The organism is Streptomyces sp. P17, assembly GCF_032436805.1.
Lineage (GTDB): Bacteria > Actinomycetota > Actinomycetes > Streptomycetales > Streptomycetaceae > Streptomyces.
The window spans coordinates 56,165-96,627 of the sequence record NZ_JAVRBF010000033.1 but is presented as its reverse complement, the minus strand read 5'-3'; the positions used below and the strand labels follow the sequence as shown (position 1 = coordinate 96,627).

The window sequence follows — 40,463 nt, the reverse complement described above, 5'->3', positions numbered from 1 at the left end:
GGGGGTGGTTCTCCTGTCGTGCCCTCTCAGGCTAACCCGACGAAGCGGGGCGTCTCACCCAAGGCTGACAGAGAGGGGGTCGGCGGAACACCGCGCCCGGCGAGGGACTCCACGAGTCCTTCGCCCGAAGGGCGACACAGTGCCCTGGGGCCGTCGCCCTCGTCGAGGGGGGCCGCACCACTACGTACGCGGAACTCGACGCGACGGCCGACGCCTGGGCCGCGGGACTCGTCGCCGCGGGAGTCACCCCCGGCGCGCTGGTGCCGGTGCTGCTGCCCAGGAGCACGGAGCTGGTCACCGCGCTCCTCGCGGTCCTGAAGGCGGGGGCGGCCTACGCCCTGCTGGCCCCCGAGTGGCCCGCGGACCGGCTGCGGGAGGTGCTGCGCGACCTGCGGCCGCCCCTGCTCATCGCCCGCGACGGCCAGGAGGCGCCGGCCGAACTCGCGCCGACCGTGTGGACGCCGCCCCCCGTCGTGGCCGAGGCGTCGGCGGCCCCCGCCGGCTTCACGCCCGTGGCCGTCGGCGCCGACGATCCGGCGTGCGTCTTCTTCACCTCCGGGACCACGGGCCGGCCCAAGGGCGTGCTCAGCCCGCACCGGGCGACCGCGCGCCTCTTCCAGCCGGGCACCTTCGCGGAGTTCACCGCCGACACGGTGATGCCGCTCGCCGCCGCCACCCCCTGGGACGCCTTCTCGCTCGAACTGTGGTCGGTGCTCCTGAACGGCGGCACCTCGGTGGTCGTGACCGACCCCTACCTTTCCCCCGCGGCCCTGCGCGGAGCCGTCTCCCGGCACGGCGCGGACACAGCCTGGATGACCGCGAGCCTGTTCAACATGATCGTGGACGAGGCCCCGGACGCCTTCGCGGGGCTGCGCCAGGTCGCGATCGGCGGGGAACGGCTCTCGGCCGGCCACGTCCGCCGCTTCCTGCGCAGGCATCCCGGCATCGTGCTCCTCAACGGCTACGGGCCGGTCGAGTCCACGGTCTTCGCCACCACGCACCGCATCACGGAGGCCGACTGCGACCTTCCCGGCGGCATTCCCCTCGGGCGCCCGGTGCCCGGTACGCAGGTCCACGTCCTGGACGGGAGCCGGCCGTGCGCGGTCGGCGAGACCGGGGAGATCTGCCTCGCCGGCGACGGGCTGGCGCTCGGCTATCTGAACGACGACGCGCTGACCGCGCTGAAGTTCACCCGCGTACGGATCGACGGACGCGAGGTACGCGTCTACCGCACCGGTGACCTCGGCCGCTGGGACCCGGACGGCCTGCTGCACTACGAGGGCCGCTCCGACCGGCAGCTGAAGATCCGGGGCCACCGCGTCGAGCCGGCGGAGGTCGAGCGCCAGGTGGAACGGCTCCTGCCCGCCGTACGGCACTGCAGGATGCTGGCCCGTGGCGACGCCGCCCGCGGCGAGCGCGAACTGGTCGCGTGCTGCGTGCCGGTGAGGCAGGGGGACCCGCTGGAAGGAGCCCTCGCCGTGCTCGAAGAGGCCCTGGTCGCCTACCAGCGACCCGCCGCGGTGGTCAGTGTCGACGCCTTCCCCGTCACGGCGCAGGGCAAGCTGGACGAACGCGCCCTGCTGGCGCTGGCCGAGGCGGCCGGACCGGCCGCCCCCGGCCGCCCGCAGCAGGAGGCGGCGCACCCGGCAGAGCCCGGCGTCAGGCCCGCCGACCTTGGCGATCCCGTGCTGCGGGCCGTGGCGGAGTGCTTCGCCTCCGTCCTGGAACGTGACGCGGTCCCCCTCGACGTGCCCTTCGTCCACCTCGGCGGGACCTCCCTCGGCGCGGGCCGGCTCTGCGCCCGGCTCGCGGCAGCGCTGTCCCGCCCGGTCCCGGTCTCCTGGCTGTACCAGGAGCCGACGGTCACGGGCCTCGCCCACCGGCTGGCCGCCGTGCCGGAGCCCGCCTCGCCTCCGGCCGGTCACGCCGAGTCCGAGGGCTCCGCCGACGTACCTCTGTCGCCCATGCAACTCGTCTACCTCACCCCGCAGTTGCTGGATCCGGCGGACCGTACGGGGCACTGCCTGATGACCTGGGCGGTCGAGGGCGCGCTGGACCGGGCGGCGCTGGAGGCGGCCGTGGCCGAGGTGCACCGCGGCCACGAGGCCCTGCGGGCCGCGTACGTACTCGACCCGCGGCCCGCCGCGGAACCCGTGGACATCCCTCCGCCGCCCGTGGAGGTGCTGCCCGCCCAGGAGTCCGTCGCCGCGGCGGCGTGCGCGGCCCGCGCGGAACTCGCCGCGGAGCTGGCCCTGGACGCCGGGGAGGTGTGGCGCACCGTCCTGGTGCCCGTCACCGGCCCGACGCCGGAGGCGGGCGCGGCGGTCTTCGGCTGCGTGGTGCACCACGTCGCCTTCGACGGCTGGTCGGAGGGGATCCTCGCCGAAGACCTGAGCGCCGCGTACCGCACGGCGGTGACCTCGGGCACGCCCGAGTTGAGCCCCCGTCCGACCCTGGCGGCGGTGCACCAAGAGCGCCGGGCGCTCCTGCGGGAGGCCGCGGCGGAGACCCACCATGCCTTCCTGCGCTCCGAGTTGGCGGACGTACCGGCGATGCGGTGGCCGGCCGGCCCCGAGTCGTCGGCGGCGAGGACGCCGGGGCTGGTCGAGACCGTGCTGGACGAGAAGGCGGTGGCCGGGGCCGACGCCGTGGCCGCCGCTGCGGGGGTCACCCGTTTCGTGGTCCTGCTCGCGTTGTGGGCGGCGAGCCTCGCGGAGTCGACCGGGCAGCGGGACTTCGCCGTGGGCGTTCCCGTGGCCCAGCGCGACGGTGTGGAGCTGGAGCGCGCCATCGGATGCCACATCAACATGCTGACCCTGCGGCTGCGCGGGGCGGCCCTGGACGGCGACGCGTCCGCGGTCGCCCGGGTCGCCGAGACCACCGCCCGCGCCTTCGCCGCGCAGGAGGTGCCGTTCCCCGACGTCCTGTCGTTGGTGGAGCCGCCGCGCGGCGGCCGGCCCCCGCTGTACCAGACCCTCTTCGCCTGCCAGGACAACGTCCCGCCGAGGCTGGACCTCGTGGGCGCGCGGACCACCCTGCTGCGGCAGCCCTATCTGGACCTGCCCCTCGAACTGCACACGGAGCTGTGGCCCGCGGCCGGCGGCGGACTGCTCGTCCACACCGCCTTCCGGCCCGACGCGGTCGCGGAGAGCACTGCGCGCGAGGTCTCCAAGCGCTTCGCGGAGCGTGTGCGCACCCTTTTCCCAGGAGTCACTCCATGACAACGACCGCCGTATCGCCCGCCCTGCTCACCGACCCCGCACTGCACGCGAGCGGTGATCCGCACCCCGTGTGGCAGTGGATGCGCGGGCACGCCCCGGTGTACCGCCACGAGGCGGCGGAGCTGCCCGCGTTTTGGTCCCTGACCCGTTACGAGGACATCCGGTCGGTGTACCGGGACGCCGCCACCTTCAGCTCGGCACGCGGCGTGCTGCTGCGCCCCGGAGACGACCCGGGCGGCGGCATGACGCTGGCCCTGACCGACGCCCCGCGGCACAAGCAGCTGCGCGGCCTGATGGCGGACTGGTTCAACACCCGCGCGGTGCGGGGCCTGGAGGGCTACGTCCGGGCGGCAACACGCAGGGTCCTCGGGCGGGCCGTGGAACTGGGCTCCTGCGACTTCGCGGACGACGTGGCGGGCCGGCTGTCGCTGTCGGTGATCTGCCACATCCTGGGCATCCCCGAGCGGGACCACGAGGACCTGTACCGGTGGACGAACCAGGCGTTCGAGGCCCATACGTCACTGGTCTCGCACCCCCAGCTCGTCGAGTACTTCATGGAGCTGCTCTACCAGCGGATGGAGGAGCCCGCCGACGACCTGGTGAGCGCCCTCGTCAACGGCACGGTGGACGGCGAGCTGCTGACCGAGGAGGAGGCGGTTTTCAACTGCGAGAACCTCATCGGGGCCACCGAGAACGGCCGACTGGCCCTGATCGGGGGCATGCAGGCCTTCCTGGAGCACCCCGAACAGTGGCAGCGGCTGGCCGGTGACCGGAGCCTGATGCCCGGTGCCGTCGAGGAGATCCTGCGCTGGACCTCCAGCGCGACGCACAGCATGCGGATCGCCACCCGCCCTGTGGAGATCCGGGGCACGCGGGTCGAGGCCGGTGACCGCGTCGTGCTGTGGCTGCCCTCGGCCAACCGCGACGAGGACGTGTTCACCGATCCGTACGTCTTCGACATCACCCGCAGCCCGAACCGGCACATCGCCCTGGCCGCCGGAGAGCACTTCTGCATCGGCTCCACGCTGGCCAGGGCCGAGATGCGCGTCCTGTTCACGGAACTGCTCGACACCGTAGGCCGGATCGAGCAGAGCGGCCCCGTGCGGCGGCTGCGCTCGATCGAGGTGGGCGGCCCCGAGACGCTGCCGCTCCGCCTCACCGCGAAGTGACCGCCAGGGCCGTGGCGCCCGCCCCCTGTCTGCCCCCTCACACCACCGCACCCATCTCATGCCCCGTTCAGGAGTGAAGACATGACGGACACGAAGGACCAGCCCGGTCTCGTACACATCTCGCACCCCGCCGGGGTCGCCCCCAGTTCCGGGTACACCCATGTGGTCACCGGGCCGGGCCGCGTGGCCGCGATCGCCGGCCAGATGCCTTTCGACGCCGACGGCGAGCTGGTCGGCGCCGGGGACCCCGCGGCCCAGGCCCGGCAGGTCTTCGCCAACATGGAGCGCTGCCTCGCCGCCGCCGGGGCCACCTTCGACGACGTCATCAAGCTCACCTACTTCGTCACGGACATCGCCTTCGTCCCCCCAATCCTGGCCGCGCGCGACGAGTTCATCGACACCGAGCGCCCGCCGGCGAGCACGGTGGTCCAGATCGTCGCGCTCTACCGCCCCGATCTGCTGCTCGAAGTGGACGCCCTCGCCCTGCTGCCCGTCGAGTAGACCGGACCACGTACCCCATGAACCCCACCTTTTCCCTCCGGCACGCCGGGCTGCAGGCCACGCCGCCGCCCTTCGACGCCGAGCTCGCCGGGCCGATCGACCGGATCCTCCGCGACCTTCCCATGCCCCTGACATCCGAGCTGGTCCAGGACCGGCGCCGCCGCTCCACCTCGGGGCGACTGAGCGACGAGCACATACGCCGGGACGGGACGTTCGAGATCGAGGAGCGCATGGTGCCCGGCCCGGCCGGCGCCCCGGCGATCACCCTGCTGATCTGCCGGCCGGCGGCGGTCCGGGGGCCCGTATCGGTCATTTACCACACGCACGGCGGCGGCATGGTGGCCGGCAGCCACCGCAGCACCGAACTGGTCGGCGAACTGGACCGGGCCCAGGAGCTCGGGGCGGCCGTGGTCTCCGTCGAGTACCGGCTGGCCCCTGAACACCCCGACCCCGCACCCGTGGAGGACTGCTATGCGGGCCTGTGCTGGCTGGCGGAGCACGCCGCAGGCCTCGGCCTCGACCCGGACCGCATCTTCCTCAGCGGCAACAGCGCAGGAGGGGCCCTTGCCGCGGGTCTTGCCCTGCTGGCGCGCGACCGCTCGGGTCCGCGCCCGGTCGGCCAGGTTCTGCAGTTCCCCATGCTCGACGACCGGTGCTCCACGTTCTCGGCCGGGCAGATGGCGCGCGTCGGCCTGTGGGACGGGGAGTCCAACCTGGTGGGGTGGACGGCCCTGCTGGGGGAGCGGTGCGGCGGTCCGGACGTCTCCTGCTACGCAGCTCCGGGCCGGGCCGAGGACCTGTCCGCACTCCCGCCCGCCTTCATCGAGGTCGGCTCTGTGGAAGCGCTGCGCGACGAGGGGATCACGTACGCGTCCCGCATCTGGCAGACCGGTGGCGAGGCCGAACTCCACGTGTGGTCAGGGGCGTTCCACAGCTTCGACGAGTGGGTTCCGGACGCGGTCGTCTCGAAGGCCGCGCATCAGGCACGCGTGGCGTGGATGCGCCGCGTACTCGCCGGCTGAGAGTTCCGCCGGTGCCGTCCTGCCCGGCGCCGAGTGGCGCGCGGGCGGGGTGGTGCCGGGCGGTACGCCGGTCAGCGCTGGGCGGTGTCCGCCTGCCCGGCGCTCTCCAGGGACTCGGCCAGGACCCGCCAGATCTCGGCGGCGAGGTCCATGCTCGAAGCGTGACGGGCTTCCTCGCCCAGTTGCTTGAGCCGGGCGCGCCCCTGCTGCTGGTGGCCTTCGGCGATCAGGAGCAGGCTGTCGAGCATCTGCAGCCGGATCCGGTCGCGGTAGGTGAGGCGCAGATTCTCGAAGTCCAGCCGGTCGTGGGCGGCGCGGGCGTCCGGGTAGCGGCCCTCCTCGAACGCAAGGTGCGCCTGGAGCACCAGGAGTTCCTGTTGCTGGACGGGGGTGCCGACGAGCGAGAGCGCCGCCTCGGCCTGCGTGAGGCACGTACGGGCCTTCTCCGTGAGGGCGGGCCTCGACTGCAGGTACAGCGAGCCCGCGGCGAGCCTCAGCCGGGCCCACAGGATGGGGTCGTCACGGCTGTCCAGCACATGCATGGCCTGTTCCAGGTAGGCGTGGACCGCCTCGTCGTCCCCTTGACGGGAGCTGACGGTGGCAGCCGACCACAGGGCCTCGGCGCGCAGTGCGTCCGACTTGCCCGCCACGAGTTCGACAAGTTCCCCGGCGTGTGCGCGGGCTTCGGGCAGACGGCCCGACTCGGCCTCGGCCGACACCAGTGCCAGGAGGGCGGTCCCGGTATCGGTGACGGACAGGCCCGCGTCCTTGGCGACCTGATACGCGCGCTCTGCAAGGTCGAGGGCACGGGCGACCTGCCCCACCGAGCGCAGGCACCGGGCGAGCTGGGTGCCCGACCGGCACTGCAGCGAGGGGAGCGCGAGCTCGTCGGCCACTTCGGCCAGCTCTTCCAGGCACGCCTGCTCCTCGGCGCGCTCGCCGTGGCGGGACCGGTAGCCGGCGATCACCCACAGGGCCTGCCAGCGCAGGAACGGATCCACCGCCCCGGCGGTCGCGAGCACCCTGATGAGTTCCTCGACGGACTCGTCGCTGTCGGAGGAGGCGGCGATGCTCAACGCCTGCGTGAGCGGGTTGCCGCCGGTGGCGCCGGCAGCCCCTGAGGCGGGCGGGGCCTCGAGGGCCGCGCGCTCCACGCCCAGCTGTTTGGCAAGGTAGGCGATCACTCGCTCGGTGGGCTGGCGTGCACCCGACTCCAGCCGGGACAAGTACCCGGTGGAGATCTCCTCACCGGCCAACGCGGCCTGAGAGAGCCCCCGCTGGAGCCTCAGTGCCTTGAGGCGCGCGCCGAAAGACGACTCGTCCGTCATGTGAGTCCTGCAATCACTTCTCATCATGCCACTTGATCGCGCGTCAGCGCTTTGGCGGGCAATCTTAGCGCTCGCGAAACCGTCTGGCAAATCGTTTGCCTATTACGTGACAATGCGGGGGTCGGCGTCCGTCCGCCGCCCGTTCCGGCACGCGGAAGAATGGACGGCAATCCCTGGCAAATCAATGTGTCATCGAGTGTCGGCGACCGGGATCGGGACTCGGGCGATCCGGGTCCGCTTTGCGAACCGCCCGGTTCCTCGTCACGCTGGGGCTTTCCGCTGCGCGTGTTCCAGCGGCGGCGCACGGCGGCCGCCGGCAGCCCTACGCGAGGTGGAACAGGCCCTTGGACAGCGCCAGGACCCGGGCCTGGTCGCGGGCCAGGGCCGCCGCGTCGGCATGGGCCATGTGCACGGTGAGCGGGCTGGACGGCAGATCGACGGTAGGCCTGAGCCGGTCGCCTGGGCCGGGCTTCACCGTGACCGCCCGTACGGAATCGAGCGCGTCGATCTCCGCCAGGACCGACGCGTCCACGGACTCCACGAGGCCGGCGGAGTCGGTGGCCACATGGTAGACGAAAGCCTCCCGGAGCCGGCTGTAGGTGCGGCCCGCGAACTCCTGAGCGAACTCCGCCGGGCGCAGCCAGGCCAGCGCACTCGCCCGGGCCTGGTCGGCGCCGCAGCACCCAGCGTCGAACTCCGGATGCATCGCACCATTCATGCGGGCGCCGATCTCAACGAGCGCGGGACCGTCGGGCGTCATCATCACCTCGGCGTGAGCGGCGCCGGACTCGATGCCGAGGGCGTCCAGCACGTCGTGGGTGTACGTGGTGAGCTCGGCGACCACCGGGTCGTCCGGCGGGACGAGTACGTCGCGGTGGGAGACGTTGCGGGCGCCGCGGCGCCGCTTGTCGTAGCGCCAGACGCCGGCGTTGTAGCGCTGCCCCCGGCAGGAGACGGTGTCCACGATGTACTCGGTACCGGCGAGGTAGGACTGCGCCAGCACCTCGGTGTTGGTCTCTCCGTACATGGTGACGGACCCGAGGATCGCCCGCGCGGCGTCGCGCACCTGGTCCGGACCGGTGCAGATGGACACGCCCTGAGCGCCGGAGGCGGCCAGCGGCTTGACCACGACCGGCCGGCCGTCCTGCTCCTTCGCCCATGCCGCGACGGCGGCGGGGTCGTCGGACCTGAACTGGCGGGCGCAGCGCACTCCGGCCTTCCGTACGGCTTCGATCATGAGGTACTTGTCGCGGCGCGCGGCCGACAGCGCGGAGCCGTTGGTCGGCAGGCCGAGCATCTCGGACATGAGGTCGGCGAGCGGTACGCCGGGTTCCTGCCCGGCCACCACGAGCGCCGGGCGCAGTTCGGCCAGCCGCCGGGCGGTCTCGACCGGGGCGGCGGCGACGAGAGCCGCCGCGTAGCTGCTCAGGTCGGGCGCCTTCAGGGACTTGAGGGGTTCGGGCGTGCTGGAGAGGTGCACGACGTTGGCACCGAGTCCGGCGAAGGCCGCGCGCAGGTGTCTGCCCGTCCCGTACGCGTCGACGAGGACGACCAAGGGGTGTTCCGCTCGCATACTGCCTCCGCTGAGCATTCAGTTGCCACACCTGGCAAGGATAATTGCCATCATTATTGACCGGGCAGGCAGCGCCTGTCACTCTCTCTGGGCGGAGCCGCCCGGTCAAGGCGAAGTGTCCTGCCGCCGGAGAGCGCCTGAAGAGCGTGTCGGGTCCGTGGGGTGTGCGACCCTCCAGTTCACCGGCCGGCGCGGCCGCTGCAGCCCGGGACGTGGAGTTGCGAGACACGGGGCCCTCGCGTCTTGTCCACGGGGAACCTTGGATTCAGTCATCAACGGGAAGGGCCCGCGAGAACCTCACATGCACGATGATCAAGTGGACGTGACCGCCGAGACTGTTGCCGCCTTGGTCCAGGAGCAGTTCCCTCAGTGGCGCGACAAGGTGATTCGACCCCTGCCGTCGACCGGGACGGTCAACGGCATTTTCCGCATCGGGGACGGCCTCTCGGCTCGTTTTCCCCTGCGTCTGGCCGGTGTTGCCGAGGCGTGGGCCGTACTGGAACAGGAAGCGCGGGCGAGCGCGGAGCTTGCGCAGGTGTCCCGGTTCCCTGTTCCGGAACCCGTCGCCCTTGGGAAGCCTGGCGCGGGGTATCCCATGCCGTGGTCGGTCCAGACATGGGTGCCGGGAACGGTCGCCTTCGAGGCCGATCCGGGTGGGTCGGATGCTTTCGCCGAGGACCTCGCGGCCTTCATCGCGGACCTGCGGAAAGCCGACACCCGGGGGCGGCTTTTCCGTGGCGAAGGCCGTGGCGGCGTGCTCGCTCACCACGACGACTGGATGGCCGAGTGCTTCGAGGAGAGCGAGGGGCTGCTCGACGTGCCCCGGCTGCGCCACCTGTGGAGCCACTTCAGACAGTTGCCGCGCAGGGGTGCCGACGTGATGAACCACGGCGACCTGATTCCCGGCAATGTGCTGGTCGCGGGAGGCCGGCTCGCCGGCGTACTCGACACCGGCGGCTTCGGCCCGGCCGACCCCGCGCTGGATCTGGTCAGCGCCTGGCACCTGCTGGAGCCGGGCCCGCGGGACGTCCTGCGGCGCGCCCTGGGCTGTGACGAACTGGAGTGGGAGCGCGGCAAGGCCTGGGCGTTCCAGCAGGCGATGGGTGTCGTCTGGTACTACGTCGAGACCAATCCGACGATGAGCGGAATGGGGCGCCGGACACTCGACCGCATTCTGGAGTCGATGCAGTAGTTCTGCCTCGCCCCGTCATGGGTCCGGATCCGTCACGGAATGGATCCGGACCCTGATGCTGCTTGGTGACCGGACCGGGGGTCCGCGCCGACGGGGCCACCGCCGCCCTCGGCTTGCCAAGCCTTGCCAGTACTTGGCAAGTTGCGATAGCGTCGTTGGCAAGCCGAGGGTCTGTCCTTTGTATCCACACCTCTTGTTGTTCCTGGCCTTCCGCGGGCGGCTCTGCGTGCGGTGAAGAGCGCGGCGGAGCCCTTGGCCGGGACCAAGGGCTCCAGCGAGCCCGCTCGGCTTCCGTCCCTCCGTCGACTCGGCTCGCACGACATCCTGCCGACGTCCGGACCCCTGGTTCGCAGCCGTGCCGCCCGCCGCCCACCGGCCTGGGAGCCCCTGGGCCCATGAGGCCACCGGGCCCACAGGACCCCGACCCGCACGCCCACCAGCGAGGAGTAGGTACATGAAGGAAAGCGTCCTTGTCATCGGCTCGGGCCACCGGCACTTCCGTGAGTACGCGTTGCGCGGGCTTGCCGAGGCTTTCCGGCTCGTGCTGATCGGGCCGGCGCCGCTGGACTGGCAACTGCCGTACGTGGCCGACCACCGGACGGCCGACGTGGAGGACGCGGCCGCAGTGCACGCCGCCGCCGCGGACCTGGCCGCCGAGCACCCCGTCACAGGCGTCGTCACCTGGGACGAGTCCCTCGTGACGCACACCGCCGAGGTGGCCGCCCGGCTGGGCGTGCCGGCCATGCCGGTGGCGGCGGCCCAGGCCTGCCGGGACAAGGCGCGTCAGCGCGAGCGCTTCCGGGCGGCCGGCGTTCCCTCCGCCCGGTTCGCGCTCGCCGCGTCCGAGGCCGAGGCGGTGCGCGCCGCCGAGTCCCTCGTCTTTCCCGTGGTGCTCAAGCCGCGCGGCCGGGCCGCCAGCATCGGCGTGCGGATCGTGCACTCCGAGACCGAGCTGCGCGAGACGTTCGCGCAGGTGCAGGAGGTCGAGAACCCCTCGATCGAGGACGGACTCGTCCTCGTCGAGGAATTCCTCTCCGGCCCGGAGATCGCCGTGGACAGCTGGGTGCTGGACGGCAGGGTCGAGCCCTTCTCGATCGCGGCCAAGCGCACCGACTACCCGCCCTACTTCGAGGAGGTCGCACACGTCGCCGGCCGTGTCCTCGACCCCGCCACCGAGGCGCGGGTGCGCGAGGTGGTGATCGCCGCGAACCGGGCCCTGGGCACCGACCGCACCATCACGCACACCGAGCTGATCCTCACCAGCGACGGCCCGAAGGTGGTCGAGGTCAACGGCCGGCTCGGCGGCGACCTCATCCCGCGCCTGGCCGAACTCGCCGTCCCGGGGCTCTCCGTCGGCCGGGTGCTCGGCACGGTCGCCACGGGCCGCGTCCCCGAGCCCATCGCCGCACCCGAGGGCGTGGTCGGCATCCGCTTCCTGTATCCGGCGACGGACCTGGCCTTCACCCGTCTGGAACTGCCGTCCGCGCTCGCCGACGAGCCGTGGGTGCACGAGGTGCGCACGGTCACCGAGACCGGCACCGAACTGTGCCTGCCGCCCCGGGGGTTCCTCGGCCGCGCCGGCTACGCCATCGCCACCGGCGACGACATCGCGGTCATCGACGCACGCCTTCTCAAGCTGGCCGAGGCCGCCGCCGTACACGGTGAGCCGCTGCCCTCCTGAGCGTCCCCGCCCTCCCGGGCGCCGCGGTCCCGTCCACCCCGGCCCTGCCCTTTCGCCCCACTTCCTGCACGATCGCTGTCACCCACTGGAGCAAGTGATGAAGAAAGCTCTGCTTTTCGGCGAGTACAAGATCGCCCGTTTTCTGCCGGTCCTACGCGAGCGCGGCTACACCGACATCGTCGTGTACTCGGCCATCGAGTTCGACGCGGCCTCGGAGTTCGACAACGAGGGTGTCGAGGTCAGACTGATGGACCTGAACTGGACGGCGGACGACGTCCTGGCCGTCCTGGAGGCCGAGCGGCCCGACGTCGCGATCGCCAACGCCTACCCCCACGGCCAGGAGCAACTGCCCATCGTCTACGGCCGCGCCGCCGCCCGCTGGAACGGCCGGTTCGTCGCCCACTCCGCACCGTTCGCCGAAATCGCGTGCGACAAGGTGACGCTGCACCGGACCGCCACGGAGCGAGGCTGGCCGGTGCCGGCCGGCGCAGTGTGCGAGAACGCCGAGCAGGTCGCCGCGGCCGCCGCCGAGGTGGGCTTCCCGCTGGTGATCAAGGAGGCGCGGTCGCAGGCCGGCGACGGACGCTTCCATGCCGCCTCCCAGGAGGACCTGGACGGGGTGCTCGCCGCGGGCCTGGCGTACCCCACCATCGTGCAGGCCTTCGCGCAGGGCGAGGAGACCGGGATCGAGCTGATCAGCGCCGACGGCACGCTCATGCGCTGGCCGGTGGTCTCGATGGGGCCACTGGACGACGGCCTCGAACCGACGCTGCGGGCGCGCGTCACGCCGTACGAGCTGCCCGCGGGCGCGGCGGCCCGGCTCGACGCGTTCGTCACCGACCTGCAGGAGAACTTCGCCCCGTTCGGTCCGTGGCAGATCGACTTCGCCGTGGTCGACGGCGGCGACGACATCGTCGTCCTGGAGATCAACCCGCGCTTCGGCGGCCTGACCGACCTGGCACTGACCGGCACCGGCACCAGCCCGCACGCGGTGTTCACCGCGGCCGCACTCGGCGATGCGCTGCCGCAGGTGGAGTCCCGCGCGGTGACGATCGAGCTGCCGTGCACCGAGATACCGGGTGTCGAGGTGCCCGCCCACCCCGAGGGCGCGGAGGTGATGGTGTCGACCGCGCGCCGGCCCACCAACCGGTGCTTCACCGGCACCGACCGCATGCAGCTCCTCACCAGGATCGGCGACCTGGACGCGGGCAAGCGCTGGATCAAGGAGGTGGACGCCGCAGGCCTGCTGCGCTGCTCGCTGGACTCCGCCTTCCGTCAGCTGGAGCAGGGCTTCGAGGTCTTCGGCCGGCAGGAGGACGCACGATGAGGGTGCTGATCGCCGGCATCGGTGAGCACAAGGACTTCGGGCTGAAGTCCCTGCAGGCGGCAGGGCACTTCGTCGGGGTCATGGACCTGCCGCACCGCATTCCCGTCGACCTGTGCGACTGGTGGCGGGCCAGTGACGGGTCGGTCGACTCCATGCTGGAGGCGGCCGACTCGGCCGACTTCACCTGGGACGCGGTGCTGTGCTGGGCGGAACTGTGCACCGACGCGGCCCGTGAGGTCGCGCGCAAACTCGGCGTGCCGGGCACCCGGATGCCCGAGGGCCGCTTCCGTGACAAGGGTCTGATGCACGGCCGACTGCGTGAGACGGGTCTGCCCACCCCGCAGCTCGGCGTCGCGCGCACGCTGCAGGAGTGCGAGCACCTGATCGAGGGCCGGTTCCCGGTCGTGGTCAAGCCGACCGACTACGGCGGCAGCGGCGGCGTACAGATCGTCACCGGGCCGGACGGGCTCGGCGGCGCGTTCGACGCGGCGGTGGCGCTGTCGGCGAGCGGCCGGGTGGCCGTGGACCGCTATGTGCGCGGCACGGAGTACAGCGTCGAGTCGGTGACCTGGGCGCACGGGGAGCACCAGGTCCTCGCGGTGACCGAGAAGCATCTGACCCGGCCGCCGTACTGCGTGGAGGTCGGCCATGTGGTGCCCGCGACGCTGCCGGACTCCGACCGGGAGGCACTGGAGGCGGCGACGGTCACTGTCCTCGACGCCCTCGGCATGGAGGCCGGCGTGTCCCATGCGGAGTTCCGGCTGACCGACAAGGGTCCGGTCCTGATGGAGATCGCCGGGCGTCCCGCGGGCGACCAGATCCCTCGCCTTGTGGAGCTGACCACCGGCTGGAACCTCTACCGCGCGGAACTGGCGGCGGTGGCGGGCGAGCGCATCGTGCCGGGGACGCCTGCGGCGCAGTGCGCAGCCGTCCGCTGTTTTGTCGGCGACGGACAGACGCCGTTCACCTATCCGGTGACGCCGGCGAATGCCTCCGCGCCTCCGCTGCTCGGCACCCTGCGGGAGCTGCGGTACACCACCGGCGAGGGCACCGTGCACCGGGCGCCGCGCGGCCTGGTGGACCGCCTGGGCCACGGGATCGTCGCGGGCGACCGTGCGGAGGTCACGGCGGCGCTGGCAGTGCTGAGCCGAGGTGCAGAGGTCTACCGAGGTGAGTAGCGCGACGGCCGGGCGGCCGGCAGACAGCGAGCAGGAGGACCGGACCCGGGTCGGGAGCGACGCGGTGCGCGCCGGTGGCGGCACCGGGAACCAACGGCCCGGTCTGTGGCGCAACCGCGATTTCCTCAAGCTGTGGTCGGGCGAGACGGTCGCCGCGATGGGCGCGCAGGTGACGCAGCTGGCGCTGCCCATGCTGGTGCTCGCCGCCTTGGGGGCGAGCGCCGCGGAGGTCGGAGTGGTCTCCGCCATGCAGTTCCTGCCCGCGCTGTGCGTCACCCCGTTCGCCGGCCTGCTGATCGACCTCTTCGACCGCAGGACGGTGCTGCTGGTCGCCAACCTGGTGCGGGCGGCGGCACTCGCCCTGGTGCCGGTGCTGTATCTCACCGACACGCTGTCCGTGCCGGCCCTGTGCGTGATTGCTTTCGTGGTGGGCGCGGGGACCTCGGTGTTCGACGTGGCCTACCTCGCCTATCTGCCGACGCTCGTGCCGCAGCGCGATCTGGTGGACGCCAACAGCAAGTTGCAGGGGTCGTACTCCGTGGCCCAGATCGGCGGCTCCGGCGCGGGCGGCCTGCTGATCAAGGCGCTCGGCGCGTGGCTGGCGATACTGGCGAATGTCGCCGCCTACCTGGCGGCGTTCGTCAGCATCCTGCTCATCCGGCACCGTGAGCCGCCGCGCGAAAGGCCCACGGCCGGGCGTCCGCGCCTGGCCGACATGCTCACCGGGTTCAAGCTGCTGTGGCGTGACCGCACCCTGCGGGTGCTGAGCATGCAGGCGGGCTGGTTCAACCTGTGCGAGCAGGCGATTCTGACCCTGTTCCTCGTCTACGCGGTGAAGGCGCTGCGCATGGACGCGGGCGGCGTCGGCTTCGTCCTCGCCTTCGGCAGCATCGCCTCGCTGGCCGGGGCGTTCGTGGCCCGGCGGGCCGGGAACCGCTTCGGCTTTCCCGGGATTCTGGTCCTGGCCAGCTGCGCCGCGTCACTGGCGCCCCTGCTGTTGCTGCCGACCGGTCCCGGGTCGGCATGGAACTTCCCCCTGGCGACGCTGACCTTCGCCGTCTACGGGTTCGGGCTGACCATCTACAACGTCCACGTGGTCTCCTTCCGCCAGACGGTGATCCCCTCCGAGGTCCTGGGGCGGGCGATGGCGGCCTACCGCATGCTCACGTACGGCACCCTGCCGGTCGGCGCGTTCCTCGGTGGTCTGCTGGGCGAACAGCTGGGCCTGTGGAAGTCGATCCTGCTGTTCGCGCTCACGGCGGTCGTGGGCTGGCTGCTGTTCGTGCTGGCCTGCCGCACACTGCCCGCCCGGGAACCGGAAGCAACGCCGACACGATGACGGGGAGGTCGTGCAGGAAGGCGCCGCCCACCTCGCCGTATCACCGACAACAGCTCCGTCGGCGCCGTCCTCATCGCCGGGCACAGACGCCGGCCACGGAGTCGATGAGGCCGGCCCTCCTCCCTTCAGGCTCTCCGGCCGCACAAGCCGATCGAACGACAGACCACCGGCAATCCACGACCGCACGGCGCATTCCGACGACTCCGCGCCACACCGCAGAAGGGGCTCCCATCGCTACCGACCAGCCGAGCGCCGCACCGCCGCGCTCGTTCCTCATCAGCGTCGTCCTGCCTTGTTACAACGAGGACCAGATCCTGCGACGCACACACGACCGTCTCGCCAGGGCCCTGCACGGCCTCCCGCACGAGATCGTCTACGTCGACGACGGCAGCGCTGACGGCACCTGGCCGCTCATCAAGGAACTCGCCGATTCCCCGGGCAGCGTGGTGCGCGGAGTGCGCTTCAGCCGCAACTTCGGGCACCAGGCGGCCGCGCTCGCCGGCCTCGCCGAGGCGACCGGGGACGCCGTCGTCCTGATGGACGCCGACCTCCAAGACCCTCCCGAACTCATACCGAGCATGGCGGAGTTGTGGTTCAAGGGCTGGTCGATCGTCTCCGCACGCCGCGCCACCCGGCACGGCGAGACGGCGCTCAAGAAGTCCACCGCATATCTCTACTACCGTCTTCTGGCCCGGCTCAGCGACCAGCCCGTCGCCCTCGACACGGGCGATTTCCGGCTCCTCGACCGCAAGGTCGTCGACTTCGTGACCTCGCTCAGGGAGAAGGAACTGTTCCTGCGCGGCGCGATCAGCTGGACTGGTTTCCCCGAGACGAGCATCACGTACGAGCGCGACGCCCGGGGCGCCGGCACCACCAAGTACACCCTGCGCAAGATGCTGGCGCTTTCCCGCACCGGCATCCTCTCCGGAGCGGCCGCTCTGCCGCTGCGGGTCCCCACCTATCTCGGCACCGCCTCGCTGCTCGGCGCGGGCGCCGCGCTGGCCTGCGGCAAGGCCCGGCAGGCCGCCCCGCTCGCCGCGTTCGGGGCGCAGTCGCTGGCCTGCGGGGTGCTGGGCGAGTACCTGCTCGGCGTCTTCTGCCAGGTCCAGGGCCGCCCGCCCTATCTCGTCATGGAACGAACCGAATCGGCCCACAGCGCCACCACGCAGGCATCCGCATCCCTTGTAAAGGAATTGGCATGAGCGCAATACACGCGAACCCCGGCAACACCAGCGCACCGAAAACGGGAGACATGCGCGATGCCGTCGTGGTCGGCGGTGGCTTCACCGGTCTCACCGCCGCCCTGGAACTCGCCGAGCGCGGACACCGCGTGACAGTCGTGGAGCGGGAGCCCGAACTCGGCGGCCTGGCAGGAAGCTTCGACGTGGGCGAGGGCCGGCGCATTGAGCGCTTCTACCACCACTGGTTCGGCTCCGACCGAGAGATGTTCGACCTGTGCGAGAAGCTCGGCGTCGAGGACGCACTGGAGCCCCACCTCACCCGCACCGGCATGTTCTACGCCAACTCCGTCTACCGCCTCTCGCGCCCCCTGGACCTACTGCGCTTCGCCCCGCTCCCGTTCCTGGACCGCCTGCGGCTCGGCGTCCTCGCCCTGCGCGGCCGGCGAGTCAAGGACTGGCGGACTCTGGAGCACCGTACGGCCGAGGAATGGCTGGTCTCGCTCGGCGGACGCCGGGTCTACGACGTCGTGTGGCGGCCCCTGCTGGAGGGGAAGTTCGGCCAGTACGCGGACCAGGTCGGGGCCACTTGGATGTGGACGAAGCTCGCCCTGCGTGGCGGCAGCCGCAACAAGTCGGGCAGTGAGGTGCTCTACTACCTGCGCGGCGGCAGCGAGACCCTGGTCGACGCCATGCACAAGCGGCTGACCGAACTCGGCGTGGAGGTGCTCACCGGCACCGCGGTCGACGCGGTGACCACCGACGACGCCGGCGTCACCGGCGTACGCACCGACGACGGAACGTTCCTGCCCGCCCGCCAGGTCCTGCTCACCATCGCCCCGGAACTCGCCGCGGACCTGCTCTCCGCCGCCGGGCCCGACGCTCCGGCCCACGCCGCGGTGCCCGCCCTCACGCGGCGACTGCGCGAGATCCGCTACCTGGCGAACGTCTGCCTGGTCCTGGAGAACAACCGCAGGCTCTCCGACACCTACTGGCTCAACGTCAACGACCCTTCGTTCCCCTACGTCGGCGTCATCGAGCACACCAACATGGACTCGCCCAGCCGGTACGGCAACCGGCACGTCGTCTACCTCTCCAAGTACCTGCCGTCCGACGCCGAGCTGTACCGCATGAGCGACGAGGAGGTCTTCGCCTTCAGCCTCCCGCACCTGCGCCGGATGTTCCCCGGCTTCGACCGGAGCTGGGTCGACGACTACCACGTCTGGCGCGCCGAGTACGCCCAGCCCGTGATCACCCCCAACTACAGCCGCGACATGCCTCCGACGCAGACCGGCGTGCACGGCCTGTACCTGGCGAGCATGGCGCAGGTGTTCCCGGAGGACCGCGGCACGAATCACGCTGCGCGTGAGGGCCGCAGAACCGCGGAGCTGATGGCCGACCGGCTGCGCACCGCCGACAGGACGGCCGCGCCGCGCGCGGTGGAGGCCTCCGGTGCCTGAGCTGCTCACCATCGACCAGGCCGAGAAGCTCGGCATCGACCAGGTCCACGACCTGTACAAGAAGTACGTCAGCCGCAGCGAGGTCTCGCTCCTGCGCTCCTTCGGCTTCGGCCGCGACCTCGTCGACAGCGCCGAGGGCGCGTGGATCCAGCTGCGGGACGGTCGGCGCCTCCTCGACTTCACCGGCGGGGTCGGCGTCCTCAACCACGGCCACAACCACCCCCGTGTCCTCGCCGCCCGCGACCGGTTCCAAGAGCAGCGGCGCATGGAGGTGCACAAGATCTACCTGTCGCCCTACGTCGCAGCGCTCAGCCACAACCTCGCCGCGCTGCTCCCGGGCGACCTGAACATCTCGTACTTTCCGAACTCGGGTGCCGAGGCCGTCGAGGGCGCCGTCAAACTGGCGTACAAGTACCACGGCGGCCGACGCGGCACCGTGCTGCACACCGACATCGCCTTCCACGGCAAGCTGCTCGGCGCCGGTAGCCTCACCGCGTCCTCCGAAGTCCACTTCGCGTACCCGAAACTGCCGGGCACGGATTCCTTCGCCTACGGAGACCTGGAGTCCTTCCGGCTCGCTCTGGAACGCCACACGGACGAGCGCGGGCGCAGCGATGTGTACGCAGTGGCGCTGGAGCCGTACAGCGCGTCCACCCTGCGCGAGTGCTCCGCGGAGTTCCTGTACGAGGTACGCCGGCTGTGCACCGAGCACGACATCGTGCTGATCTTCGACGAGGTGTACACGGGCTGGGGCAAGACGGGCCGGATGTTCCACTTCATGCACCACCCCGGCCTGGTCCCCGACGTGGTGACGACGTCGAAGTCGTTCGGCGGCGGCAAATCCTCGATCTCCGGCTACATCGCCCGGGAGCCGGTCTTCCGCAAGGCGTACGACAACCCGCGCGACGTCACCCTGCACAGCACCACATACCACGGCTTCGGCGAGGAGACGGCGACGGCACTGGAGGCGGTTGCCGTCGCCGTCGAGGAGGACTTCCCGGGGCGGGCCCAGGCCCTCGAAGCCATCCTTGGGCCCGGGCTGGCCGAGATCGCCGCCCGCCACCCCTCACTCGTGGCAGGCATCGCCGGCCGGGGCGCCTTGCACGGTGTCAGGCTGCGGCCGAGAGCCCAGCTGCCCGCGGCCGTACGCGACCTGATCCCCGTCCACCTGGCAAAGGATCCGCAGGCGTTCGCCAAGCTGATCACCAGCGCCGTGATCGCGGCGCTCTACCGGGACCACGACATCCTGTCCTTCTTCGGCTCCACCCAGGACATCGCGCTGATCGTCTCGCCGCCGCTGGTGGCCGGCGAGAAGGAGGCACGTCTCTTCCTGGACGCGCTCGACGCCGTGCTCGACCGGGGCGCGCCCCGGCTGCTCGCGTCCTTCGCGAAGGAGATGGCGACGGCGGCGAGGGCGGCACGGTGAGGCGGGGCGGCGGGCCGATGCAGGCCGCACTGCGCGCCAGTGGCCTGCGCTCGCACTGGCAGCGCCACTACCCGGTCCTGCGCACGAGCTCCGCGATGGCGGCTGCCGAGGCGCACTTGTTGCACACCCTGCGGGCGTTGCCGCTGACCCAGCGCGCCGGATACGCAGCCCTGCTGCGGACGCTGCCCCTGGCCTGCCGGCTGACGTCCGGCGGACGTTCCCTGCATCGTGGGTCCGGCGACGCGAGCGGCGCCGGGGGACAGCGGGGCCTGGGGGCGGCGGCCACGCTTCCGGGCTTCCGCGAGGTCATCCGGTCGAGCACCGCGCTCGCCCTGCTCGGCGCGCTGGACGGCCGTACCGGGAAGGAGGGGGCACGGTGAGGCGGGGATCCGGACTGCAGCGGAGGATCGACACAGAGATCCTCGTGATCGGCTCGGGCGCGGGTGGCTCGGTGGCCGCGCTGGAACTGGCGGCGGCAGGACACCAGGTGACGGTCCTGGAAGAGGGACCTCGCGCCGGCACCGCGACGATCGCCGCGGCGAGCCCGGCCGAGAACCTGCGCAACCTCTACCGCAACGGCGGACTCACCCCCATCCTGGGCACCCCCACCATCGTCTACGGCGAGGGTCGTGCCGTAGGCGGCACGACCCTCGTCAACGGTGGTCTGCTGTGGGAGCCGCCGCCCTCGCTGCTCGCGCGCTGGGCGGCGGTGGCCGGCGTCGACGGCTACCGCGCGGAGGATCTCGCGCCCCATCTGAAGACGGTCTCGGCCCGGCTCGGGGCCGCCGTGCAGCAGCACGGCGGTCCCGAGGCCAACCGAGACTCGCGGCTCCTGGCCGAGGGCGCCGACCGCCTCGGCTGGAGCTGGCAGCACGCCCGCCGCGTCGTGCAGGGCTGCCAGAACCGCAACCGCTGCACCACCGGTTGCCCCAGCGGAGCCAAACAGAGCATGGCGGTCAGCTACCTCCCGCGGGCCGAGGCGCTGGGCGCGCACATCAGCCCCGACACGCGCGTGCTTCGCCTCCTGCACGACGGCCGCACCGTGCACGGGGCCCTTGCCACCGGGCCCGACGGCGCCCGCTTCGAGTACCGGGCCCGCTCGGTGTTCCTGGCGGCAGGACCGCTCGGCACCCCCGGCCTGCTCCAGCGCAGCCGCATCCAACAGCGCCGCGCCGGACGGGAGTTGGCGCTCCACGTCAATCTCCGGACCGTCGCACGCTTTCCCGGGCAGGTGAACGCGGACCACGGCACCCTCTTCACCGCGCAGCTGAAGGAGTTCGGCGACCGCGGAATCCTGGTGATGCCGTCCAACGTCTCGCGCGGGTCCCTCGCCGCCGCGCTGGCCGGCCGCGACCCCGCCGAAGTCACCCGGTACCTGGAGGAGTACGACAGGCTGGGCGTCTACACCACTCAGGTGCGGCTGCAGGGCACGGCCACCGTTCGGTCCCTGCCCGGCGGTGGGATGCTCCTGCGGCACGGCATGACGATCGCGGACCACGGCGCCCTGGTGGAGGCCTTCCGCATCGGCGCCCGCGTGCTCCTCGCCGCCGGCGCCGACCAGCTCACGCCCCCGGTGTCCTCGGCACCGCCCCTGACCACCATGGCCGAGGTCGAGGAGTTCTGCCGCCGGGTCCGGCCGGGCGACTGGGAACTGGTGTCGGTGCACGGCATGGCCTCCGCGCGGATGGCGCAGGCGGAGCGCGGCGGGGTGTGCGACGAGCTGGGCCGCCCGTACGGCTTCGAGGGCCTGCGCGTGTGCGACGCCAGTGTTCTGCCGGGTGTCACGGGAATCAGCCCGCAGGGCACGATCATGGCATTCGCCCACGAGATCACTGCCCGGTTCATCGAGGAGAGACAGCGGACGGCATGACAGGCCGCGAGGCCGCCGACCTGACGTCACGAGAAGCGCGGAGTGCCGCGCCGACCGTGACATCACCGAACCCCCGTTGCCGACCAGCCCTGCCGGGTGGTCGGCAACGGGGGTTCGGCTACGAGGAACTGCAGGGAAGCGGTGTGCCGGCGGACAGGGCCGTGACGCGACGGCGCCACCGGTGGTGCGCGGCACGTCGCGCGGGAGCCGGCCGGAGCTCAACCTGCGGCCCGGCTCCCGTGTCCTGCCCGTGCCCGTATCCGACGCCAGGGGCCCTGACGGCTACCCGGCCGGTGCCGGCCGCCCGGTCCTCGCCGCCCAGGACACCAGCGGCCGACTGCCCAGGCCGACGGACAGCAGGAGAGCGCCGAGCAGCAGCCAGCCGGGCAGCCCCATGCCGAGCGGCAGCATGCTCATCACCGCCGGGGCCACGGCTTCCACCACTCCGCTGCCCAGCCCGAACACCCCGGCGTACTGGCCCTGCAGATGGGCCGGCGCCAGGCCGAAGCAGTACTCGGTCGAGGCGGCCGCGTACCAGAGCTCGCCGAGGGCGAAGACGGCCATGCCGCCCATCAGCAGTCCCGTCGCCACCCAAGGGGAGGGCCCGCTGGCCAGGGCCATGAGCGTGAGCCCGGCGGCGAAGGCCGCGCCGGCCCAGGCCATGCGCTGACCGGCGGTCCGTACGTCGTGCACCCCGCGGCTCGCCTTGACCTGCATCAGCACCACGAAGGCCATGTTGAGCACCAGGACTGCCGAGACCACCCAGCGGGGGGCGTTCGTGTGTGCGACGATCCACAGCGGGAGCAGGAACCCGGAGACGGCGTAGTTCAGTGACAGCACCGCATGAGCGAGCGTGGCGCTGAGGTAGGTGCGGTCGCGCAGGGCGGCCCAGCCGCGGTCGCCTTTCTCGGCGGCCACGCCCGCGATCCTCGGCAGGCGCAGGAGGATGAGGCCGCAGCTCACGTAGGCCAGGGCCCGACAGACCACCAGGGCCAGGTACGCAGGCCGGCTGTCGATCTGGATCGCGAAGCCGGCGGCGACCGAGCCGAACGCGAGGGCCAGGTTGGTCACCGACCGCAGATAGCCGATGAACACCGTGGGGTTCCCGTCGGACACTCCGCGGATGAGCGGCGCCTTGCTGGCCACGTCCGCCGGAATGATCATCCCCGAGACGAGTGAGACCGCGAAGAAGGACCAGAAGGATCCGACCAGGGTGAAGCAGGAGATCACCACCCCGCCGCAGAGCATGACGGTGATGTGGACGCGTTTGGACCCCCAGTGGTCGGCCAGCCGTCCGATCAGGACCCCGGCCACCAAGCCGGTCATGGCCCCGCCGAACAGGCCGATGGCGACCTGTCCGGTCGGCAGCCCCACGACGCGCGTGAAGTACAGGGCGCTCGCGGTGGTGAACATCCCGCCGCCGAAGCTGTTGGCGAAGGTGGCGAACGTCAGGATCCGCTGCGCAGACGACGCGGGCAGGAGCCTGTGCAGGCCGCCACGGGCGGGCGCGGGCGCAGGCGTCGTCACCGCCACAGCGCGTCCCCGAAGCGGACACCAGGACGCAGGGCGGGCTGGAGGGCGCGCAGTTCGCGGGGGGTGAGGCCGTCCGGGACGGACTTCACCTGAGCGCCGAACCAGTCCCAGACCTTGGCGAACCGCTGCTGCAGCTCCTCGGCGGTGTCCGCCGCCGCCATGAACTGGCCGATCCGGTGGTCCGTACCGGAGACGGCCGGGGTGCGGTCGCCGACGGGCCGCTCGATACGGACGAATTCCACCCCCGGCCGCGCCATGACCTGGTCCGCTGAGGGGCAGTCGAGCAGCAGCCCCGGACCGGCGGTCAAGTACGCGCCGCCGACGATTCCCGGGCGGATCTTGACATCGAATTCAGGGCGCCGCCCGAGCGCGACCTGGATGGCACAGTCGGCCAGATCGACGTTGAACTTCGTGTGCACGACCTCCTGTACGAGTGCGCCGCCCCGCCGCGCGGCGCACTCGCCGAAGGTGAGCGCACCGGTCTCGGAGTCGTGGAAGAGCTCCATGTGGAACATCCCGTCCCGAAGGCCCAGGGCGTCGAGCGAAGCCGTGATCACGGGAAGGGCCCGGTCGTAGGCCCAGCTCTCGTCGGCGGGGTCGAAGTGGCGGAAGTTGAGCGGGCGTCCGCTGTCGACCGCGGTCAGGCACGGGTCTCCGTACCGGCCAATGGCGCAGAACAGCAGCTCGCCTTCGTACAGCACGCCATCGGCGATCCATTCCTCGCCCTGGACGAACTCCTCCAGGACGAAGGTGCGCTGCGCGGTGCCCTGACGCCGGTACTCCTCGCTGCGGCTGCGTAGCTCCGCCACAGAGGAGACGACGGTCGTCCGCTCGGTGGCCGCTCCCGCGACCGGCTTCAGCACGGCCCTGGCGGAGGCGAGTTCGGTGATCCCGCCGACGTCGTGGACGTCGTCGACGACCACGGCTCCAGCCGTGGTCAGGCCGGCCGCCCTGATCTCTCGCTTCTGCACCGACTTGTCCCGGAAGCGTACGGCGACATCGGGCGCTACGGCCGACAGTCCGAGATGTGCGGCCAGCAGACCGACCATCACCAGAGAGTCCTCGGCGGTGGTGTACACGGCGTCGAAGGAATCGGAGGTCAGCCCGGCGCGGGCGAGCGCCATGAGGACGGACTCGGCGTTGGTGTGGTCGTCGACGCGGATCACCGTGACCTCGTCCGGTATCGCGATGTGGCCCTGCTCCCAGACGGCCGTTCCGCATACGACGGTGACCTCCAGGCCGCGGCGGACGCATGCCCGCATGCCGTAGCGGTCAAGGCCCACGATCAGGATCCTGGGGCTTGCGTTCTCCATGCGCTTCCTTCCTCGCGTTCTGAAGCGGTGCCCGAAGTTGCCATTATTGGCAATCTCGCGGCAGCTCATTAACCCAATGCGAGGCGTACGCTGTCAATCAAGGCAAGCAATATTGTCAACTACGGGCAAGTCGCGTGCGCTACGCCGGTCGACTGCCGAGAAGGGCGGGATCGTGTTCATGAAGCTCTGCTGTGACGGACCGGTCCAGGCCGCGCCAGGAACGGCTCCGCCCGCAGATCACCTACCTTGACGGCACGATCGGCCGACTCGTCTGTCACTCCGTCGCCGGCCATCAGGAGGGGCTGTCACGCTGCGGGAACTCCGTGGCCGGATCCCCGTCCTCCGGGCCCGTCGCAGCGGACTCAACGGACACTTCCATTGCCAGAGCAGACACCTCTGTTGCCCAAGGGGTGTGTGCATCATGAAGTTGCAGATCAAAGCTCCGGGCGTGATCTGACCCCACCGAAACACCCCGTGCCGGCAGCCCACGCTTCGCGGCACTTCGCCCCACAGGCCAGAAGACCGATGAGACGAGGCAACAGGACCTGAATCAACCAGCAGCGTCCACTCTTGGCGGTCCGGTCCTCCACAGGTGCACCCCGCTCACATGTGCCCCGTCACGGTGTGCCTCGCGCGTCGGGCCAGGCGTCCGCGCGTCCCTGCGTCAGTGACTCCGCGAGGAGCCGCCAGGCTTCGGCGGCCAGATCGACGTTGGCCGCGCGCTGTGCCTCCTCGCCCATCTCTCTCAGTCGGTCGGCACCCTCGGACAGTCGCCCCTCCGTGATCATCAGTTGGGCCTCCAGGATGCGCAGCCTGATGCTGTCGCGGTGTGTGATGCGCAGGGGCTCCCTCCGTATCGACTCGATGATCTTCCGGGCGTCCTCGGGGCGACCCTCGTGGTGGGCAAGGTGCGCCTTCAGCGTCGCCAGTTCCTGCCGCGCCACTTCCGTACCGATCAAGGCGATGGCCGGCTCCGCCTCGGTGAGCAGCTCAGCCGCCCGTTCGATCAGCGGCGGCTGCGACTGCAGCGAGAGCGAGGCCGCCGCCAGCCGCAGCCGGACCCACAGCAGCAGATCGTCCGTGCTCGCCAGCCGGTCCAGGGCCTGTCCGAATAGCTCTTGCGCGCCTGCGTAGTCGCCCTGCCTGACCCGGACGGTCGCCGATGCCCACCGCGCCTCCGCGGCGAGCGGGCCGGCGCCCTCGCCCGTCAGTTCCAGAATCTCGTCGGCGTGCGCACGGGCGTCCGGCAGCCGTCCGGCCTCACCCTCGGTGGAGATCAGGGCCAGCAGCGCGGCCCCGATGTCCTGCACCGACAAGTCGGCACCCCGACTTGCGCGGTATGCCTCCTCGGCAGCGGCCAGGGCACCGTTGATCTCACCCAGCGAGCGCAAGCAGCGGGCGAGCTGAGTACGGGCGCGGCAGCGCAGCTCCGGAATGTCCAGGTCGTCGGCGATCCGAACCGCCTGCTCCAGGAAGCTGCGCGCCTCGTCGAGCCGTCCTTGCTGCAGGCGGCGCTGCGCGACCAGCCAGAACCCCTGCCAGCGCAGGGCTGGTTCCTCGGTACTCGATGCCTGGAGTAGACCGCCGACTTCCTCGCTGAGCCCCATACCGTCCGAGGAGGACGCGATGGCGAGCATGTGCAGCAAGGACTTGCTCGCAGGCTCGTCGAACTTGCTGCGGTCCACGTCGAGTCGCTGAGTCAAGTAGTCGATGGCGCGCTCGGTCGGCCTCCGTGCGCCTGATTCCAGCCGGGAGAGGTACCCGGTGGACATGCCGTCTCCGGCGAGCGCGGCCTGGGAGAGGCCACGCTCTGTCCTCATTTGTCTGAGCCGGCGGCCGAAGTGGGGCTGTTCCACAAGTCGATTCCAAGCGCTGTTGAGCGGGCAAGGGCGATGTTGAACTGGCTGAGGCGCACCGACAGCGGAGCGCGCCGGTCCTTGCCTTGCCCCTGTGGGGGTGTGCGGAAGCGGCATCAGGTTTGTCGCCAGGTCACTCTCGGAGTCAGCCAGTCAGAGGCAGCCTACTCAAGGCAACCCTCTTGGCAAAGTTGTCCCTATGAAGCGCTAGGTGGCGCGCATGCTCCTCGTGATCAGTGAGATCTGGCACCAGAAAGATCTTGGCAACTATTGCCAGGTTCTGACTGGCTGGATTACCGTCCTTGGCAAGTGGGGGGGCCGACAACCCCACGGCAAGCCTTCTCTCATCTCCAGGGGACAACCATGCGCAAGTTCAAGGACAGGGTCCGCCTCGTCGTTCTCTCCGCCGTGATTCTCGGCGGGACACTGGGCTTCTCGACCATTGATATCAACGAGCCTTCCAAGAGTTCCGGACAGGTGCTCGCCATCGACCGGCCGCAGGCCGAACAGGCGCCCATCATCGACTGGCCGTGACCGCAGCGGCCACCGCATCTTCTTGGTCCCCAGCCGGGCTCGCCCGCGCTGGGGACCTGTCACGTCGCCCCCATGAGCTGACCCCGTTCCGTGACGTCGGTTTCCGCTACGACGACCGTCCCGTGCTGAGTGGCGTCTCGTTCACCGTGCCCGACCGTTCCCACACGGCGCTCGTCGGGCGCTCCGGGGCAGGCAAGTCCACCGTCTTCTCCCTCGTCTGCCGCTTCCACAGCCCTGGCAGGGCGAAGTCCTCTTGGGCGAAACGCCCACATCCAGGCGACGACCGAGGGAGACGGCCCCCGCACCCCCGACATCATCGCCACCAGCGCGACCAACGCGGTCGTGGCCTGGCGGGAGGGCATCGTGCCGGGCCAGGTCGACCACGGCTACATCCGGTACGCCTACACCACCGACGGCGGCGCGAGCTGGAGCCACCCGAAGGTCCTCGCCCAGGACACCAGCGAGTACTCCTGGCACTTCGTGGTGCTCTACCAGAACGGCAGCGAGCTCTTCGCCTACCTCGGCCGGACCAAGTCGTCCGCCGACAACAACTCGGGCCTGCCGATCGACGCCATCGTGGTCAAGCGCAGCACCGACGAGGGCCACACCTGGCAGAACTACCCCGTCACCATGCCGCTCGACCTTCCGGACACCACCGCCGACGAGGGACTCGCGAACCTCATCTTCGCCGGACGTCCGGTCAAGCTCGCGAACGGCAAGCACGTCATCCCGTTCTGGGCCTCGGGCCGCCAGAACGGTGTGCTGATCTCCTCGGACCTGAAGACCTGAAGACCTGGACGGCCGGCGGCATCGTGCCGGACCCGTCGAACCTCGACGCCGCCGAACCCCAGATCGCCGTCTCCCAGGACGGCCCGAACAAGCTGGTCATGGTCGCCCGCAGCATCGGCACCCAGACCCGGGCGGCGACTGCCACCAGTTCCGACGGCGGCCTGACCTGGACCCCCTTCACGCTCGACAGCAACCTGCCGAGCCTGAACGCCAAGGTTCAGTTCATCAAGGACAGCAACGGCCAGTACCTGTCCCTCTACAACACCGCCACCAACCGCGACGTCCTGAACTACAAGACGAAGCGCCCCGGCGCCGCCTGGAGCGCGGGCACGTTCTTCGCCAACGGCGCGACGGCTGACAAGGACCCCGATCAGCAGGGCACCACGGGCGCGGGCTGGGACACGTACCCGATGGCCGACGAGTACGCCCCCGGCAAGTTCTACGTCGCCGGGGAGTTCGACACCTCACGGATCAAGGTGAACAAGCTGGACATCTCAGACGCGCCCTGACCCTTCCCGCGCCCTGATCCACCCCGCCGTACCCCCCGGTAGCCAGTCGACCGGGGGGTACGGCAGCATGGGCGCCGCAACCCTCGTACGACCGAAAGGCCCTCATGAAGCCGGAGCCCGAGATCCTGGCCGCGTTCGAGGCGGCGAAGGGGTTCATGCCGGCCGACGAGGGCCTCGCGCTCTACGCGGCGGCAATTAAGGCAGGCGGGCTCGGCCTGCCCCTCCTCGAGGTCGGCACCTACTGCGGCCGCTCCACGATCCTCCTGGCCGACGCGGCCCGCGCGGCCGGAGTGACGGCCCTCACGGTCGACCACCACCGCGGCAGCGAGGAGCAGCAGCCGGGCTGGGAGTACCACGACCCTCAGACGGTCGACCCCGAGCTCGGCCTGATGGACACCCTCCCGACCTTCCGCCGCACCCTCCACCGGGCGGGCCTGGAGGACCACGTGATCGCCCTGGTGGGCCGCTCCCCCCAGATCGCGAAGGTCTGGTCCTCCCCCCTCGGCCTGGTCTTCATCGACGGCGGCCACACCGACGAGCACGCCACCGCCGACTACGAGGGCTGGGCCCCCCACGTGGCCGAAGGCGGCCTGCTGCTGATCCACGACGTGTTCCCGAACCCACTGGACGAATTCACCGGCCAGGCCCCGTACCGCGTATACCTGCGCGCCCTGGCCTCCGGCGCCTTCACCGAGATCTCCGTCACCGACTCGCTGCGTGTGCTGCGGCGAACCGGGGCGGGGATCTGAGGGCGCGGTTAGAGTCGCAGACGTGTCGTACGCAGGCCCTGAATTCGAACCGCCCCGCCGCCCGAGACGCAGCCCCCTGACCGTGGCCCTAGCCGCGCTCGTGCCGGGCGCGCTGCTCGGGTGGGTGGTGTACGAGGGACTCGGCAGCGCCGGTGACGGAGCCGGCGGCGCGGAGGCGACGGCGGTGGGGACGCCGTCGGCCACCGTGTCCTCGTCCCCCACCGACGACGAGAAGCCGAGCCCTGGCCCGTCGCAGCCCACGAGTTCCGCCCCTCCCGCCGCCTCCGGCCCTCTCAAGGGCAAGGTCGTCGTCATCGACCCCGGCCACAACCCGGCCAACTTCCAGCACACCGCCGAGATCAACCGCAAGGTGAACATCGGCACGGGGTACAAGGAGTGCGACACCACCGGTACGTCCACCAACTCCGGCTACACCGAGGCGAAGTTCACGCTGGACGTGGCCCACCGGCTGCGCACGCTCCTGCACCAGCAGGGCGCGGCGGTGAAACTGACCCAGGACGGCGACCGTTCCTACGGCCCCTGCATCGACGAGCGGGCGCGGATCGGCAACAAGGCGAAGGCCGACGCGGTCGTCTCGATCCACGCGGACGGCGCCGGCGCCGGCAACCGCGGCTTCCACGTCATCCTCCCCGGCTCGGTGAACTCCGGCGCCGCGGACACCCGTCCGATCGTCGCCCCCTCCCGCCAACTCGGCGAACGCATCGCGGGCAACTTCGTCCGCGCCACCGGCAGCGCCCCCTCCAACTACGTCGGCGACGGCACCGGCCTGGTCACCCGCGAGGATCTGGGCGGTCTCAATCTGTCAACGGTTCCCAAGGTGTTCATCGAGTGCGGCAACATGCGCGATACCAAGGACGCGGCACAGCTGACCAGCGGTGCCTGGCGGCAGAAGGCGGCGCAAGGGATCTCTGAGGGAATCGTGAGTTTCCTGCGCGGGTAGTGATCAGCGCACTGATCCCGGCGGACAGCCCGATCGTACGGACGATAGGGTCGTCCCTACGATGAGGGGCCACCCCCGCGCTTCACACCGGGGCCTGACGGCGACATGGTGACAGCGACGCCTCTACCGATGACGAGACGACCTACGAAGGACCTGAAGTGAATATCCGCTCCCTCACTAGAGGCGACGGCGTGGTGATCGGAGCAGCGGTGTTGCTCTTCGTCGCGTCGTTCCTCGGCATCTACTCCACCGACGGTGCCGAGGGCATCGACATGCCGTCCGCCTGGAGCAGCGCACCGCTCCTGCTCGGCGTGGTCCTGGCGGGCCTCATCGGTGCCGCACTCGTCGTGGTCTCCCGGGCACTGCCGCAGCCGCGCAAGATCGCCGGTCTTGAACTCGGCCAGTTCGGTGTCGCCTTCACCGTCTTCGCGGCGTGGAGCGCACTCGGCAACATCTTCGACCCGGCGGGCGGCCTGAACAACGTCGGCCAGGGCTCCGACGGCCCCGACGCGGGCACCGGCCTGATCCTCGCGCTGATCGCCACCTTGGTCATGGCCGGCGCCGCCGTCGCCACCCCCCTCGTCCCCGCCCTCCAGGCCGCCCTCGTCCCGGCCCCCCGCCCCGCGGCCCCGCAGCCGCCCTACGGCGGTCAGCCGCAGGGCGGTTACGGCTACCCCGGCGCCCCGGGTGCCCAGCAGCCGGCGCCGCAGCCGGGTCAGCCCTACGGCGCTCAGCCGCAGGCCGGGCAGCCGTTCGGCGGGCAGCCGCAGCCGGGTCAGCCCCAGCAGCCCCAGCCGGCCGGGGACTTCTCCCCGTTCTGGTTCGCCGTGCCCGTGCCGCGTCCGCTGTTCGCGGAGGACGGCTCCCCCACGCCGATCGCCGAACTGGCGCCCGGCACCTGGTACCTGGCCGTGGAGCAGCGCGGTCCGAGCCTGATCGCGCAGACGCAGGACGGTCGCCGTGGTGTCCTCCAGGACACCAGCGGCATCCAGCGCGGCTGACACCCCATCGTCACGGCCTCTCGCCCTTCCGGGCGGGGGGCCGTTGTCGTACAGTCGCAGCCTCCACTTAGCTGACGCATCGTCAGGAGGCAGGCATGCGGCTCGGTCTCGCGCTCGGCTACTGGGGTCGCGGCCCCTCCCCCGACCACGTCCCGCTCGCCCGGGAGGCCGAGCGGCTCGGGTACGACTCCGTGTGGACCGCCGAGAGCTGGGGCTCGGACGCCTTCACCCCGCTCACCTGGATCGCCGCCCACACCTCAAGGATCAAGCTCGGCACGGCCGTTGCCCAGATGGCCGCCCGCTCCCCCACCACCACCGCCATGCACGCCCTCACCCTCGACCATCTCTCCGGCGGCCGCATGATGCTCGGGCTCGGGCTGTCCGGGCCGCAGGTCGTGGAGGGCTGGTACGGCCGTCCGTTCCCGAAGTCGCCGCTCACCGCGACCAGGGAGTACGTCGAGGTCGTACGGCAGGTCCTCAGGCGGGAAGCCCCCGTCACGCTCGACGGCCGCTTCCACTCCCTCCCCTACCGCGGCGACGACGCCACGGGCCTCGGCAAACCCCTCAAGCCCATCACCCACCCCCGCCGCCCCGACCTCCCCGTCCTCCTCGGCGCCGAGGGCCCGAAGAACGTCGCCCAGACCGCCCGTATCGCGGATGGCTGGCTCCCGCTGTACTGGTCAGCGACCCGCCCCGAGGCATACGCCATCGAAAACCTCCCGGACGGCTTCCTCGTCGCCCCCATGGCCCAGGTCCGCGTCTGCGACGACGTACGCGAAGGTCTGCTCCCCGTGAAGACCATGCTCGGCTTCTACATCGGCGGCATGGGTCACGCGGCCCACAACTTTCACGCCGACCTCATGGCTCGCATGGGTTACGAGGAGGAAGCCCGGCGCATCCAGCGCCTGTTCCTCGAAGGGCACCGCCAGGAGGCCGTACTCGCCGTCCCGGACGCCTTCGCCGACGAGATCTCCCTGGTCGGCCCCCGCGAACGCATCGCCGAACGCCTGGAGTTGTGGCGCAAGGGCCCGGTGACGGACCTGCTGGCACTGGCCCCGGACGAGGAGACGCTGCGCGTGCTCGCCGAGCTCAACCAGTGAACTCGCGTTTGGTTCACGGTTGAGCGGCTACCCGAGGGGCATGTCCCCTCGATATCGTAACGGTGCCAATCAGGCCGGCACGGTCATCGCGATCGTCGCCGACGTCATGGCCCTCATCCTGGGCCTGTGGATCCTGATGTACCTGCTGGACGCGAACCGTGCGAACGACTTCGTGCAGTTCATCCATGACGCAGCGCGCTGGCTCGCCGGCTGGTCGTACGACCTGTTCACGTTCGACGAGCAGTGGGCCAGGGTCGTCGCCGGCTATGGCCTGGCGGCGGTGGTGTACCTGTTCGTCGGACACGCGATCGCGAACCGGGTACATCGCCACTGAGGTCACGCCCCGTGCCCAAGGGGCGCGGGGAACTGCGCGACCAGCCACAGTCCGCCCGCACTCGCCACACGACAGCACTGCCCGTGCTCTCAGGCGCAGCAGTCCGGATCCAACCCCATCGGCAGACGATCCCCGCCGAACACCTGGCAGGTCGCCTCGTCGCCGCCCAGTGCCGCGACCGCGAGCAGGAGCGAGCCCGCGGTCCAGGTCGTGAGTTCCCTCGGCCAGATCGCGTCGTCGTCGAAGACGTAGCCCGTCCAGTACAGGCCGGTCTCCTCGTCGCGCAGGTGCTGGATGGACTGGAGGATGTCCAGCGCCCGGTCGGACTCGCCCATCGCCCACAGCGCGAGGGCGAGTTCGGCCGATTCGCCGCCCGTCACCCACGGGTTGGGGACGACGCACCGCACCCCGAGCCCGGGCACGACGAAGCGGTCCCAGGACTCCTCGATGCGGGCCTTGGCCTCCGCGCCGGTGAGCGCGCCGCCCAGCACCGGGTAGTACCAGTCCATCGAGTAGCGGTCCTTGTCCAGGAACCGCTCGGGGTGACGGCGGATGGCGTGGCGAAGGGCTCCCGCCGCCAACTCCCAGTCCGGTTGGGGCTCTTCCCGCTGCTCGGCGATGGCGAGCGCGCACCGCAGGGCATGGTGGATCGAGGAGGATCCCGTCAGCAGCGCGTCCGTGGTCGCCGTACCGTCGTCGTCGCGCCGCCAGCCGATCTCGCCGCCCGGCTGCTGGAGCTTCAGCACGAACTCGGTCGCCGCGAAGACGGTCGGCCACATGCGGTCCAGGAACGTGTCGTCGCCGGTGGAGAGGTAGTGGTGCCACACGCCTACGGCGATGTAGGCGACGAAGTTCGTCTCCCGGCCCCGGTCGGTGACATCGTCGAACGCTCCGTCCTGGTACGCCGCGTACCAGGAGCCGTCCTCGTTCTGGTGCCGCGCGAGCCACTCGTATCCCCGCTCGGCGGCCTCGTGCTCGCCCGCGGCGTCCAGACCCATGGCCGCTTCGACGTGGTCCCAGGGGTCGAGGTGATGCCCTCGGAACCACGGGATCGCGCCGTCCTCCCGCTGCACGGCGAGCAGTCCGGCCACGGTCGCGGTGGCCTGCTCGGCGGTGAGGACCCCGGGCAGGACGAGGTGTTCTGTCCGGGGAGTGGTCACGAGGTGGCCACCTGAGGCAGGTGCGGCTTGGTCGCGTACGCCACGAAGCTCTTGCCGATCAGCGGGTTCAGCGCCTGTTCGGCGACCCGGGTGGCGAGTGGCCTCTTCATGATGTCCCAGACCAGCAGCTTGTGGTACGCCCGCACCGGCAGCGCCTTGTCGTTGTCGACGCCGAACGCGCACTTCAGCCACCAGTACGGCGAGTGCAGCGCGTGCGCGTGATGGGTGCCGTACGGCTTCAGGCCCGCCTCGCGGATCTTCTCCAGCAGCTCGTCCGCCTTGTAGATGCGGATGTGGCCGCCCTCGACCTCGTGGTAGGCGTCGGACAGCGCCCAGCAGACCTTCTCGGGGCCGTAGCGCGGGACGGTGATGGCGATCCGGCCGCCGGGCTTCAACACCCGGACCATCTCGGCGAGTACGCCCTTGTCGTCCGGGATGTGCTCCATGACCTCGGAGATGATGACGACGTCGAAGGACTCGTCGGGGAAGGGGAGGGCGAGCGCGTCGCCCTCCATCGCCGTCGCGGTGGCGCCCTCGGGGGCCTCGCCCGCCTCCTTCATCGCCGCGAACCACTTCGCGACCTCGCGGATCTCCTCGCCGTTCTGGTCCAGCGCGACGACCTGGGCGCCGCGCCGGTAGCACTCGAACGCGTGCCGCCCGGCGCCGCAGCCGAGGTCCAGCACGCGGTCGCCCGGGGCGAGCGGGAACCGGGAGAAGTCGACGGTCAGCACGTGGCCCTGCTTTCGGAATAGACGCCGGTGGTACTCGCGGTGGTCGGGGGTGTGGCGCCTGCCGAGGGTGCGGGTGCGTCGCTGTCCGGGGCCGTGGAGCGGGCGATCGCCTCGCGGTAGTGCGCCACCGTGCCCTCCGCCGCTCGCGCCCATGTGAACCGCTCCAGCACGCGCTCGCGCCCGGACCGGCCGAGTCGCGCCCGGAGTTCGGGGTCACCGAGGAGCCGGCTCAGACCGGCGGCCAGCGCGCCCGCGTCGCCGGGCGGTACCGCCAGACACGTCTCGCCGTCCGCGCCGGCCACCTCCGGGATCGCCCCGCCGGTCGTCGCGAGCAGGGGCGTGCCCGTGGCCATGGCTTCGGCGGCGGGCAGGGAGAAGCCCTCGTACAGCGAGGGCACGCAGGCGACCTGCGCCGAGCGGACCAGGTCGACCAGTTCGGCGTCCGAGATGCCCTTGACGAACTCGACGGCGCCTTCGAGGCCGTACCGCTCGATCGCCTGCGCGACCGGACCCTCGGCGGGCTTCTTGCCGACGACGACGAGGTGGGCGTCGGGGTGTTCGGTGCGGACCTTCGCGAGCGCCTCGACGAGGAAGACGAGTCCCTTGAGGGGGACGTCGGCGCTGGAGGTCGTGACGATCCGGCCGGGTACGACCGCCACCGACGGGTCCGGCTTGAACAGGTCGGTGTCGGCGCCGATGTGGACGACGTGGATACGGTCCTCGCGCACCCCGAGGTGGTCGACGATCTCGGCGCGGGAGGTGCCGGAGACGGTGAGGACGGACGGCAGCCGGCGGGCGACGCGCTTCTGCATCCGGGTGAAGGCGTACCAGCGGCGCACCGAGTACCGGCGGCGCCGGCCCTCGGCCGCGTCCAGCTCCAACTGCCGGTCCACGGTGATGGGGTGGTGGATGGTGGTGACGAGGGGGGCGCCCACGTCTCCCAACAAGCCGTACCCCAGCGTCTGGTTGTCGTGGACGACGTCGAACTCGCCGCGCCGGGCGCGCAGATGGCGGCGGGCGCGCAGGGAGAAGGTCAGCGGCTCGGGGAAGCCGCCGGTCCACATGGTGGCCACTTCCAGGGCGTCGATCCAGTCGCGGTACTCGCCGCGCCGCGGGGTGCGGAAGGGGTCGGGCTGGCGGTACAGGTCGAGGCTGGCCAGCTCGGTGAGCGGGACGCCCTCGTCGAGGACCGGGTAGGGCTGGGAGCCGATGACCTCGACGCGGTGGCCGAGGCGGGCCAGTTCGCGGGAGAGGTGGCGGACGTAGACGCCCTGGCCGCCGCAGAACGGGTTCCCTTTATAGGTGAGAAGCGCGATGTCGAGAGGTCGCTCGCCGTCCGCGGCGGGCTCCTTGGGGGAACCCGTCCGACTGGCCTCAGCGGTCACTCTGGGCCCCCTTCTCCCTGCACTGTCCCGCGAGATTACGCCGGGACGCTAATCTAGAACAAGTTACAGACTTGATCGTTCAAGAGGCTCCGAATCTACCGGCAGGTAGAGGCGGCGTGAGCAGTGGATCAGGTGATTCACGCCACGGTCGCGCCACGGCGAGGGGAACAAGGTGGACAAGGTGGCAGCCAGTACCGCGAGACCCGTCACCCCGCCTCTCACCGAGCGACAGGAGGCGCGCCGCCGCCGCATCCTGCACGCGAGCGCGCAGTTGGCCAGCCGGGGCGGTTTCGACGCGGTGCAGATGCGGGAGGTCGCGGAGTCGTCGCAGGTGGCGCTCGGCACGCTCTACCGCTACTTCCCCTCCAAGATCCATCTGCTGGTCGCCACGATGCAGGATCAGCTGGAGCACATGCACGGCACGCTGCGGAAGAAGCCGCCCGCGGGCGACACGGCGGCGGAGCGGGTCGCGGAGACCCTGATGCGCGCCTTCCGGGCCCTGCAGCGCGAGCCGCACCTGGCCGACGCCATGGTCCGCGCGCTGACCTTCGCGGACCGCAGTGTGTCGCCCGAGGTGGACCAGGTCTCCCGGCAGACGACCGTGATCATCCTGGACGCGATGGGCCAGGAGAACCCGACGCCCGAGCAGCTGTCCGCGGTCCGCGTCATCGAGCACACCTGGCACTCGGCGCTGATCACCTGGCTGTCCGGCCGCGCCTCCATCGCCCAGGTGAAGATCGACATCGAGACGGTATGCCGTCTGATCGACCTCACGGCCCCCACGGACACATGAATGACCTACGAGACGGGTTCCCTGCGCCGGTATGACCCGGATCAGGTTCTGGGGGTCGCCATCCGGCCCGACTGCTGCCTTCTGGCCTCTCAGCCCGGACCGTCGACGTCGGCGCCGGCGTAAGCGTCCAGCTGTTGCTTTCCGCCGAGTCGGCTACAACGGTTCGGACTCCCTCACTCGTCCCGTAGGCCTACCTCCAGAATAGAACGCCCACCACGTGATGAAAAGGGAAAAATATCCCCTAATCCTCCGGCGGAAAGACCGGCTCCCCGCTCCCCAGCAGCGTGATCGCGATCGCCTCCACCGGGCAGGTCTCCGCCGCCGCCAGGATCTCCTCGTTGGCGTCCGTCTCCGGCTCGGCCGGGTGGGACTGGCGGGCGGTGTCGAGGCGGAATCCGTCGGGTGCCCGGTGGACGCACTGGGCCGAGCCGATGCACACCGACCGGTCGACCTCGACGTGCCAGCGGTCTCCCATCCTCCCTACCCCTCCCAGCCCGCGGGGAGATGGATCATCTTGTGTTCGAGATACTCGCCGTACCCCTCGGGCCCGAACTCCCGGCCGAGCCCGGAGTTCTTGTAGCCGCCGAACGGGCCGAACATGTCGAGGCTGAAGGTGTTGACCGAGTAGGTGCCGGTACGGACCTGGCGGGCGACCTTGATGCCGCGCTCGACGTCGGCCGTCCAGACGCTGCCGCTGAGCCCGTACTCGGAGTCGTTGGCGATCTTCACGGCCTCGGTCTCGTCGCCGTAGGGGAGGAGGCAGATCACGGGCCCGAAGATCTCCTCCCTCGCGATCCGCATGGAGTTGTCGACATCGCCGAAGAGGGTCGGCTCGACGTACCAGCCCTTGTCCAGGCCCGGCGGACGCCCGCCGCCGGTGAGGATCTTGGCGCCTTCCTCCTGTCCGATGCGGATGTAGTCGAGGTTGCGCCGCTGCTGACGCTGGGCGACCAGCGGGCCGACCTGGGTCGCCGGGTCCAGCGGGTCGCCGACGACGAGGGCGTTCGCGGCGGCGGCGAGGGCCTCGGCGAACTCGTCGTAGCGGGAGCGCGGCAGCAGGATGCGGGTCTGGGCCACACAGGCCTGGCCGTTGTTCATCCAGGCCGCCGGGACGATCCCCGCCACGGCGGTGTCGACGTCCGCGTCCGGCAGCACGACCGCGGCGGACTTGCCGCCCAGCTCCAGGGTCACGCGGGTCAGATTCCGCGCGGCGACCTCCATCACGCGCTTGCCCGCGGCGACCGACCCGGTGAAGGAGACCTTGTCGATGCCGGGGTGCCCGACGAGGTACTCACTGACCTCACGGTCGGCCGGGAGGATGGAGAGCACCCCCTCCGGCAGCCCGGCCTCCTTCGTGATCTCCGCGAGGAGGTAGGCGTCCAGCGGCGACTCGGGCGACGGCTTGAGGACGACCGTGCAGCCGGTCAGCAGCGCGGGCGCGAGCTTGGCGGCGGCCACGAACTGCGGGACGTTCCAGGGGACCACGGCCGCCACCACCCCGACGGGCTCGCGCCGCACGAGGATCTTGCCGAGGACTCCGTCGCGGTGCTCCTCGTAGGTGAAGTTCCGCGCGACGGTGATGGCGGAGTCCCACACCATCATCGCGCCGAGCGCCTGCGCGAGGAGGCTCCAGGAGTACGGCGAGCCGTTCTCGGAGGAGATGATCCGGGCGATCTCCTCGTGCCGTACGGCGATGGCGTCCTTGATCCGCCCGACGACCTCGATCCGCTCGTCGAGCGACATCCGCGGCCAGGGCCCTTCGTCGAAGGCCTTCCGCGCCACCGCGACGGCCCGGTCCACATCACCGGCGGACGCGTGCGGCACCCGCCCTATGACCTCCTCGGTATGCGGCGAGACGACTTCGATGAAGTCCTTCCCCAGGGGATCGGTCAACTCCCCGCCGATGAACAGCTGTCCGTGTTCCACGAGCTCGGTCATGGCCGACGCCTCCTGCGGAGCTGAGCACTGTTTCTGACGCTGCCTCAGAACTGATACCAGTTCTAGTTATAGTGGGCAATGACCGCGACGCGGAGGGGCAGATGACGAAGACGTACGATCACGGCGGGGGCGTCCGGTCCATCGAGGTCCCCATCCCGGACAATCCCCTCGGCCACACCCTCGTCTACGTCGTCGACACCGACCGGGGCCCGGTGCTGGTCGACACCGGATGGGACGATCCGGGCTCCTGGGACACCCTCACCGCGGGGCTGGCGGCCTGCGGTACCGCGGTCGCGGAGGTCCACGGGGTGGTGGTCACCCACCATCACCCCGACCACCACGGCCTGTCCGGCAAGGTGCGTGAGGCCTCCGGTGCCTGGATCGCGATGCATGAGGCGGACACGGCGATCGTGCGCCGTACGCGATCGGCCGAACCCGAGCGCTGGTTCACGTACATGGCGGCGAAGCTCACGGCGGCCGGCGCCCCGGAGGAGCATGTGGCGCCCCTGCGCGGCGCCCGCCGCCGTACCCTGCCCGGCCTCTCGCCCGCCCTGCCGGACCGGGAGATCGTCCCGGGCGAACTCCTCGACCTCCCCGGCCGCCGCCTGCGCGCGATCTGGACCCCGGGCCACACACCGGGCCATGTCTGCCTGCATCTGGAGGAGGCGCACCCCGCCCAACTCCCCGGCCACGGGCGCCTGTTCTCCGGCGACCACGTACTCCCGGAGATCACCCCGCACATCGGCCTGTACGAGGACCCCGACGACACCACCGTCACCGACCCCCTCGGCGACTACCTCGACTCCCTCGAACGCGTAGCCCGTCTGTCCCCCGCCGAGATCCTCCCGGCCCACCAGCACGCGTTCACGGATGCGGCGGGACGCGTACGAGCCCTCCTCGTCCACCACGAGACCCGCCTCACCGACCTCCTCTCCCTCCTCCGCGAGCCCCTCACCGCCTGGCAGCTCGCCGAGCGCATGGAGTGGAACCGGCCCTGGGACCAAATCCCCTACGGATCAAGGAACATCGCGGTGTCGGAGGCCGAGTCGCATCTGCGCCGGCTGGTGAAGCTGGGGAGGGCGGAGGCGGTGACGGGAAGCGATCCGGTGACGTACACGGCCGTATGAGGGTGTAGTACGGGATCGTGACTCCTCCCCCTCGTAAACGAGGGGGTTGCGGACGCCCGCCCCGAGCCGATCATCTTCCCCGTGATCCCCATGCGCGAACGTACCCCGTCCCCCCGGCCGCTTCCCTACGGGCCGGTAGAGTGGCGGCGTCGTCATCACACCCGTACGGGGGGAAGCCGGTGCAAATCCGGCGCTGACCCGCAACCGTGAGCAGCCCAGCGCTGCGAGCCGGACTGCCCCGCGCGGTACGTGAACGGCTCACGTGCGTCGGCAGCCCGCCGCCGTACGGCACCGTCGAGGTCTACGGAGCCGAGCCGCCCGGGGTCGTCCCGTGCTGCCCGGCTCCCATCAGGGAGAGGCACCCGCCGATCATGAACGTCCGCCGCAGCGCCGCGGTCCTGGCCGCCACCGCAGTGATCGGCACGGCCACGCCCGTCATGGCCGCGTCCCCGTCCCCGTCGCCGTCCGTGGCGATCCCCTCCGGTCTTTACGGCACCACGGACCCGACGTACGACGGTGTCTGGCGGCAGTCCCTGGCGCTGATCGCCCAGTTCCGGGTGGACGTGAAGCCCGCCGCGAAGGCCATCAACTGGCTGGTCGGGCAGCAGTGCGCGAATGGGGCGTTCGCGGCCTTCCGCGCCGAGCCCGCCACGGCCTGTGACGCCAAGGTCATGGCCGACACCAACAGCACGGCCGCGGCGGTTCAGGCCCTGTCCGCCGTCGGTGAGCAGGAGGTCCCGATCAAGAAGGCGGTGACCTGGCTGAAGTCCGTGCAGAACAAGGACGGCGGCTGGGGTTACCTGCCCGGCGGGCCGAGCGACGCGAACTCCACGGCGGTGGTGATCGGCGCACTCAACACCTGGGGCGACTCCGAGGACGTCAAGAAGGACGGCAAGTCGCCGTACGACGCCCTGCTGGACCTTGCCCTGCCCTGTACCGACTCGGGTGCCTTCGCCTACCAGCCGGACAAGAAGGGCAAGCTGACCGCCAACGCCGACGCGACCGCGGCGGCGGTGGTCGGGGCCCTGGACATGAGCATGGTGACGGCGAGGGCCGCAGGTGAGTCCGCGGACCCCGTCTGCACCGACGCCTCCGACCTCACTCCGGAGCAGGCCGCGACCAACGGCGCGTCCTACCTGGCCGAGTCGGTGAAGAAGGACGGCTACCTGAAGTCCGCCCTCGCCG

The 40,463-nt window shown here is 71.0% G+C and carries 35 protein-coding genes, 2 pseudogenes and 2 riboswitches (1 of these 39 cut by a window edge); of the genes and pseudogenes, 27 read left to right on the top strand and 10 right to left on the bottom strand.

Annotation, left to right across the window (positions count from 1 at the left end):
* Window positions 1-131: 131 nt before the first annotated feature.
* The 5 genes and pseudogenes from RMT89_RS22190 to RMT89_RS22170 all read left to right on the top strand — a co-directional run.
* A pseudogene (locus RMT89_RS22190) lies at window positions 132-1,367 on the top strand (amino acid adenylation domain-containing protein); the annotation flags it as partial.
* Between the two features lie 15 nt (window positions 1,368-1,382).
* On the top strand, window positions 1,383-3,221 hold the full coding sequence (locus RMT89_RS22185) for a condensation domain-containing protein (RefSeq protein ID WP_315885503.1): 1,839 nt from the start codon (window positions 1,383-1,385) through the stop codon (window positions 3,219-3,221).
* Entirely contained in the window at window positions 3,218-4,390 is a 1,173-nt protein-coding gene (locus tag RMT89_RS22180) for a cytochrome P450 (protein ID WP_315885497.1), read from the top strand. The genes RMT89_RS22185 and RMT89_RS22180 overlap by 4 nt, the downstream gene beginning before the upstream one ends.
* Before the next feature lie 81 nt (window positions 4,391-4,471).
* Window positions 4,472-4,891: a RidA family protein gene (locus RMT89_RS22175; RefSeq protein ID WP_315885496.1), complete on the top strand. Its 420-nt coding sequence runs from the start codon at window positions 4,472-4,474 to the stop codon at window positions 4,889-4,891.
* A gap of 50 nt (window positions 4,892-4,941) precedes the next feature.
* Window positions 4,942-5,913 (top strand): alpha/beta hydrolase, encoded by a 972-nt coding sequence (locus tag RMT89_RS22170; protein WP_315885502.1) that lies wholly within the window; start codon window positions 4,942-4,944, stop codon window positions 5,911-5,913.
* Between the two features lie 71 nt (window positions 5,914-5,984).
* On the opposite strand, the gene RMT89_RS22165 is transcribed toward RMT89_RS22170, so the two are convergent.
* A complete protein-coding gene (locus RMT89_RS22165) occupies window positions 5,985-7,241 on the bottom strand; it encodes a helix-turn-helix domain-containing protein (protein ID WP_315885495.1) in 1,257 nt (418 codons plus the stop codon).
* A gap of 322 nt (window positions 7,242-7,563) precedes the next feature.
* A complete protein-coding gene (locus RMT89_RS22160; RefSeq protein ID WP_315885494.1) occupies window positions 7,564-8,814 on the bottom strand; it encodes an ATP-grasp domain-containing protein in 1,251 nt (416 codons plus the stop codon).
* A gap of 301 nt (window positions 8,815-9,115) precedes the next feature.
* Here RMT89_RS22160 and RMT89_RS22155 point away from each other — a divergent pair, with 301 nt between their 5' ends.
* The 10 genes from RMT89_RS22155 (at window position 9,116) to RMT89_RS22110 (ending at window position 21,465) form a co-directional block, all read left to right on the top strand.
* Complete coding sequence (locus RMT89_RS22155) at window positions 9,116-10,006, top strand: aminoglycoside phosphotransferase family protein (RefSeq protein WP_315885493.1); 891 nt, start codon at window positions 9,116-9,118, stop codon at window positions 10,004-10,006.
* A gap of 454 nt (window positions 10,007-10,460) precedes the next feature.
* On the top strand, window positions 10,461-11,687 hold the full coding sequence (locus RMT89_RS22150; RefSeq protein ID WP_315885492.1) for an ATP-grasp domain-containing protein: 1,227 nt from the start codon (window positions 10,461-10,463) through the stop codon (window positions 11,685-11,687).
* A gap of 97 nt (window positions 11,688-11,784) precedes the next feature.
* The gene (locus RMT89_RS22145; protein WP_315885491.1) at window positions 11,785-13,014 is read left to right on the top strand and encodes an ATP-grasp domain-containing protein; all 1,230 of its coding nucleotides are present in this window, start codon (window positions 11,785-11,787) and stop codon (window positions 13,012-13,014) included.
* Window positions 13,011-14,192, top strand: coding sequence for an ATP-grasp domain-containing protein (locus tag RMT89_RS22140; RefSeq protein WP_315885490.1), 1,182 nt, complete (start codon window positions 13,011-13,013; stop codon window positions 14,190-14,192). Before RMT89_RS22145 ends, RMT89_RS22140 begins: the two co-directional genes overlap by 4 nt.
* Window positions 14,185-15,531, top strand: coding sequence for an MFS transporter (locus RMT89_RS22135; RefSeq protein WP_315885489.1), 1,347 nt, complete (start codon window positions 14,185-14,187; stop codon window positions 15,529-15,531). The genes RMT89_RS22140 and RMT89_RS22135 overlap by 8 nt, the downstream gene beginning before the upstream one ends.
* A 104-nt stretch (window positions 15,532-15,635) precedes the next feature.
* Window positions 15,636-16,733, top strand: a complete 1,098-nt coding sequence (locus tag RMT89_RS22130) for a glycosyltransferase family 2 protein (RefSeq protein WP_315885488.1) — start codon at window positions 15,636-15,638, stop codon at window positions 16,731-16,733.
* Window positions 16,730-18,169 (top strand): NAD(P)/FAD-dependent oxidoreductase, encoded by a 1,440-nt coding sequence (locus RMT89_RS22125; RefSeq protein ID WP_315885487.1) that lies wholly within the window; start codon window positions 16,730-16,732, stop codon window positions 18,167-18,169. The genes RMT89_RS22130 and RMT89_RS22125 overlap by 4 nt, the downstream gene beginning before the upstream one ends.
* Window positions 18,162-19,595, top strand: a complete 1,434-nt coding sequence (locus RMT89_RS22120; protein ID WP_315885486.1) for an aminotransferase class III-fold pyridoxal phosphate-dependent enzyme — start codon at window positions 18,162-18,164, stop codon at window positions 19,593-19,595. Before RMT89_RS22125 ends, RMT89_RS22120 begins: the two co-directional genes overlap by 8 nt.
* 17 nt (window positions 19,596-19,612) lie before the next feature.
* Window positions 19,613-19,975, top strand: a complete 363-nt coding sequence (locus RMT89_RS22115) for a hypothetical protein (protein WP_315885485.1) — start codon at window positions 19,613-19,615, stop codon at window positions 19,973-19,975.
* Window positions 19,972-21,465, top strand: coding sequence for a GMC family oxidoreductase (locus RMT89_RS22110; protein WP_315885484.1), 1,494 nt, complete (start codon window positions 19,972-19,974; stop codon window positions 21,463-21,465). Before RMT89_RS22115 ends, RMT89_RS22110 begins: the two co-directional genes overlap by 4 nt.
* Before the next feature lie 282 nt (window positions 21,466-21,747).
* Here RMT89_RS22110 and RMT89_RS22105 read toward each other — a convergent pair whose 3' ends face one another.
* The 3 genes from RMT89_RS22105 to RMT89_RS22095 form a co-directional block, all read right to left on the bottom strand.
* Complete coding sequence (locus RMT89_RS22105; protein ID WP_315885483.1) at window positions 21,748-22,992, bottom strand: MFS transporter; 1,245 nt, start codon at window positions 22,990-22,992, stop codon at window positions 21,748-21,750.
* Window positions 22,989-24,311: a hypothetical protein gene (locus RMT89_RS22100; RefSeq protein ID WP_315885482.1), complete on the bottom strand. Its 1,323-nt coding sequence runs from the start codon at window positions 24,309-24,311 to the stop codon at window positions 22,989-22,991. Before RMT89_RS22100 ends, RMT89_RS22105 begins: the two co-directional genes overlap by 4 nt.
* A gap of 617 nt (window positions 24,312-24,928) precedes the next feature.
* A complete protein-coding gene (locus tag RMT89_RS22095; RefSeq protein WP_315885481.1) occupies window positions 24,929-26,167 on the bottom strand; it encodes a helix-turn-helix domain-containing protein in 1,239 nt (412 codons plus the stop codon).
* A gap of 363 nt (window positions 26,168-26,530) precedes the next feature.
* Between RMT89_RS22095 and RMT89_RS22090 the strand changes: the two genes are divergently transcribed.
* The 9 genes and pseudogenes from RMT89_RS22090 to RMT89_RS22050 all read left to right on the top strand — a co-directional run bounded on the left by RMT89_RS22090 (window position 26,531) and on the right by RMT89_RS22050 (window position 32,144).
* Window positions 26,531-26,701: a hypothetical protein gene (locus RMT89_RS22090; protein WP_315885480.1), complete on the top strand. Its 171-nt coding sequence runs from the start codon at window positions 26,531-26,533 to the stop codon at window positions 26,699-26,701.
* Window positions 26,698-26,937: pseudogene (locus RMT89_RS46020) on the top strand (ATP-binding cassette domain-containing protein); the annotation flags it as partial. The gene RMT89_RS22090 and the pseudogene RMT89_RS46020, both read left to right, overlap by 4 nt.
* Window positions 26,938-27,043: 106 nt before the next feature.
* Window positions 27,044-27,490: a sialidase family protein gene (locus RMT89_RS22080; RefSeq protein WP_315885504.1), complete on the top strand. Its 447-nt coding sequence runs from the start codon at window positions 27,044-27,046 to the stop codon at window positions 27,488-27,490.
* A gap of 23 nt (window positions 27,491-27,513) precedes the next feature.
* Window positions 27,514-27,999: a sialidase family protein gene (locus RMT89_RS22075; protein ID WP_315885501.1), complete on the top strand. Its 486-nt coding sequence runs from the start codon at window positions 27,514-27,516 to the stop codon at window positions 27,997-27,999.
* 104 nt (window positions 28,000-28,103) lie between these two features.
* On the top strand, window positions 28,104-28,748 hold the full coding sequence (locus RMT89_RS22070; protein ID WP_315885479.1) for a class I SAM-dependent methyltransferase: 645 nt from the start codon (window positions 28,104-28,106) through the stop codon (window positions 28,746-28,748).
* Between the two features lie 22 nt (window positions 28,749-28,770).
* Entirely contained in the window at window positions 28,771-29,709 is a 939-nt protein-coding gene (locus RMT89_RS22065) for an N-acetylmuramoyl-L-alanine amidase (RefSeq protein WP_315885478.1), read from the top strand.
* Window positions 29,710-29,867: 158 nt separating this feature from the next.
* Window positions 29,868-30,710 carry a DUF5336 domain-containing protein gene (locus tag RMT89_RS22060; RefSeq protein WP_315885477.1) on the top strand — a complete coding sequence of 281 codons (843 nt, stop codon included), beginning with the start codon at window positions 29,868-29,870 and terminating at the stop codon, window positions 30,708-30,710.
* Between the two features lie 95 nt (window positions 30,711-30,805).
* Window positions 30,806-31,810 (top strand): LLM class F420-dependent oxidoreductase, encoded by a 1,005-nt coding sequence (locus RMT89_RS22055; protein ID WP_315885476.1) that lies wholly within the window; start codon window positions 30,806-30,808, stop codon window positions 31,808-31,810.
* Between the two features lie 40 nt (window positions 31,811-31,850).
* Window positions 31,851-32,144 (top strand): hypothetical protein, encoded by a 294-nt coding sequence (locus tag RMT89_RS22050; RefSeq protein WP_315885475.1) that lies wholly within the window; start codon window positions 31,851-31,853, stop codon window positions 32,142-32,144.
* An 89-nt stretch (window positions 32,145-32,233) separates the two neighbouring features.
* On the opposite strand, the gene RMT89_RS22045 is transcribed toward RMT89_RS22050, so the two are convergent.
* From RMT89_RS22045 to RMT89_RS22035, 3 genes are read right to left on the bottom strand one after another with little or no spacing between them, the layout of a single operon-like run.
* Window positions 32,234-33,304 carry a prenyltransferase gene (locus tag RMT89_RS22045; RefSeq protein WP_315885474.1) on the bottom strand — a complete coding sequence of 357 codons (1,071 nt, stop codon included), beginning with the start codon at window positions 33,302-33,304 and terminating at the stop codon, window positions 32,234-32,236.
* Window positions 33,301-34,035 (bottom strand): class I SAM-dependent methyltransferase, encoded by a 735-nt coding sequence (locus RMT89_RS22040; protein ID WP_315885473.1) that lies wholly within the window; start codon window positions 34,033-34,035, stop codon window positions 33,301-33,303. The genes RMT89_RS22045 and RMT89_RS22040 overlap by 4 nt, the downstream gene beginning before the upstream one ends.
* Window positions 34,029-35,420: a glycosyltransferase family 4 protein gene (locus RMT89_RS22035; RefSeq protein WP_315885472.1), complete on the bottom strand. Its 1,392-nt coding sequence runs from the start codon at window positions 35,418-35,420 to the stop codon at window positions 34,029-34,031. Before RMT89_RS22035 ends, RMT89_RS22040 begins: the two co-directional genes overlap by 7 nt.
* A 172-nt stretch (window positions 35,421-35,592) precedes the next feature.
* Here RMT89_RS22035 and RMT89_RS22030 point away from each other — a divergent pair, with 172 nt between their 5' ends.
* On the top strand, window positions 35,593-36,213 hold the full coding sequence (locus RMT89_RS22030) for a TetR family transcriptional regulator (RefSeq protein WP_315885471.1): 621 nt from the start codon (window positions 35,593-35,595) through the stop codon (window positions 36,211-36,213).
* Window position 36,214: 1 nt separating this feature from the next.
* Window positions 36,215-36,398, bottom strand: a riboswitch (TPP riboswitch).
* Between the two features lie 56 nt (window positions 36,399-36,454).
* On the opposite strand, the gene RMT89_RS22025 is transcribed toward RMT89_RS22030, so the two are convergent.
* Both RMT89_RS22025 and RMT89_RS22020 read right to left on the bottom strand, forming a co-directional pair.
* Entirely contained in the window at window positions 36,455-36,688 is a 234-nt protein-coding gene (locus RMT89_RS22025) for a ferredoxin (protein ID WP_315885470.1), read from the bottom strand.
* Between the two features lie 5 nt (window positions 36,689-36,693).
* Window positions 36,694-38,151, bottom strand: a complete 1,458-nt coding sequence (locus tag RMT89_RS22020; protein ID WP_315885469.1) for an aldehyde dehydrogenase — start codon at window positions 38,149-38,151, stop codon at window positions 36,694-36,696.
* A 101-nt stretch (window positions 38,152-38,252) separates the two neighbouring features.
* Between RMT89_RS22020 and RMT89_RS22015 the strand changes: the two genes are divergently transcribed.
* Together RMT89_RS22015 and RMT89_RS22010 are read left to right on the top strand one after the other, a co-directional pair.
* Window positions 38,253-39,278, top strand: coding sequence for an MBL fold metallo-hydrolase (locus tag RMT89_RS22015; RefSeq protein WP_315885468.1), 1,026 nt, complete (start codon window positions 38,253-38,255; stop codon window positions 39,276-39,278).
* Between the two features lie 169 nt (window positions 39,279-39,447).
* Window positions 39,448-39,517: riboswitch (cobalamin riboswitch) on the top strand.
* A 132-nt stretch (window positions 39,518-39,649) separates the two neighbouring features.
* Window positions 39,650-40,463, top strand: partial view of a prenyltransferase/squalene oxidase repeat-containing protein gene (locus RMT89_RS22010; protein WP_315885500.1) — the 5' portion only. It continues 389 nt past the right edge of the window; only the first 814 of its 1,203 coding nucleotides appear in the window; the start codon lies at window positions 39,650-39,652; its stop codon lies beyond the right edge, outside the window.

Excerpts from the sequence above, each read along its gene's own strand:
- RMT89_RS22185 (WP_315885503.1), top strand. The coding sequence starts at position 1,383 with ATGCTGGCCCGTGGCGACGCCGCCCGCGGCGAGCGCGAACTGGTCGCG.
- RMT89_RS22180 (WP_315885497.1), top strand. The coding sequence starts at position 3,218 with ATGACAACGACCGCCGTATCGCCCGCCCTGCTCACCGACCCCGCACTG.
- RMT89_RS22175 (WP_315885496.1), top strand. The coding sequence starts at position 4,472 with ATGACGGACACGAAGGACCAGCCCGGTCTCGTACACATCTCGCACCCC.
- RMT89_RS22165 (WP_315885495.1), bottom strand. The coding sequence starts at position 7,241 with ATGACGGACGAGTCGTCTTTCGGCGCGCGCCTCAAGGCACTGAGGCTC.
- RMT89_RS22160 (WP_315885494.1), bottom strand. The coding sequence starts at position 8,814 with ATGCGAGCGGAACACCCCTTGGTCGTCCTCGTCGACGCGTACGGGACG.
- RMT89_RS22155 (WP_315885493.1), top strand. The coding sequence starts at position 9,116 with ATGCACGATGATCAAGTGGACGTGACCGCCGAGACTGTTGCCGCCTTG.
- RMT89_RS22150 (WP_315885492.1), top strand. The coding sequence starts at position 10,461 with ATGAAGGAAAGCGTCCTTGTCATCGGCTCGGGCCACCGGCACTTCCGT.
- RMT89_RS22145 (WP_315885491.1), top strand. The coding sequence starts at position 11,785 with ATGAAGAAAGCTCTGCTTTTCGGCGAGTACAAGATCGCCCGTTTTCTG.
- RMT89_RS22140 (WP_315885490.1), top strand. The coding sequence starts at position 13,011 with ATGAGGGTGCTGATCGCCGGCATCGGTGAGCACAAGGACTTCGGGCTG.
- RMT89_RS22130 (WP_315885488.1), top strand. The coding sequence starts at position 15,636 with ATGAGGCCGGCCCTCCTCCCTTCAGGCTCTCCGGCCGCACAAGCCGAT.
- RMT89_RS22125 (WP_315885487.1), top strand. The coding sequence starts at position 16,730 with ATGAGCGCAATACACGCGAACCCCGGCAACACCAGCGCACCGAAAACG.
- RMT89_RS22115 (WP_315885485.1), top strand. The coding sequence starts at position 19,613 with ATGCAGGCCGCACTGCGCGCCAGTGGCCTGCGCTCGCACTGGCAGCGC.
- RMT89_RS22100 (WP_315885482.1), bottom strand. The coding sequence starts at position 24,311 with ATGGAGAACGCAAGCCCCAGGATCCTGATCGTGGGCCTTGACCGCTAC.
- RMT89_RS22090 (WP_315885480.1), top strand. The coding sequence starts at position 26,531 with ATGCGCAAGTTCAAGGACAGGGTCCGCCTCGTCGTTCTCTCCGCCGTG.
- RMT89_RS22070 (WP_315885479.1), top strand. The coding sequence starts at position 28,104 with ATGAAGCCGGAGCCCGAGATCCTGGCCGCGTTCGAGGCGGCGAAGGGG.
- RMT89_RS22055 (WP_315885476.1), top strand. The coding sequence starts at position 30,806 with ATGCGGCTCGGTCTCGCGCTCGGCTACTGGGGTCGCGGCCCCTCCCCC.
- RMT89_RS22050 (WP_315885475.1), top strand. The coding sequence starts at position 31,851 with ATGTCCCCTCGATATCGTAACGGTGCCAATCAGGCCGGCACGGTCATC.
- RMT89_RS22025 (WP_315885470.1), bottom strand. The coding sequence starts at position 36,688 with ATGGGAGACCGCTGGCACGTCGAGGTCGACCGGTCGGTGTGCATCGGC.
- RMT89_RS22020 (WP_315885469.1), bottom strand. The coding sequence starts at position 38,151 with ATGACCGAGCTCGTGGAACACGGACAGCTGTTCATCGGCGGGGAGTTG.
- RMT89_RS22015 (WP_315885468.1), top strand. The coding sequence starts at position 38,253 with ATGACGAAGACGTACGATCACGGCGGGGGCGTCCGGTCCATCGAGGTC.